The sequence below is a fragment of the Gemmatimonadales bacterium genome (genome assembly GCA_036500345.1).
Lineage (GTDB): Bacteria > Gemmatimonadota > Gemmatimonadetes > Gemmatimonadales > GWC2-71-9 > Palsa-1233.
This window is the reverse complement of sequence record DASYCE010000010.1, coordinates 1-57,671: the sequence shown is the minus strand read 5'-3', so window position 1 is coordinate 57,671 and position 57,671 is coordinate 1. Positions and strand designations below refer to the sequence as shown.

General features: G+C 65.9%; 56 protein-coding genes and 2 tRNA genes. 48 read left to right on the top strand and 10 right to left on the bottom strand.

The features are described 5' to 3' along the window. Window positions 1–89 precede the first annotated feature (89 nt). The 3 genes from VGM20_05345 to VGM20_05335 all read right to left on the bottom strand — a co-directional run bounded on the left by VGM20_05345 (window position 90) and on the right by VGM20_05335 (window position 1,986). On the bottom strand, window positions 90–614 hold the full coding sequence (locus tag VGM20_05345) for a hypothetical protein (GenBank protein ID HEY4100286.1): 525 nt from the start codon (window positions 612–614) through the stop codon (window positions 90–92). Then, window positions 611–1,393 (bottom strand): hypothetical protein, encoded by a 783-nt coding sequence (locus VGM20_05340; GenBank protein ID HEY4100285.1) that lies wholly within the window; start codon window positions 1,391–1,393, stop codon window positions 611–613. The genes VGM20_05345 and VGM20_05340 overlap by 4 nt, the downstream gene beginning before the upstream one ends. A 74-nt stretch (window positions 1,394–1,467) precedes the next feature. Beyond that, window positions 1,468–1,986, bottom strand: coding sequence for a hypothetical protein (locus VGM20_05335; GenBank protein HEY4100284.1), 519 nt, complete (start codon window positions 1,984–1,986; stop codon window positions 1,468–1,470). Between the two features lie 527 nt (window positions 1,987–2,513). On the opposite strand from VGM20_05335, the gene VGM20_05330 reads away from it, so the two are divergent. Next, window positions 2,514–3,062: a hypothetical protein gene (locus tag VGM20_05330; GenBank protein ID HEY4100283.1), complete on the top strand. Its 549-nt coding sequence runs from the start codon at window positions 2,514–2,516 to the stop codon at window positions 3,060–3,062. Between the two features lies 1 nt (window position 3,063). On the opposite strand, the gene VGM20_05325 is transcribed toward VGM20_05330, so the two are convergent. Beyond that, window positions 3,064–3,624 carry an SRPBCC domain-containing protein gene (locus VGM20_05325; GenBank protein ID HEY4100282.1) on the bottom strand — a complete coding sequence of 187 codons (561 nt, stop codon included), beginning with the start codon at window positions 3,622–3,624 and terminating at the stop codon, window positions 3,064–3,066. Between the two features lie 152 nt (window positions 3,625–3,776). Here VGM20_05325 and radC point away from each other — a divergent pair, with 152 nt between their 5' ends. Both radC and VGM20_05315 read left to right on the top strand, forming a co-directional pair. Then, window positions 3,777–4,499: a DNA repair protein RadC gene (radC, locus tag VGM20_05320; protein HEY4100281.1), complete on the top strand. Its 723-nt coding sequence runs from the start codon at window positions 3,777–3,779 to the stop codon at window positions 4,497–4,499. Then, the gene (locus VGM20_05315; GenBank protein ID HEY4100280.1) at window positions 4,496–6,679 is read left to right on the top strand and encodes a bifunctional (p)ppGpp synthetase/guanosine-3',5'-bis(diphosphate) 3'-pyrophosphohydrolase; all 2,184 of its coding nucleotides are present in this window, start codon (window positions 4,496–4,498) and stop codon (window positions 6,677–6,679) included. Before radC ends, VGM20_05315 begins: the two co-directional genes overlap by 4 nt. Before the next feature lie 7 nt (window positions 6,680–6,686). Here VGM20_05315 and VGM20_05310 read toward each other — a convergent pair whose 3' ends face one another. Next, the gene (locus VGM20_05310) at window positions 6,687–7,220 is read right to left on the bottom strand and encodes a dihydrofolate reductase family protein (GenBank protein ID HEY4100279.1); all 534 of its coding nucleotides are present in this window, start codon (window positions 7,218–7,220) and stop codon (window positions 6,687–6,689) included. A 124-nt stretch (window positions 7,221–7,344) separates the two neighbouring features. Further along, the gene (locus VGM20_05305; protein HEY4100278.1) at window positions 7,345–8,223 is read right to left on the bottom strand and encodes a hypothetical protein; all 879 of its coding nucleotides are present in this window, start codon (window positions 8,221–8,223) and stop codon (window positions 7,345–7,347) included. Between the two features lie 273 nt (window positions 8,224–8,496). Here VGM20_05305 and VGM20_05300 point away from each other — a divergent pair, with 273 nt between their 5' ends. Beyond that, complete coding sequence (locus VGM20_05300) at window positions 8,497–8,907, top strand: EVE domain-containing protein (protein HEY4100277.1); 411 nt, start codon at window positions 8,497–8,499, stop codon at window positions 8,905–8,907. Window positions 8,908–8,956: 49 nt separating this feature from the next. Here VGM20_05300 and hypF read toward each other — a convergent pair whose 3' ends face one another. After that, complete coding sequence (gene hypF, locus VGM20_05295; GenBank protein ID HEY4100276.1) at window positions 8,957–11,335, bottom strand: carbamoyltransferase HypF; 2,379 nt, start codon at window positions 11,333–11,335, stop codon at window positions 8,957–8,959. Between the two features lie 220 nt (window positions 11,336–11,555). On the opposite strand from hypF, the gene uvrB reads away from it, so the two are divergent. The 18 genes from uvrB (at window position 11,556) to VGM20_05205 (ending at window position 29,403) form a co-directional block, all read left to right on the top strand. Beyond that, complete coding sequence (gene uvrB, locus VGM20_05290) at window positions 11,556–13,592, top strand: excinuclease ABC subunit UvrB (GenBank protein HEY4100275.1); 2,037 nt, start codon at window positions 11,556–11,558, stop codon at window positions 13,590–13,592. Next, entirely contained in the window at window positions 13,589–13,993 is a 405-nt protein-coding gene (gene tsaE / locus VGM20_05285; protein ID HEY4100274.1) for a tRNA (adenosine(37)-N6)-threonylcarbamoyltransferase complex ATPase subunit type 1 TsaE, read from the top strand. Before uvrB ends, tsaE begins: the two co-directional genes overlap by 4 nt. After that, entirely contained in the window at window positions 13,990–14,709 is a 720-nt protein-coding gene (tsaB, locus tag VGM20_05280) for a tRNA (adenosine(37)-N6)-threonylcarbamoyltransferase complex dimerization subunit type 1 TsaB (protein ID HEY4100273.1), read from the top strand. Before tsaE ends, tsaB begins: the two co-directional genes overlap by 4 nt. Further along, window positions 14,669–15,172: a ribosomal protein S18-alanine N-acetyltransferase gene (gene rimI / locus VGM20_05275; GenBank protein HEY4100272.1), complete on the top strand. Its 504-nt coding sequence runs from the start codon at window positions 14,669–14,671 to the stop codon at window positions 15,170–15,172. The genes tsaB and rimI overlap by 41 nt, the downstream gene beginning before the upstream one ends. A gap of 58 nt (window positions 15,173–15,230) precedes the next feature. Continuing rightward, window positions 15,231–15,725 (top strand): single-stranded DNA-binding protein, encoded by a 495-nt coding sequence (gene ssb, locus VGM20_05270; protein ID HEY4100271.1) that lies wholly within the window; start codon window positions 15,231–15,233, stop codon window positions 15,723–15,725. 96 nt (window positions 15,726–15,821) lie between these two features. Next, entirely contained in the window at window positions 15,822–16,655 is an 834-nt protein-coding gene (locus VGM20_05265) for a hypothetical protein (GenBank protein ID HEY4100270.1), read from the top strand. An 88-nt stretch (window positions 16,656–16,743) separates the two neighbouring features. Further along, window positions 16,744–17,694: an NAD-dependent epimerase/dehydratase family protein gene (locus VGM20_05260; GenBank protein ID HEY4100269.1), complete on the top strand. Its 951-nt coding sequence runs from the start codon at window positions 16,744–16,746 to the stop codon at window positions 17,692–17,694. Continuing rightward, complete coding sequence (locus VGM20_05255) at window positions 17,691–18,398, top strand: MotA/TolQ/ExbB proton channel family protein (protein HEY4100268.1); 708 nt, start codon at window positions 17,691–17,693, stop codon at window positions 18,396–18,398. Before VGM20_05260 ends, VGM20_05255 begins: the two co-directional genes overlap by 4 nt. Continuing rightward, complete coding sequence (locus VGM20_05250) at window positions 18,399–18,833, top strand: biopolymer transporter ExbD (protein HEY4100267.1); 435 nt, start codon at window positions 18,399–18,401, stop codon at window positions 18,831–18,833. It abuts the gene before it with no gap. Then, window positions 18,830–19,528 (top strand): TonB C-terminal domain-containing protein, encoded by a 699-nt coding sequence (locus tag VGM20_05245; protein ID HEY4100266.1) that lies wholly within the window; start codon window positions 18,830–18,832, stop codon window positions 19,526–19,528. Before VGM20_05250 ends, VGM20_05245 begins: the two co-directional genes overlap by 4 nt. Continuing rightward, entirely contained in the window at window positions 19,525–20,841 is a 1,317-nt protein-coding gene (locus tag VGM20_05240) for a hypothetical protein (GenBank protein HEY4100265.1), read from the top strand. The genes VGM20_05245 and VGM20_05240 overlap by 4 nt, the downstream gene beginning before the upstream one ends. Before the next feature lie 153 nt (window positions 20,842–20,994). Continuing rightward, window positions 20,995–21,423: an OmpA family protein gene (locus VGM20_05235; protein ID HEY4100264.1), complete on the top strand. Its 429-nt coding sequence runs from the start codon at window positions 20,995–20,997 to the stop codon at window positions 21,421–21,423. Then, the gene (locus VGM20_05230) at window positions 21,420–22,214 is read left to right on the top strand and encodes a tetratricopeptide repeat protein (GenBank protein HEY4100263.1); all 795 of its coding nucleotides are present in this window, start codon (window positions 21,420–21,422) and stop codon (window positions 22,212–22,214) included. Before VGM20_05235 ends, VGM20_05230 begins: the two co-directional genes overlap by 4 nt. A gap of 14 nt (window positions 22,215–22,228) precedes the next feature. Next, window positions 22,229–25,822, top strand: coding sequence for a twin-arginine translocase subunit TatC (gene tatC, locus VGM20_05225; protein ID HEY4100262.1), 3,594 nt, complete (start codon window positions 22,229–22,231; stop codon window positions 25,820–25,822). Between the two features lie 130 nt (window positions 25,823–25,952). Next, complete coding sequence (locus tag VGM20_05220) at window positions 25,953–27,869, top strand: tetratricopeptide repeat protein (GenBank protein ID HEY4100261.1); 1,917 nt, start codon at window positions 25,953–25,955, stop codon at window positions 27,867–27,869. After that, window positions 27,866–28,858: a polyprenyl synthetase family protein gene (locus tag VGM20_05215; GenBank protein HEY4100260.1), complete on the top strand. Its 993-nt coding sequence runs from the start codon at window positions 27,866–27,868 to the stop codon at window positions 28,856–28,858. Before VGM20_05220 ends, VGM20_05215 begins: the two co-directional genes overlap by 4 nt. Then, complete coding sequence (locus tag VGM20_05210) at window positions 28,858–29,130, top strand: DUF4321 domain-containing protein (GenBank protein ID HEY4100259.1); 273 nt, start codon at window positions 28,858–28,860, stop codon at window positions 29,128–29,130. Before VGM20_05215 ends, VGM20_05210 begins: the two co-directional genes overlap by 1 nt. Window positions 29,131–29,142: 12 nt before the next feature. Continuing rightward, window positions 29,143–29,403, top strand: a complete 261-nt coding sequence (locus tag VGM20_05205) for a twin-arginine translocase TatA/TatE family subunit (GenBank protein HEY4100258.1) — start codon at window positions 29,143–29,145, stop codon at window positions 29,401–29,403. Window positions 29,404–29,407: 4 nt separating this feature from the next. Here VGM20_05205 and VGM20_05200 read toward each other — a convergent pair whose 3' ends face one another. Further along, window positions 29,408–31,264, bottom strand: coding sequence for a peptidyl-prolyl cis-trans isomerase (locus VGM20_05200; GenBank protein ID HEY4100257.1), 1,857 nt, complete (start codon window positions 31,262–31,264; stop codon window positions 29,408–29,410). Between the two features lie 84 nt (window positions 31,265–31,348). Between VGM20_05200 and VGM20_05195 the strand changes: the two genes are divergently transcribed. From VGM20_05195 to VGM20_05095, 21 genes are all read left to right on the top strand, one after another. After that, a complete protein-coding gene (locus VGM20_05195) occupies window positions 31,349–32,104 on the top strand; it encodes a hypothetical protein (GenBank protein HEY4100256.1) in 756 nt (251 codons plus the stop codon). Beyond that, on the top strand, window positions 32,101–32,544 hold the full coding sequence (gene aroQ, locus VGM20_05190) for a type II 3-dehydroquinate dehydratase (protein ID HEY4100255.1): 444 nt from the start codon (window positions 32,101–32,103) through the stop codon (window positions 32,542–32,544). The genes VGM20_05195 and aroQ overlap by 4 nt, the downstream gene beginning before the upstream one ends. A gap of 39 nt (window positions 32,545–32,583) precedes the next feature. Continuing rightward, window positions 32,584–33,672: an aminopeptidase P family protein gene (locus VGM20_05185; protein HEY4100254.1), complete on the top strand. Its 1,089-nt coding sequence runs from the start codon at window positions 32,584–32,586 to the stop codon at window positions 33,670–33,672. 11 nt (window positions 33,673–33,683) lie between these two features. Next, window positions 33,684–34,244 (top strand): elongation factor P, encoded by a 561-nt coding sequence (gene efp / locus VGM20_05180; protein ID HEY4100253.1) that lies wholly within the window; start codon window positions 33,684–33,686, stop codon window positions 34,242–34,244. Beyond that, window positions 34,241–34,783: an acetyl-CoA carboxylase biotin carboxyl carrier protein gene (accB, locus tag VGM20_05175; GenBank protein HEY4100252.1), complete on the top strand. Its 543-nt coding sequence runs from the start codon at window positions 34,241–34,243 to the stop codon at window positions 34,781–34,783. The genes efp and accB overlap by 4 nt, the downstream gene beginning before the upstream one ends. After that, the gene (locus VGM20_05170) at window positions 34,776–35,954 is read left to right on the top strand and encodes a PilT/PilU family type 4a pilus ATPase (GenBank protein HEY4100251.1); all 1,179 of its coding nucleotides are present in this window, start codon (window positions 34,776–34,778) and stop codon (window positions 35,952–35,954) included. Before accB ends, VGM20_05170 begins: the two co-directional genes overlap by 8 nt. Continuing rightward, window positions 35,954–37,360 (top strand): acetyl-CoA carboxylase biotin carboxylase subunit, encoded by a 1,407-nt coding sequence (gene accC / locus VGM20_05165; GenBank protein ID HEY4100250.1) that lies wholly within the window; start codon window positions 35,954–35,956, stop codon window positions 37,358–37,360. Before VGM20_05170 ends, accC begins: the two co-directional genes overlap by 1 nt. Next, window positions 37,357–38,109, top strand: a complete 753-nt coding sequence (locus VGM20_05160; GenBank protein HEY4100249.1) for a 2-phosphosulfolactate phosphatase — start codon at window positions 37,357–37,359, stop codon at window positions 38,107–38,109. The genes accC and VGM20_05160 overlap by 4 nt, the downstream gene beginning before the upstream one ends. Then, window positions 38,106–40,331, top strand: coding sequence for a DNA translocase FtsK (locus tag VGM20_05155; GenBank protein HEY4100248.1), 2,226 nt, complete (start codon window positions 38,106–38,108; stop codon window positions 40,329–40,331). The genes VGM20_05160 and VGM20_05155 overlap by 4 nt, the downstream gene beginning before the upstream one ends. A 107-nt stretch (window positions 40,332–40,438) precedes the next feature. Then, window positions 40,439–40,846 carry a YraN family protein gene (locus tag VGM20_05150; protein ID HEY4100247.1) on the top strand — a complete coding sequence of 136 codons (408 nt, stop codon included), beginning with the start codon at window positions 40,439–40,441 and terminating at the stop codon, window positions 40,844–40,846. Between the two features lie 124 nt (window positions 40,847–40,970). Next, entirely contained in the window at window positions 40,971–42,032 is a 1,062-nt protein-coding gene (recA, locus tag VGM20_05145) for a recombinase RecA (GenBank protein ID HEY4100246.1), read from the top strand. Continuing rightward, on the top strand, window positions 42,029–42,667 hold the full coding sequence (locus tag VGM20_05140; protein HEY4100245.1) for a regulatory protein RecX: 639 nt from the start codon (window positions 42,029–42,031) through the stop codon (window positions 42,665–42,667). Before recA ends, VGM20_05140 begins: the two co-directional genes overlap by 4 nt. Window positions 42,668–42,676: 9 nt before the next feature. Beyond that, window positions 42,677–45,289, top strand: a complete 2,613-nt coding sequence (gene alaS, locus VGM20_05135; protein ID HEY4100244.1) for an alanine--tRNA ligase — start codon at window positions 42,677–42,679, stop codon at window positions 45,287–45,289. After that, window positions 45,286–45,594 (top strand): hypothetical protein, encoded by a 309-nt coding sequence (locus VGM20_05130; GenBank protein ID HEY4100243.1) that lies wholly within the window; start codon window positions 45,286–45,288, stop codon window positions 45,592–45,594. The genes alaS and VGM20_05130 overlap by 4 nt, the downstream gene beginning before the upstream one ends. Further along, the gene (locus VGM20_05125) at window positions 45,591–46,346 is read left to right on the top strand and encodes a CpsB/CapC family capsule biosynthesis tyrosine phosphatase (GenBank protein HEY4100242.1); all 756 of its coding nucleotides are present in this window, start codon (window positions 45,591–45,593) and stop codon (window positions 46,344–46,346) included. Before VGM20_05130 ends, VGM20_05125 begins: the two co-directional genes overlap by 4 nt. Further along, window positions 46,343–46,918 (top strand): SIS domain-containing protein, encoded by a 576-nt coding sequence (locus VGM20_05120; GenBank protein ID HEY4100241.1) that lies wholly within the window; start codon window positions 46,343–46,345, stop codon window positions 46,916–46,918. The genes VGM20_05125 and VGM20_05120 overlap by 4 nt, the downstream gene beginning before the upstream one ends. After that, complete coding sequence (locus tag VGM20_05115) at window positions 46,915–47,667, top strand: SDR family NAD(P)-dependent oxidoreductase (GenBank protein ID HEY4100240.1); 753 nt, start codon at window positions 46,915–46,917, stop codon at window positions 47,665–47,667. Before VGM20_05120 ends, VGM20_05115 begins: the two co-directional genes overlap by 4 nt. Continuing rightward, the gene (locus VGM20_05110; GenBank protein ID HEY4100239.1) at window positions 47,664–48,857 is read left to right on the top strand and encodes a hypothetical protein; all 1,194 of its coding nucleotides are present in this window, start codon (window positions 47,664–47,666) and stop codon (window positions 48,855–48,857) included. Before VGM20_05115 ends, VGM20_05110 begins: the two co-directional genes overlap by 4 nt. Beyond that, complete coding sequence (locus tag VGM20_05105) at window positions 48,854–50,149, top strand: replication-associated recombination protein A (GenBank protein ID HEY4100238.1); 1,296 nt, start codon at window positions 48,854–48,856, stop codon at window positions 50,147–50,149. Before VGM20_05110 ends, VGM20_05105 begins: the two co-directional genes overlap by 4 nt. Beyond that, entirely contained in the window at window positions 50,146–51,459 is a 1,314-nt protein-coding gene (gene hflX / locus VGM20_05100) for a GTPase HflX (protein ID HEY4100237.1), read from the top strand. The genes VGM20_05105 and hflX overlap by 4 nt, the downstream gene beginning before the upstream one ends. Then, window positions 51,456–52,463, top strand: coding sequence for an NAD-dependent epimerase (locus tag VGM20_05095; protein ID HEY4100236.1), 1,008 nt, complete (start codon window positions 51,456–51,458; stop codon window positions 52,461–52,463). The genes hflX and VGM20_05095 overlap by 4 nt, the downstream gene beginning before the upstream one ends. A 12-nt stretch (window positions 52,464–52,475) precedes the next feature. Here VGM20_05095 and VGM20_05090 read toward each other — a convergent pair whose 3' ends face one another. Then, the gene (locus VGM20_05090; protein ID HEY4100235.1) at window positions 52,476–53,549 is read right to left on the bottom strand and encodes a glycosyltransferase family 4 protein; all 1,074 of its coding nucleotides are present in this window, start codon (window positions 53,547–53,549) and stop codon (window positions 52,476–52,478) included. Between the two features lie 38 nt (window positions 53,550–53,587). On the opposite strand from VGM20_05090, the gene VGM20_05085 reads away from it, so the two are divergent. The 3 genes from VGM20_05085 (at window position 53,588) to VGM20_05075 (ending at window position 55,211) form a co-directional block, all read left to right on the top strand. Next, window positions 53,588–54,670: a glycosyltransferase gene (locus VGM20_05085; GenBank protein HEY4100234.1), complete on the top strand. Its 1,083-nt coding sequence runs from the start codon at window positions 53,588–53,590 to the stop codon at window positions 54,668–54,670. Window positions 54,671–55,013: 343 nt separating this feature from the next. Beyond that, window positions 55,014–55,087 (top strand) — tRNA-Ile (locus VGM20_05080). Window positions 55,088–55,137: 50 nt separating this feature from the next. Then, window positions 55,138–55,211: transfer RNA gene (locus VGM20_05075), tRNA-Val, on the top strand. Window positions 55,212–55,413: 202 nt separating this feature from the next. On the opposite strand, the gene VGM20_05070 is transcribed toward VGM20_05075, so the two are convergent. Beyond that, window positions 55,414–56,418 (bottom strand): PfkB family carbohydrate kinase, encoded by a 1,005-nt coding sequence (locus VGM20_05070; protein HEY4100233.1) that lies wholly within the window; start codon window positions 56,416–56,418, stop codon window positions 55,414–55,416. 34 nt (window positions 56,419–56,452) lie between these two features. Here VGM20_05070 and VGM20_05065 point away from each other — a divergent pair, with 34 nt between their 5' ends. Then, window positions 56,453–57,454, top strand: coding sequence for an asparaginase (locus VGM20_05065; GenBank protein ID HEY4100232.1), 1,002 nt, complete (start codon window positions 56,453–56,455; stop codon window positions 57,452–57,454). After that, the coding region (locus VGM20_05060) for a carboxymuconolactone decarboxylase family protein (GenBank protein ID HEY4100231.1) at window positions 57,447–57,671 on the top strand (225 nt) is incomplete at its 3' end. The genes VGM20_05065 and VGM20_05060, both read left to right, overlap by 8 nt.

Genomic DNA, 57,671 nt, shown 5'->3' with positions numbered 1-57,671 from the left:
CCGGGCGCGAGGATTCTTGCGCGCTCGCAAGCCCGGTGCACAAGGTGCACGCTAGCAGAATCCCGAGGACAGTGCGACGCATCACGTCGTTACCGGGTCGTCACTGTGAAGACGACATTTTGTGCAAAGTTGGCGAAAGTGCCTCCGGCTCCCACATCCTGAACCGCGTACGACAGACCCGCAACGCGAAATGCAATGGTCACAGTACAGGGCGAGCTGTTCTTCCCCATTGTCAAAATCGGCAAGCTGCTTATTTCCGCGAATGGCGCTCCAACCGCAGGGCTTCCACAGTTGGTCGCATTACTGACGCTCACAATCTGCCATTGAATATCAAGCAGCTGCCCCTGAAGATTGGTCCCGCGCGCCAAGGTCAAGTCGTAGTGCGGGTTGCTTCCACCGCCGGTCGGAACGCTGATCGTGACGGAGAAATTCGTTGCTGCAGGCGTGGCAGTAGTGGCGCCGGCGTCATATTCCGTTGCCGTTGGCGTGGTGATCGTCTGAGATAGATGCGTCCCCGACGAAAAAGACTGCGCCGAACACGGCACAGCCAGCGCGCTAACTAGCAACGCCACGACAATCGAGTGGCCGTTACACAATCCGCGATTCTCCATCACCTGACCTCGTACTCGATCTGCCCCGCCGCCAGTTCGTCGCCGCCGTAATCGAGCACGGCAAGCACGACGTACCGCCCCGCGGCAAGCTTCGGCATCGCAACGCGCGCCGTGCTCTTCGCCCCGGGAAGCGTGTACAGCATCGGGAGCTTCACGGTCTCGGCGATCGAATTGTCGGGGCGGCGGAACTGGATCTCGCCGCTGGTCACCAGGTGCCTGGCACCGGTGTTGTTGAATTCGAGTTCCACCGCGGAATCGGCCGGCACTGAAGTTCCCGTCGCCGAATCGCTCTTGATCACCTTGAGTGCGGCAACTTCACCATGGGCCGCGATCGTCGGCGGCTCAACGTAGATCTTCGTTGCAGTGCGAAGGACGTACGCCACGTTTCGCCCGTTGACCACATGCGGCTGCACCGTCTCGACGATCGCGCCGGCCCAGCATTCGTGATCGGCCCGCACGGTCGAATCCATCCTGACGCGAATGCTCTGCCGCGCATCCGGCTCCAGCGACACGGTGAGCGGGAAGACGTCGAGTGCCTTGCCACACGATCCCGGCTTGGTCGCGTACGGATACCAGTTGTTCGTCCCATCGCTGGCGCGGTCCCAGTCCTCCAGCCGCACCACCGCCTGGACCCGTTCCTTCCCCTCGTTGTGCAGTCCGATCAGTGCCACGGTCGGCTCACCCGGCTCGGCCCGGAACTGGATCTCGGTCCGGTCGATCGCGATCTGCGCCGCCGCCGGAGTTGCGGCCGCGCCAAACGCCGCGAGCGCAAGTGCGCCCACGACGCCGTGCAAACACCGACGCCGCAGTGCGCGCAACGGCGCGCACCCGGAATCGGTCAGTGATGACAACAGCTTCACGGCTCGCTGAGCGTGTAGTTCACGACGAGCGTGTACGTGCCCGGCGTGTCGAGCGTGAAGCTCCAGTTGGTGCGATAGAACGCCTGCTGCGACGAACCGGCGGTGCCATTGCCATTGAACAGCGTAGCAGCGGTTCCGGCGTTGTTGCCGTACGTCCCGACCGTGGTACCCCAGAGGAGATCGCTTGCCGGCTTGCTCGCGCGGGCGCCAACCCCAGCTGCGCCGAAGCTCGGCGTGTTACCAACGACCGACACATGCCACGCAGTGTTCGACAGCACCGTCGCGGTCGGACCAGCAGCGTCCTTGTGGCCGGCGATGAAGTCGGCTTCGGCCGGTGTGCCGAGGTCGGTGTTGTCCGCGTCGAGCGTGAGGCGGGCAACGGTGTTGACCGTGGCGCTCGCGGTGTTGGTCACCGTGCACGACGGCGTCGTGGTGCAGGTTCCCTGTGCGCTCAGCGACGTAGCGCCGAACGCCAGTGCCGCGCCGAGAAACGGCACGACCTTGGTGAAACGCATACTACCTCCGAAGAAAATGTTGGAACGTTTGTGAGATTCTCCGGAGCAGCGGGCGCACCGGATCGCAGGCCCCAGACGGAGGTTCCATGCCACGAGTCAGGCTCGCGACAGGAACCGTGCATGTCATGACTAGCGAAGTCGGCGTTGTTTTCGCGCGCAATACAGCAGGCGCAAATCGTGGCGGGCGCGAGTCTTAGCTCGCGGGCATCTGGATCGATTCGAGCAGTGGATTTCAGGTCGTTTCGACGACCCGTTTCGACGATTCACTAAGCGATTTCGCCGGAAGAACTACTGTCGCGTCGTCGCGGCGATGCCACAACTTTGCCGTGCCTCCGCGACGAGGGTGACAGGTGCGGCGGCGCAACAGCGGCCCGGGCAGCATGTCATTCATTACTGCAGCGGAACTCGTGCACCCCGCCAAAGCCAGTCGTGATGCGGCTTTCATCGCGCCACTATCTCCTGGGCTGCGGTCCGGAGATCTCCGGGCATCGCGCCGGGCACGAGGACTGCACAGAGCTGTCTTCCACATGTCAGATCGTCGTGAAGTCGCCACAGCAGATGACCTGATCCACCGGCTCATCGTGCTGGCCAACCGCGCCGCCGCGTGGATCGTCGTCCTCGCCATCGCCGTGGCGCTTGTCGCGCTCTTCACCGGGCGCGCGCATGCCCAGACGAGCGTCAAGACGAACCTCGCCAAGGTCACCGTCCTGAGCATCGGTCACGTCGTGTCGCATACCGGCATCGTTGCCGGTGATCGCGACAAGGGCGGCAACATCTTCGCTTCGACCACCGTCGTGACCACCAACAACGGACCGTACGCCCTGCAGGCGAAGCTCACCGTTCCGTTCACCGACAAGAACAAGAGCACCATCGTCAACGACGTGCAGGCGCTTTCGCCACCGGGAACCGCGTACGTCTCGCTGAGCACCACGACCTGGGTGACCGTTGCGATCGGGACCGGTGGGCCGAACAAGACCAACAACGTTCAGTTGTACGTCAACTGGGGAAAGAGCTCGTCGAAGGATCCCAACCAGATTCCCAGCATCCAGCTCACCTACCAGGTCATTCCGCACTAGGCTACTTGGCGAGATACTTCGCCAGCGGCTCCCAGTAGTTGGTCCGCCATCCCTCGATGAGATGTGCACCCTGTCCGTTGGGAAATCCGGTGTGATCGAACTCGATCACGCTGCCGCCGGCGCGGGCCGATAACTCGAAGCGAACGATCGAATAGATCCCCGGCTTCCAGTCGGTCGCGCGCCACGCCTGGATCAGCCGCGTGTTGGGAGCCAGCTCGATCTGGCGCCCGACGATATTGCCCGCGAACGCCGAGAACGCTCCGCCCGGGTGAGGCTCGAAGACAGTCGGCGGCGCGCCCGCCGGGACTCCCGGCTTCATCGCCGCGCTCAGACGCACCACCTTGTCAAACTCCGCGGCGTCGGTGAGCGCTGCGTAAACGCGCGCCGGTGTCGCCTTGAATGGCACCGTCTGATGAATCGCCTCATTGTCGTGGGTCATTTCATCGGCGACCCGGCGAAGGCTCGGCACGGCGACATGGTGCGAGCGGAGCAACGCCGCCCCCGGGAAAACGAGGGCGAGTCCTGCGGCGAAGTCGCGGCGAGTCACTGGCTGGCTGGTCACGATCGAGTCCTTGAGGTGAGGGGGCCGCCCGGACATCTCGGCGGAGTCACGTAGTCTACTCCCCGATCGGTTGGTGCGCCTCTCGCGCAAATCGGTGCCGATGATCGGCGGCGCGGTCCCCACCTCGCCTGCAGCCTTTCGATCGTTCGATCATGCCCAGACCACGTCCACCCGGTCCATCGCCCTCCGCTCCCGATCCCGCTGCCGCATCGCCCGGCGGAGATGACCGCCCGCGCGAGCGCCTCTGGCGGCTTGGTCCCGGCGCACTCACCGCCCCAGAACTTCTCGCCATCCTGATCGGTACAGGAGATGGGCGCCGCGACGCGGCAGGCGTTGCGGCGGCACTTCTCGAACCAGCTGGTGGCGGGCTCCGCCGGCTCGCCGCCCGGCCCGCAGGTGAACTGCTCAGGATCCGCGGAATGGGACGCGTCAAGGCGGGGCGGCTCGTTGCGGCGTTCGAACTCGCCGAACGGATTGCCCGGGAGGAGCGGCCGGTGGTCCCACGAATCACCGAACCCGCCGACGTGGTCCGACTCGTGGGCGGCCGACTTCGAGACCTGCAAGTCGAGGAGTTTCATCTACTTGCACTTGACACTCGTAGTAGAGTCTTACGTGATGTCCTGGTGACTCGCGGCCTCCTCGACTCGTCGCTGGTCCACCCCCGCGAGGTGTTCAGGGCCGCCATCTCGGAGGCGGCCGCGGGTATCATTCTGGTGCATAATCATCCGAGCGGAGATCCGACTCCCTCGGCCGAGGATCGAGCCGTCACCCGGCAACTGGTGGCCGCCGGCCAGCTGCTCGACCTCCCGGTCCACGATCATGTGATCGTCGCCGGCGACCGCTATCTCTCGTTTGCCACCGCCGGACTCTTGTGACGACCGCTTCGCAGCAGCCGCTTCCATCGACCTCGCTGGGTGAGTTGAGTCCGGTGTTCTTCTCGCTCCTGGAGAAGCACGCCGAACGGCTCGACATCCCGCTGATCGATCGCGCGCTGCGATATGCCGCGGCGGCGCATCGCGGGCAGAAGCGGATGAGCGGCGAGGACTTCGTCGAGCATTCGATCGCGGTCGCCTCGATCCTCGCGTCGCTCCTCGTCGACACGACGTCGATCTGTGCTGCGCTCCTTCACGATGTGGTCGAGGATTCCGACGTCACCGTCGACGACATCAACCGCGAGTTCGGCGAGGAAGTCGGCGACCTGGTCGACGGCCTGACCAAGATCTCGCACCTCACCTTCCGGTCGTCGGTCGAGGAGCAGTCGGAGAATTACCGCAAGCTCCTCCTGTCGGTGGCGCGCGACGCCCGCGTGATCATCATCAAGCTCGCCGACCGGCTGCACAACATGCGGACGCTGGAGCATCTCCCGCCCGAGCGCCGGCAGCGGATCGCGACCGAGACCCGCGACCTCTACGCGCCGCTCGCCAATCGCTTCGGCATGGCGAACGTCAAGGCGGAGCTCGAAGATCTCGCCTTCAAGTTCCTCGAGCCGGAAGAGTACCAGACGCTCGCGCAGCAGGTCGCCGCCAAGCGGAAGGCGCGCGAGGAGATGATCGAACGGCTGCGTGTGCCGCTGGAGCAGGAGCTTCGCCGTGCCGGCATTCCTCACTTCGAGGTGAGCGGCCGCCCCAAGCATCTCTGGTCGATCTGGCAGAAGATGCGCCGCCGCAACAAGCCGTTCGACGAGATCTACGACCTGATGGCGATGCGCGTCATCGTCACCACCGTTCCCGAGTGCTATCACGTCCTCGGCCTGATCCACCACCTCTGGACGCCGCTGCAGGAACGGATCAAGGATTACATCGCGACGCCGAAGGCGAACGGCTATCAGTCGCTGCACACCACGATCTTCGGGCCGGGGCAGCAGCTCTTCGAGATCCAGATCCGCACCCGCGAGATGCATCGCACCGCGGAGTACGGCATCGCAGCGCACTGGCTCTACAAGACACAGGGCGTGGAAGACCATCTTGGCGACCAGCTCGGCTGGTTCCGACAGCTCCTCGAACTGCAGCAGGAGAGCCACTCCGCCGAGGAGTTCCTCGAATTCCTCAAGGTCGATCTCTACCACGACGAGATCTTCGTCTTCACGCCGCAAGGTGACGTGAAGCAGCTCCCCAAGGCGGCGACGGCGATCGACTTTGCCTTCCACGTCCACACCGACGTGGGATTGCATACCTCGGGTGCCAAGGTGAACGGCCGGATCGCGCCGCTCCATCGCGAACTCAAGAACGGCGACACCGTCGAGATCCTCACTTCGCCGCAGGCTCGGCCGTCGCGCGACTGGCTCAATCATGTCCGCACCGGTCGCGCCCGCAGCAAGATCAAGCAGTGGGTGCGGCAGGAAGAGGAGACCGTCTCGCTGCAGCTTGGCCGCGAGATCCTTGCCCGTGAACTGAAGCGACGCCGCCTCGACGCGCCGCCCGCCGACGCGATGAACGCCGCGGCCATTGCGCTCAACCTCCTCGATGGCGAAGCGCTCGAAGTGTCACTCGGCCGAGGCGATCTCGCGGTGGGGCAGGTGATGAAGGCGCTCTTCCCGGATCTCCCGGCGGAGGCGCTGCAGGAGAAGCCGGCGACGGTCTTCGGGCGGGTGATGAACCGGATCCGCCTCGGCCGCGGGATCAAGATCCAGGGCGTCGACGGGTTGATGGTGCGGTACGCGCAGTGCTGCCAGCCGGTCCCCGGTGAAGCGGTGGTGGGATACGTGACGCAGGGGCGGGGAATCTCAATCCATCGCGCCGACTGTCCCAACCTGCTGACGCTGGTGCACAGCGGCCGGCGAGTCGAGATCGACTGGCAGGAGCAGACCGGTGAGACGTACGCCGTGCGACTCGAGGTCACCGGCGAGGATCGGCGCGGACTCTACGCCGACCTCATGCAGGCGATCTCGCAGACCGGAACCAACATCCGCGGCGCCGACCTCCAGTCGCGCGACGGCAGCGTGCACGGAACGATTTTCGTCGAGGTCGACAACCTCACCCATCTCGCCAAGGTGCTGCGCACCATCCGGAAGGTGAAGGGCGTGAGCACCGTCGATCGGCGCGAAGCGGCGGCCTGAGGCGAGATCAGGCAGGCACGTACGTCAGGCGAATCAGATCCTCGGCGATGAGATCGGTCCCCACCAGATGAAGCGGCGGCAGCGGGGCGCCGAAGAATGGCGTGCCGCTTCCGAGGACGACGGGGCGGAGGTAGAGGCGATACTCGTCGATGAGACCTGCCGCCGTCAGGCTCTGCGCCAGGACCGGGCCGCCCACGTCAATCTCGCCCTCCAGCTCACTCTTCAGCCTGCGTACCGCACCGTCGACGTCTTCCGCGATCAGCGTGGCGTTGGGTCCGACTGACTTGAGCGAGCGCGACACCACCCACTTCGGCTTGCTCCGCCACGCCACCGCGAACTCGCGATCGTCCGCGTCCCAGTCGGGCAGGTCGTCGTCCCAATAGGTCATGATTTCGTAGAGGCGGCGACCGTACAGGCAGCCGGTCACGCTCCGCACATGGTCGAGGAAGTGACGGAACGCTGCTGGCGCTGGAGGCCCCAGCTTCATGTGGTCGACGTACCCGTCGAGGGACTGACTCATTCCGAAAACAAGTTTCGCCATGCTGCAGAATTCCTCCGTGAATTCCTCAAGAATAGCAGCGCACAGTCGAAGGACCGGCCAGATCAAGCTGATCCAGCCGGTCCTTCGACTCAGCGGCGAACGCCGCTTCGCTCAGGACGAGGGCTCAGTGACCTCCGCCGTCGCCGTCCCCATGTCCGTGCCCGTCATCATCGGTATGCCCGACCAGATCAAAGGTGAATGCCGTTCCATTCACCGTGCCACTCACCGTCGACGTGCCGTTGAAGGTGATCGTCACCGTGCGGGTGAAGGTCATCCCCGAATCGGGTCCCGCGGTCGCCATCGCGGTGAAGGTACGGGTCACAGTTCCGGACTGCGGAAATCCGTTGTGTCCGTCGTGATGATTCACCGGGAGGACCACGTCGGTCACCGTCGCGTTGGCGGTAAACGTGTACGAACGCGTCGTCCCGTCGGAGTGCGAGATCCGCGACCTGGTGATGGTGTCTGCGCTGGTGCCGTTGACGGTGCGGGTGGTCTCCGTCCCCGCCAGGCCGGTGATGGTGAAGTCGCGGTGCCGCGCAGCGGTGGCGGAGAACCCGCCGTGCGTGCGGTCGCCGCTGACATCGGTCACGATATGGATCGATGCGGTCAGGAGCGGATCGAACGCCGTTTCGGTCGATCCGTCGGCCGCCATGAAGGTGACGGTCCGGTCGACCATCAAGCCGTCGTCATCCATCCGCGGGCAGTTGAAGAAGTGCCCGGTGAGAAGGCATCCGAGCAGCCCCGGATGAAATCCGTCAGGATGGTCGTCCATGCCGTCGTCGTTCGACACGGCGTTCATCCCGGACGAGACGTTGCCGATCGAGCCGTCCATCCCGGTCATCACGTCGACATCCTCGGCGACACCGTCGGCGGCAGCGGCGGCGACGTCGCCGCTCACCACTGCGTTGTCGGTAGTCGTACCCTGCGTCGATGCCATATCGTTGCTGCTGCACGCGGCGGCTGCCACCACCAGGGCGGCAACCAGGAATCGTGTGCGAATCATCGTGGTTCCCTCACAGGAAAGTTGGGTGCGTCTGGTCCTGGGATCTGAAGGGTGATCGGGCTCGTTGTTCGTGACGCACCGAAGTATGACCATCGACGGTGCCGTCGGCTGCACAATTGACGACGAAGGCGAGTCGGCGAGGAAGGCGTGATGATTGTCGGCTCGCAGAACGACGGCGATGGTGCGAGATTATCGGATGGGGTCGGTGGCGATCGCCGGGATCGATTCACCATGATTTGCGACGAAGGATCAAGTCTCAAGGTAGGTTCTGGAATGCCCAGCTCATGGATCCTCAAGTCCGAGCCGTCGACCTATTCATGGGATGATCTCGTGCGCGACGGGAAGACGGTATGGGACGGCGTCACCGCGCCCGCTGCGCTGATTCACCTGCGCGCGATGAAGAGCGGCGACGAAGCGCTGATCTATCACTCTGGTGACGACCGCGCCATCGTCGGAATCGCCAGGATCACCCGCGGCGGCTATCCCGACCCCAAGCTCGACGACCCGAAGCGTGCCGTCGTCGACGTTGCGCCGGTGCACCCGCTCAGGACGCCGGTCACGCTGGCGCAGATCAAGGGAGACAAGCGCCTCGCCACGATGGCGCTCGTCCGGATTTCGCGGCTGTCGTGCATGCCGGTGACGCCGGAGCATCGCGAGATTCTCAGGAAGATGGGCGTCAAGTAGCACTGGGCACCGATGAGGTCGATCGAAATCGACCGGGATCGGCCGCGAATCAGTGAAGCAGCGCCAACCGTGCGGCGGCAGCTGCCGCCTGCCCGTACGAAATCCCGCCGTCGTTGACCGGAAGTGTCGATGGCACGACGACGCGCAGGCGATCGGCTGAGAGCAGCTGGAAGAGATCAACCAGCAGCCGGCGATTCTGGAAGACACTCCCGCTCAACACCACGGTATCCAGCCCCGTCGCCTCGGCGACGACGCGCACGCCCTTGAGCGTTGCGATCGCGATGGCCGAGTGGACGCGCGCGCCGATCGATCCGGCGCTCCATCCGCGCGCCGCATCGCGCGCAACTGCGAGCACCATCGGTCTCGGATCGAGGATCACCATGTCGTTGGAGTTGTACTGGACGTCGATGGTATACGACGACCATTCCCACAGATCGGCGGCGGCTTCGAATTCGGCGGCGCCTTGTCCGCGATACGAAGCGTGCGACACGAGCCCCGTGAGCGCGGCCATCGCGTCGAGGAGGTCGGACATCGCGCTGGTCCGCAGAGCTCCCGCGCTCCGGCTCGATTCCGCGGCACGGTGCCAATCGTCCGGATCGACGGCGGCGCGGAGCACGGCCGGCAATGGCGGGACGATCGCGGCAGTGTCGGTCAGCCAGGCGCAACCGAGCTGCCACGGGTGCCGTATCGCCGCGTCGCGCGCCGAAAGTCCGATCGGTCGCAGGTGGCCGGCGCGGCGCGACTCCGCGATCCCTCCGACGAGGAACTCGCCGCCCCATGTCGAGCCGTCGAGCCCTGTGCCGGGGCCGTCGTAGATCACCCCGATTGCCTGGTGGGTGATCTCGTGTTCGGCGAGACACGCCGCGAAGTGTGCGTGGTGATGCTGGACCGTGATCGCGGTGAGGTCGCGACGTTCGCGCGAATACTTCGTGGAGATCGAATCCGGATCGGCGTCGCGCACCACAAAGCGCGGCGTCACCCCGAGCAGTGATTCAGCCCGCGTGACGCTGCTGCGCAGCAGGTCGAGCATGCCATCACTGCTGAGGTCGCCGAGCGGCTGGCTGACGAAGGTGCGACGCCCCGACGCGAGCGAGAAGGTGTGGTCGAACTCCGCACCGCAGGCGATCAGTGGCGCGGTGTCATGCGGCAGCGAGATCGTTCCCGGCACGAGCCCGCACGAGCGCCGGATGACCTGGGTCCGATGCCGATCGGTTCCAGCGACCGGGCGAACCACGGACGCATCGACGGCGCTCCGGATCGGACGACTGTCGAGGAGGATCAGGTCGGCGATCTCGCCGAGGCGCGCGACCGCCGTCTCGTCATCAATCACCATCGGCTCGCCCGACCGATTGCCGCTGGTGATCGCCAGCGGTTCTCCGACGCCGGCAATCAGCAGCAGGTGCAGCGGAGTGAACGGCATCACCACGCCGAGTTCGACGAGTCCCGGTGCGATCGATCCGGCGATCGGCGCATCACGCCGGCGCGGCGCGAGGACGATCGGACCGGCACTTTCGCTGAAGATCCGCGTCGTGCTCGGATCGGCTTCGACGAGTCGGAGTGCCGCCGCGACGTCGCGGACCATGACGGCGAACGGCTTGCGGCCGCTCCCCTTGCGGTCACGGAGCATCCCGACGGCCGCATCGTCGTTGGCGAGGCAGAAAAACTGGTAGCCGCCGACCGACTTGATCGCGACGATCCCGCCCTCGCGCAGCGCTGACGCGGCAATGGCGACGACATCCCGGTCGGGGGTCGCCGGGATCGATTCTCCGCCGGCGGTGATCAGGCGCAACGTCGGTCCGCACTCCGGGCATCCATTGACCTGCGAATGAAAGCGCTGGCTCGCCGTGTCGTCGTATTCGCGCTGGCAGTCGGGGCACATCGTGAACGACGCCATCGCGGAGTGCCGCCGTTCGAAGGGGAGGCGGTCTGCGACCGTGAATCGTGGGCCGCACTCGCAGCAATTGATGAACGCGTAGCGGTAGCGTCGATTCGTCCGGTCGAACAGCTCCTCGCGACAGCGCTTGCACGGCGGCCGGTCGGGAGCGATCAACGGGCCGGGCGATTGCACGGCGCGGCTCTGCGACACGGCAAAGTCCGCGTCGCCGGTCGGCGGGATCTCGTCGGTGCGGATCCGCTCGATCCTCGCGCGCGGGGGCAGGTCGGTCGCCAGGAGTTCGAGGAATCGGTCGATCGCCCTCGGATCCCCTTCGACTTCCGCCTCGACGTGCGATGCCACGTTGCGGACGAATCCCGAGAGGCCGAGCGACGTGGCGAGGTGTCGGGCCCGGGCTCGGAAGCCGACGCCCTGGACCTGCCCCTCGACGCGCAGGCGGACCCGGCGGATCGTCAGCGTCGAGTCTGGATGGTCGTCACCCTCCCGATCGGTGCCATTCGTCGGGAGGGTGGAGTGATCGATTGGAGTCGTCAATGCGGCGGCCTCGGTCGGTCAGGCACATCTGGTCGATCTTCGCGCCGGAACCCGCCGCCTGGAGGCGGAGTATCTCAGTCGAGCAGATGACGAGGATCTCCGCGGGCGCCGCACATCGGCGCAGGACGGGGCGGAATCGCAGCAGCAGCGCCGCGCGAGGCGATAATCAGCGGTGAACAGTGACCGAACAATTCCCGAAGTCTTCGACTATATTCGAGCGATGCCTGAATTCGACGTTCGCGCCCCATTTGCCCCGGCCGGCGACCAGCCTGCTGCGATTGCCAAGCTCGCCGCCGGGCTTGCCGCGGGTGAGCGTTATCAGACGTTGCTGGGGGTGACGGGGAGCGGGAAGACGATGACGCTGGCTCACGCCATCGCGGCGTGGCGCAAGCCGACCCTCGTCCTGAGCCACAACAAGACCCTCGCGGCACAGCTCTACGGCGAATTCCGCCAGTTTCTCCCGGCCAACGCGGTCGAGTATTTCGTCTCGTACTACGACTACTACCAGCCCGAAGCGTACGTCCCATCGACCGACGTCTACATCGAGAAGGACGCGTCGATCAACCAGGATCTCGAATCGCTGCGGTTGCGGGCCACCTCCTCGCTGATGGAGCGGGAGGACGTCGTCATCGTGTCGACGGTGTCGGCGATCTACGGCCTTGGCGATCCGGCGGCGTACCGCGCGCTGATGGTCGGCGTCGCCGTCGGCGAGCGGCGGGGGCGTGACGCGATCCTCTCCGATCTCGTCGGGATCCAGTATCAGCGCAACGACGTGTCGTTCGAGCCCGGCACCTTCCGGGTGCGCGGCGACACCATCGAGATCTATCCGGCGTATGCCGAGCAGGCGGTGCGGATCGAGCTCTGGGGTGACGACGTCGAGCGGATCACGCGATTCCATCCGCTGACCGGCAATCCGATCGCGCAGCTCGACCGCTGCGCCATCTATCCCGCCAAGCACTTCGTGATGCAGCGGCCGACGATCGAGCGCGCAGTCCGGCTGATTCGCGACGAGCTCGCCGAGCGGCTGCGCGAACTCCGCACCGCCGGCAAACTCCTCGAAGCGCAGCGGCTCGAATCCCGGACGACGTTCGACGTCGAGATGCTCCTCGAAGTCGGCACCTGCGCCGGCGTCGAGAATTATTCGCGGCACCTGTCGGGACGCGCGGAGGGAGAACGGCCGGCGTGTCTGCTCGACTACTTCCCGCCGGACTATCTCGTCGTCGTCGACGAATCGCATGTGTCGCTGCCGCAGATCGGCGGGATGTACAACGGCGATCGCGCGCGCAAGGAAGTCCTCGTCGAATACGGCTTCCGTCTCCCGTCCGCGCTCGACAACCGGCCGCTCCGGTTCGAGGAGTTCAAGGCGCTCGTCCCGCGGATGATTTCGGTCTCGGCAACGCCCGGCGAATACGAGCTCGGCCTGAGCGGCGGCCACGCCGTCGAACAGATCATCCGGCCGACCGGGCTCATCGATCCCGAAGTCGATATCCGGCCGGTGCGCGGCCAGGTCGACGATCTGCTCGAACAGATCCGGGTGCGCACCGCCCGGCACGAACGGGTGCTGGTGACGACGCTCACCAAGCGGATGTCCGAGGATCTGACCGACTACCTGCAGCAACACAACGTGCGGGTGCGCTACCTGCACAGCGACATCGACGCGATCGAGCGGGTCGAGATCCTGCGCGGATTGCGGCTGGGCGAATTCGACGTCCTCGTCGGGATCAACCTGCTGCGCGAAGGGCTCGATCTCCCCGAGGTATCGCTGGTGGCGATTCTCGACGCCGATCAGGAAGGATTCTTGCGCAGCGACCGGTCGCTGATCCAGACGTGCGGGCGCGCGGCACGCAACGTCAACGGACGGGCGATTCTCTACGCCGACCGGATCACCGGGTCGATGGAGCGCGCCCTCGCCGAGATGGCGCGCCGGCGCGAGATCCAGCGGGCGTACAACATCGAGCACAACATCACGCCGATGTCGATCGTGAAGTCACTCGACGAGGTGCGGCTGTCGACGCACGTCGCCGATCAGCGGACCGAGCGACAGGAAGGGCGCGGCAAGCCGAAGCCGCCGACGGCCGATCTGCACGATCCGGCGCAGCGGGCGGCCGCGATGGCGGCGCTCGAACAGCAGATGCGCGAAGCCGCGGCGAATCTCGAATTCGAACTCGCGGCGATGCTGCGTGACCAGCTCAACGATCTGCGAGCCGCCACGGCGCCCGACGTGGTGCGCCCGGCGGTCAGGTTGTCGCGGCGATGACCGCGCCACTTCCGCTCGACGCTGTCGAGGCGATGGGCCGCAACTGGGGACGCGAGCTCGCGGCAGGAAGCGTCGTCTGGCTCGAAGGGCCGCTCGGTGCGGGGAAGACCACGCTCGCCCGCGCGATGGTGCAGGCGCGTGGTGTCGTTCACGGCGCCAACTCACCGACGTACGCGCTGGTGCATCACTACGTCGGTGCGCACGGGGACATCTATCACGTCGATTGCTACCGGCTCCGGACCCCGGATGACGCGGCGGATCTCGACTGGCAATCGCTGGTCACGGCCGACCTGCTGATCATCGAGTGGCCCGAGCGTGCCGGGGCGTGGGCGCCGGCGCCGACGCTTCGAGTCCGGCTCGATCACGCCGACGCCGACAGCCGGGTGGTCGACTTCGCATGATCACGCTCGCCTTCGACAGTGCGTCGGACCGGTGTACCGTCGCGGCAACCGATGGGACCCGCGTCGCGACCCGGCATGTCGACGGATCCCGCCGCCACGCGACCGAACTGCTCACGCTCTTCAACGGCGTCCTGGCCGAGCTCGATCTGACGGCCGCGAGTATCGGCCGGATCGTGACCGGAGATGGTCCGGGTTCGTTCACTGGTTTGCGCGTCGCGACTGCCGCGGCGAAGGCGCTCGTCTGGCATCGCGACGTGGAATGGCGGGTCGCGCCGTCGCTGCTGATCCGCGCCGCGGCGCATGCACCGACGGGCGGCGGCGTCGTCCTCGCGGTGAGCGATGCCTTGCGTGGCGACCTCTTCGCCGGATGCTGGCGCATCGAGGCCCAACGGATCGAGCAGATCGGCGATGCCCCGCGGGCGATCGCGCCCGACGGTCTGGCGCGCTTCGGCGCGATCGACGTGGTGGTCGGATCGATTCCGGCGGCGATGGTCGATGCGGTGGAGGCGGTCACGGGATGCGTTCCGGTAACCGGCGTCGATGCGCTCCCCGATGCGCGGTGGCTGCTCGAGATCGATCGACGATCGGGCGGGACGGTCGCGGTCGAAAATCATGGGGACTGGGAACCCGACTACGGCCGTCCGGCCGAAGCACAGGCGGTCTGGGAGCGAGCGCATGGCAGAGCCCTGCCGGCTACGCCCGGGATCGCGCGCTGACGTCGCGACGCTCGCCGATCTCGAGCGAGCGGCGTTCAGCGATCCGTGGACCGAGGAACAGCTTCGCGAAGCGCTGACCTGGCCCGGCGTCGTGCTGATCGTGGCCGAGGATGCGGACGGCCTCGCCGGGTATCTCCTCGGCCGCGTTGTCGTCGACGAGGGAGAGATCCTTTCGGTCGGCACGATGCCGGACCGGCGCCGGCGCGGAATCGGGAGGCAACTCCTGGCCGCGGCACTCGACCAGATCCGCGCCGCCGGGGGTCGATCGGCGTGGCTCGAGGTGCGGGTGTCGAATGAGCCGGCGCGCGCGCTCTATCAGGCGGCCGGATTTGTGATTGCCGGCCTTCGCCCTGACTATTATCGGCGTCCGGCGGAGGACGCCTTGATCCTCCGTCTCGACATCGATCCGGCCGCGTCCGCAAGATCACCGTTGCGTTCGCCGGAAACGGTGGATGCCGACTGACACCACAGATTCACGGGTCCGCACGACTACTTCGCATCGAACCATTCAGGAGCGCACCATGAGCAAGAGCCTCAACAAAGTCACCTTGATCGGCAACCTCGGCGCCGATCCCGAAGTCCGCAGTACGTCCAATGGCGGACGCGTCGCGACGGTGTCGCTCGCCACGTCGCGCCAGTGGAAGGGCGCCGACGGTCAAAAGCAGGAAAAGACGGCGTGGCACCGGGTCATCTTCTGGAATACCAAGGGGAATGGCCAGCAGCTCGCCGACCTGGTCGAACGGTATTGCAAGAAGGGCGACAAGATCTTCGTCGAGGGGGAGATCGACTACCGCACTTGGCAAGACAAGGACGGCCAGACGCGGTACTCCACCGAGATCAACGGCCGCGAGCTGATCCTGCTTTCGGGGAAGGGCGAGGGGGCTGAAGGCGGCAGCTGGAGCGGTTCGCGCGCGCCGGCGAAGAGCGGCGCTTCCGCGGCGGCGCCCAAGAAGGACGATTCGTTCGACGATCTTCCCGAGGCGCTCGACGCCGAGGACGACGATTTGCCGTTCTGATCGGCGCAGCCGATACTCCGGTGGATCGACCATCCCGGCTCTGTCTGGCACGTTTTGTGGTGGATTGTACGGCATCGACCGCTTTCCGGAGGCTCCATGAAGCGCTTCACCCTTGCTGCGCTGACCGTCGTCCTGGCGTCGCCCCTCGCGGCGCAAGGCAATGATCCGCTGGCGTTCCTGCGCCGGAAGCCCGAGATGGTCGACCTGACCTTCTCCGAGTATCGCGATCGCCCGTACACGCCGGTCCGCACCGGTGAGGTGCAGGCTGCCGCGTTCCTCACCGAGGACGCGTCGATGCCGTTTGGTTCCCTGCTGGGGCCGGTCGTTCCGCCCCAGGTCCACGGGACCGAGATCGGCGAGCTCGCGTTCGCGGGGACGGTGGTTGCGGTTCGGCCGCCGGCGGGTGTCACCTATCAGAAGGGCGATACCGTCCTTCTCGCGGCGGTCGTCCCGGGCCCCAAGGGATGGGGCGACATCGTCATCCCCACCGGACTGGCACGAATCGGCGAGACGTCGCCGCGCCAGACGCTCGCCACGGTCCTCACGAACTACGGCTCGATTCATTCGGGCGACGCGACCCTGCCGCTCGCTCCATTCCATAATCCCGGGCGCACCACGCCCACGGCGATCTCCGGTCCGACTGGCGAGATCATTGCCGGAAGCGAGGTGCGTGAGCTGGAGCAGATGGGCGGCAACCTCTTCATCACCCTGGGGAAGGGGAGCGGCGTCCGGATCGGCGATTTCATCGAAGTGCGCCGGCGTCCGGCCGCTCGTCCGGGGATGAGCGACACGATCGATGACCTGATGGCAGTCGGCGAAGTCGTGCACGTTGGCGACAAGTCCTCGACGATTCGCCTCACGCGGGTGCTCGACGGCGACATCCACCCCGGCACTCCCGTGGTGCGCGTCGCGACCCTTCCGGAAGGCTGAGCGCGGCGCGCTCGCCGGTTTATCTTCCCGTCCAAACAACTCCTAACGCACACGGTGGGCGCTCCGGCGCCCGCCGCGGAGAGTGCGCATGAGCGGATCCGTGCTGATCACGGGCGGGGCGGGATTCATCGGTTCACATATCGCCGAGACGTATCTCGAGGCAGGTTGGTCGGTCACCTGCCTCGATGATCTCTCGCGCGGCAAACGGCATCAGGTGCCATCCGCGGCGAAGTTCGTCGAGGCCGATGTGCGCAGCGCGGAGGCGTTCGCCGCGATTGCCGACGGCAAGTTCGATGTCGTGATTCACGAAGCGGCGCAGATCGATGTGCGCATTTCGGTGCACGAGCCGGCGCTCGATGCCTCGATCAATCTCGTCGGCTTTGCCAACGTCCTGGCCGCCGTCGCAGCCGGCCGGGTGCGGCGGGTGATTTTTGCGTCGAGCGGTGGCGTGGTCTACGGCGACCCTGCGGCGGTGCCAACGCCGGAACCGACGGCGAATCTTCCCATTTCTCCCTATGGCGTCAGCAAGCTCGCCGGCGAGCACTACCTGCGCGTGCTCGGCGAATTGCACGGCTTCGAAGGGGTGGCGCTCCGCTATTCCAATGTCTATGGGCCGCGACAGGATCCGAAGTCGGAGGCCGGTGTCGTCTCGATCTTCGTCTCCCGGCTCCTCCGGAACCAGCCGCTCACCGTGTTCGGCGACGGCACCCAGACCCGCGACTATGTCTTCGTCGGCGACGTGGCGCGCGCCAATCTGCTGGCGGCCGACGTCGCTGTGTCGCGCGGCGATCGGCTCGACGTCCCCGCGTTCAACATTGCGACCGGAACCGAGACATCGGTCAATGACCTCGCTCAACATGTTGGCGGCGCGCTGGGACGTACACCGGTGATCGAGTATGCCCCGCCGCGCGCGGGCGAATTGCAGCGATCATGTCTCGATACATCCAAGGCGGCGAAGCAGTTGCGCTGGAAACCTGCCGTCTCATTTGATCAGGGGATGCAGGCACTGGCTCGCTGGTTCGAAGGAGCGACGACGTGATCCAGGATTCGACCGCGGTACCGAACGCCGGCATCGGACACCTGGTGTTCGACGCCAGCCTGGGGACGCAGGTCGTGCTGGTGATCTGCGCGGTCTTTTCGATCACATCGTGGTTCATCATTGTGGCGAAGTGGTGGGAGTTCCGGCGGCTGGCATCGCGACGCCGCGAGTTCAATCATGCCATGGACCGGACCCGCTCGTTCGACGAACGGCAACAGGCTGCGACCCGGCTTCACGATTCGCCGTACGCCGAGGTCGTCCGCGAAACCGGTTCGTTCCTTGGTGACCTGCACACTTCGATGCAGCGTGACGGCGTGTCGCGCACCGGGCTCTCGCTGACGCAGCTCGAAGCGCTGACGTTGACCCTCGAAGCGGGGATCAGCGACGCGGTCGACGGGACACGGCGGATGATTCCGATGCTGGCGGTGGTCGGATCGACCGCACCGCTCCTCGGCCTCTTCGGCACCGTGGTCGGGATCATCAACGCCTTCCTCGGCATCGCGTCGGCTGGAACCGGCGATATTCGCGCAGTCGGTCCCGGCATCGCCGACGCACTGGTCGCGACGGCTGCCGGTCTCGGGGCCGCGATCCCCGCGGTAATCGCCTACAACATCTTCACCGGCCGGTCCGAACGGCTGGAGGGCGAGCTCGAACGGCTCGCCCAGGAAACCGTCGGCACGCTGGGACGCGAGGGCAAGCTCTAGGTGGCGGGACTCGGCGGGTTGTCGCGTCGGCTGCGGCGTCGGCCGCTCAACGCCGAGGTGAACATCATCAACCTCGTCGACGTGATGCTGGTGCTGCTGATCATCTTCATGGTCACCGCGCCGATCCTCCAGGGCGGGATCCAGATTCGCCTGCCGCGAGCCGCCAGCCGTCCGATGCAGATTCCGGGTGCGATCACGATCACGGTTGAGAAGAGCGGCCTGGTCTCGATCGGCGACGACCAGCGGATGTCATGGTCGCAGTTCCAGACCAACTTCCCGATCCTCAACGCCACCAGGCATCCCACCGGTGTCTTTGTTCGCGGCGACGCCGGGACGCCCTACGGCGATGTGATCCGGGTCCTTGGCGTGGTCAAGGCGGCGGGAGTCGACAAGGTCGGTCTCGTCACCGAGCTCCCGGCGGCGAGCCCGCCGTGACGGCGCTGCAGCCGGCATCAGTCCGCGCCGGCGTGACCGGCACCGTCCTGGCGCATGGCGGCCTGATTGCACTGATGCTGTTCACGGCGCACCATGCGGTCGAGCATCATGAACTGGTGTATGAAGTCAATCTCGTCGCCGCACCGCCGCCGGCGACCGTGGTCAAGAACGTTGCGCCGATCGAGACGCCGACGGCGCCCGACGATGTCGCCCCCACCGTGAAGCCGAAGCACGTCGACAAGGCTCCGCCGAAGAAAGTGCCCCCGCCACCTCCGCCGAACGCCAAGCACGTCGAGGTCACGCCCAAGGTCACGTCGCCGGTCGCGCCGGCGCAGGGGGAAAAGCCGAGCACCGGGCACGACGCGGTGACGCTGCAGCAGCCCGGGATTCCCTTTCCGTTTCCCGAGTACCTGACGAAGATCGTGAACGAGATCTATGCACGGTGGGATCACACCCTGTTCAGGCCGGGGTTCGATGCACAGATTGCGTTCGTGATTCTGAAGGATGGCTCCGTGAACAGCAACAGCATCGAAGTCGTGAAGAGCTCGGGCAACTACTCCTTCGACCTCAACGCCAGGCGAGCGATCGAAGCGGCGGGGAATCTCCGCGCGTTCGGTCCGTTGCCGTCGGGGTTCAACAGCGCCTCGTTGCCGATCGTCTTCGACTTCACCCAGGTCGCCAAGGGGCAGCCATGATCCGCCGCCTCGTTCTTCCGCTGATCCTCCTCGCCGGCGTCGCAACGGCCGTGCGGGCGCAGGTGGACACCATTCGTCTTGGCGTCCACGGGGCGAGCGTGTCGCAGCCCGGGCTGGTGGTGCTGGCGGGCGCTCAGCTCGATTCCGTCCGGGCGATCGTGCAGCGCGACCTCGAGAATTCCGACCGGTTCACCGTCGCGCACCTCTCCGATTCGGCGGGCACCCTTCACGGTCCGTTCGATCCGAAGATGCTGCAGGCGACCGGCGGCGGCCTCACGTGGGCGGTCGAGCTGGAGCCGGCGATCGGCGGGGTCGATATCAAGCTGTACGACGTGGCCACCGGCATCGTCCGCCAGGAGGCGACCAGGGCCGCCGACATCGGCGGGGTCGGCGATTCCCGCATCACCGTGCATCGAGTGAGCGACTTGATCGTCAGTTGGACGGGCGGGATCGGGATCGCCGCCACGCGGATCGCGTTCAAGCTTCGCGACGGGAAAGACGATGCCATCTGGCGGATTGACGGTGACGGGGCCAACCTCGTGCGGATCTCGTCGACGGGTCACTATACGATGACACCGGCGTGGAGTCCCGACGGCTCGTCGATTGCCTACAGCGAGTACCGCGATGGACGGTGGGTCCTGAATGTGAAGCGTCTCACGTCGGGATCGGCGGCGCAGGTGCCGACCTCCGGAGCGGGTGATGCATACGGTCCGGCCTTCTCGCCCGACGGAAAAACACTGGTGTTCGTGCACGGGATGGAGAAGGGCGCCGACCTCGAAGCGATCGATCTGGCGAAGATGTGCTGCGTGCGCCGCATCACGCATGACGCGCCGCTGGCGGATAATCTGTCGCCTGCCTATTCTCCTGACGGGCAACGGATCGCGTTCGTCTCCAATCGCACGGGAACGCCCGAGGTGTACGCGGTGGACGAGGATGGCACCAGTCGTTCCCTGCTGGTGGAATCGCGATTCGACCCGAACGGGAAAGCGCTCCCTACGTATTCTCCCGCGTGGTCGCCCGACGCGACTCGCGTGGCCTTTGCACGAGAGACCGATTCCGGTGGCCGGCAGCTCTACACCTCATCAGTCGGCAGTGGCCAGATTGTGCAGTTGACGGCGACGGGACGCAATGAAGATCCGAGCTGGGCACCCGATTCGCGGCACATCGTCTTCAAGTCCACTCGCAGCGGTCGCGAGCAACTGTGGGTGTGGGACATCGTATCAGGCGCGTCCCGGCAATTGGCCACGCCCGGCGGCGCGCAGTATCCCGCGTGGTCACATACAATCGGAAGTGGGACGAGCACCAACCCCTAAGTGGAGGCAGCAATGAACCGGCGTCGGCTTGTCGCCCTGTCAATGGGAGTTACCCTGGTCGTCACGGCTTGTCACAAGAAGCCGCCAGCGACGCAGCCGACCCCAGTCACCGCTCCTCCACCGGCGCCCCCACCGCCGCCGCCACCGTCCTCGGTGACGCCGCCACCGCCGCCGCCGTCGAATCGCGGTTCCGATCTTGACGCGACCGCCGCGAGCCGCGTCGCGACGATGAGTGACCGGATCCACTTCGATTACAACGTCGCCGACATCAAGTCCGACGACCGCGGCCGGCTCGATACCAAGGCGCAGCTGATGAAGCAGTTCGGCGCGCTCCACATCCGGATCACCGGCCATTGCGACGAGCGCGGCTCCGACGAATACAACATCGCGCTCGGGATGCGCCGCGCCAACGCGGCGAAGGATTACCTCGTCCAGGCTGGGATCGACGCTTCCCGCATCGAGGTCGCCTCCCTCGGCCGCGAGCAGCCGATCGATCCCGGCCACGATGAATCGGCGTGGTCCAAGAACCGGCGCGACGAGTTCGACATCATCGCCGGTGCGCCGAGCTTGAGAGCCCCGTGATTTCCCCCAAGGTTTCCGCACTGCTGATCGTTGCCGGCGTGGCGGCCTGTGCCACGCCGGGCCAGGTGCGGCGGGTGGAAACCCAGGTTGCCGTCCTCGATCGCGATCACGTGCGGTCCGACTCGGCGCACGCAGCCGAATTGGCCCGCATCAGGGCGACGCAGCGCGAGACGATGGATTCGATCAACCGGCTGATGGCGCAGCTCAATGACAACGTTCAGCGAGTGAGCCGCGAGGACGCCGGCAACTTCGAGAGCCTGCGCCAGCAGCTGTACCAGGTCGCGAATCTCACCAGTTCGACCCAGTCCCGCGTGGCGTCGCTCGGCACCAGGATCGAGACCGGGCTGCAGTCCGCCCCGCCGCCCGCGGCGGTGACGCCGGGAGACACCACACATCCGGCCGCGAATAGCGTCACCATTCCTCCGCCCGATGTGCTCCTCTCGCAGGGATCGACCGGACTGGAGCAGTCGGCGTTCGGGTCGGCGCGGATGGCGCTCAAGGCGCTGCTCGACAACTATCCCTCGTCGCCGCAAGTCGCAGACGCCCTGTTCATGATGGGGCGGTCGTACGACCCGAATACCCCGGACTCGGCGCGCGTGTACTACATCCGGGTGTGGAAGGAATTCCCGAACTCGCCGCGCGCCCCGACGGCGCTCTACAAACTCGCCGAGCTCGAGCGGAAGGCGAACAACACCGCCGCGGCGCGCGGGTACTACCAGCAGATTGTCGACAAATACAAACAGTCGGATGAATACCGGTTCGCGCAGGATGCACTGCGCGACATGCCGTAGTCACTAGACGGTTCATGGCCAACTCAACAGGCGAAATGCCGTTCCTCGATCATCTCGAGGAACTCAGAAAGCGCATACTCCTCGCCGTGGCAGGGGTCGTCGTTGGTGTCGGTCTCGGGTGGTTCCTCACGCGCCATTTCGATCTCGTCCGCGTCTTTGAAGGGCCGATCGTCCCGTACGTACCCAACGGCAAGTTGATGGTGACGTCGCTGATCGATCCCTTCATGATCGTGCTGCGTTTCTCCGTGGTGCTCGGGCTGGTGCTGTCGTCGCCGTGGGTCCTCTACCAGCTCTGGCTCTTCCTCGCCCCGGCGCTTACTCCGCGAGAACGGCGCGCCATTCTTCCGTCGCTTGGCCTCGGCTTGCTGCTCTTCATCGGCGGCGGCGCGATCGGATGGTTCTACGTCCTCGGGCCGACGGTGAAGTGGTTCAGCGCATTCCAACCAGGCACATTTAACACGATGTTCACCTACGAGTCGTATCTCTCGGTGGTGATCAACCTGCTGGTCGCCATGGGGATCTCGGCGGAACTCCCGCTGGTGATGATTCTGCTGGCATCACTCGGCGTCCTGTCGTACCGTCGATACGTAGCGTTCCGGCGTTACGCCTTCTTCTTGTCGTTCGTGGGGGGCGCGATCCTGTCGCCGGCGCCGGAAGTCGTCTCAATGGTCCTCTTCTCGCTGCCCCTGCTGGTGCTGTACGAGGTCGGAGTCGCGGGGGCGTACCTGATCGAACGGCGCCGGCTTCGCATCGCGGCGAAGGCGGTCGCGGTACTGGTGATTCTTGGCCTCGGCCTTGTGCCGCGACGCGCGAGCGCCCAGAACCCATTTCCGCCGCCGGTGGCGCAGGGGCAACCGCCGGGAGCCCCGGGCGGCATCGGTGGCGTCGGGGTGCACAGCGTCGACAGCAACACGTTCAAGCGACTCGGTCTCCCCGCCGGACCAACCGCGAAGTTCCCCTCTCCGGACTCGATCATGCAGGCCCTCCTCAATCGGGAGGGCTTTGCCAATACCAGGTTTCTGGCGGATTCCGCGAGTTTCATCGTCGACAGCCAGCAGATCATCCTCCGCGGCCACGCGGCGACCGATCGCGACGATGCGATCCTGCAGGCCCACCAGATCATGTATGACGATGCCCGCTGCCTCGCCACCGCGGAGGGGGCGCCGCGGATGTTCCAGCAGGGACAGGCGCCGCTGATCGGCGTGACGATGCGCTTCAACACCTGCAATCCGCGCGGGATGATCGGCGCGGCCTACACGTCGTTCAACGAACTCGGCTCGAACTGGTTTGTCCGCGGCAATCTTGCAGTCGATACCACCGAGGGCCGCAAGCGTCTCTTCGCGGGGAAGAGCGAATTCACCTCGTGCGACCTCCCCGATCCGCACTACCACTTCGTCACGGGGCAGGTGAAGTGGGAGTCGCAGTCGGTGATGGTGGCGCGCCCGGCGGTGCTCTTCATCCGCGACGTCCCGGTGGCGTGGTTGCCGTTCATGTTCCAGGATACCAAGCCGGGGAGACGATCCGGCATCCTGATACCGCGATTCGGATTCAACGACATCGTGCGGCCGACGCGAACGTACAACCGGCAGATCACCAACATCGGGTATTACTGGGCGCCGAACGACTACATGGACCTGACCGGGCATCTGGACTGGTACGCCAACCGGTACACGCAGTACGGCGCGGATTTCAATTACCGCTGGCTCAACCAGTTCGTCACCGGCGGCCTGCACGTCAACGAACAGGTCACCAGCGACGGATCGATCGATCGCACCATCAACTGGGTGCACGCCCAGCAGTTCAGCGCGAGCACGTCGCTCAACGTCTCGTTCAACTACGCGTCGAATTCGCAGGTCCTCCAGGCGAACGCCCTCGACCCGTTGCTGTCGACGCAGCTGATTACCAGCCAGGTGGCGCTGAAGAAATCATTTCGCTGGGGACAGATGACGATCGGCGGGACGCGCAGTGATCCGATCGGCGGCACGGGGGCGGGGAACATGACACTGCCGTCGCTGACCTTGACGATGAATCCGTTGTCGCTCGGCCGCTTCCTCACCTGGTCGCCTTCTCTGACCGCGACCAATCAGACGCAGTTCGGCACGACGCTCACGACGCCGACGATCGGACCCGGCGGCTTCGACTCGATCATTTCACCGCTCAGCCAGCGGCAGACCGTGGTCAGCCTGAACACGCCGTTGACGATCAAGGGGTTCAACCTGCCGCTGTCGGTGCAGTACGACGACCAGCGGATCGTCGGCCGGCAGGTCGTGATCCTGCGCCGTCCCGATTCCACCACGTCCGACCCGAACGACTCCGTCAACGTCGCCGAGGTTCGCAACGGCGACTACAAGAGCGGCCTCGACTGGACGACGTCGATCTCGCTCCCGCCATTGCTGCGAGGAAGCTGGAAGCTCACCCCGTCGATCGGCGTGACGAACATCTCGTCATCGGGTGAATTCATGATCCGCACGCCGGGGAGCAACGGCGAATGGGTCACGCAGGGGAAAAAGGTCGCGCTGGGGCTTACGTCGGCGCCGTTCTTCTTCGGTTTCATCAACCGGGGAATCGGTCCATACGCGCGCTTTCGATATTCGCTGGCGCCGTTGCTGTCGTTGCAGTGGTCGCCATCCGCAACGCTGCCGCCGGCGTACGCGCGCGCACTCAATGCCAACCTCGGCGGCGCGTTGCAGTCGGCGATTCCCTCGAGCGAGGTCGCGTCGATCACGCTGAGCCAGACGTTCGAGGGGAAGCTCCGCTCGTTGAAGGACACCAGCACGACCACCACGGTGCCGTCGCCGAAGAAGTCACTGCTGAGCATCAGCACGTCAACGATCGGCTACGACTTCGAGCAGGCGAAGCTCCCGGGGCGCAGCGGATGGACCACACAGGCGCTGACCAACTCCTTCCAGAGCGACCTGGTTCAGGGGTTCACGCTGTCGACCACGCACGATCTCTGGCGCGGCCAGGTCGGAAGCGACACTGCAAAGTTTTCGCCGTTCCTCACGGCGGTGCAGGCGAACTTCCGGTTGACGGGAGGGACCTTCCGATCGATCGGCGCGCTCTTCGGCCTGGTCCACCACGACTCGGTGACGGCCACTCCATCGATCGCCGCCGCGGCACCGCTGATGGTCGCCGAAGCGATGCAGCCCTACCGCACCGGCTCCTCGCCGATCCAGGCGCTGGCCCGCACCGGTTTCAGCGCCAACATCACCTACTCACTGACGAAGCAGCGTCCGTTCGGCGCGCCGGTGCTTCCGGTGTCGACACAACCAACGCTTCCGAACGATCCGAACAATCCGCTCGGGATCATTCCGCTCCTGCCGCCGATCGCGCCGACGCCACAGAGCTCGATCGGGTTGACGATGTCGTTCTCGCCGACCGCCTTCTGGAATGTGTCGTGGACCACGCAATACGACATCACCAATCACAGCTTCCAGTCGCAGCAGGTGCAGCTCCAGCGGGATCTGCACGACTGGCGGGCCTCGTTCAACTTCGTCAAGAACCCGAACGGCAACTTCGCACTCTATTTCAGCGTCTACCTCCTGTCGCTGCCAGACATCAAGTTCGACTACAATCAGACGACACTCCAACAGACGACGGGTCCGTGATGGACCGGGGACCGGGTGCTCGGCCGGGAGCGTCCGGTTGTGGGCAACTTGTGTCCGCCGCCGCCCGGTCATACACTTCAAACTCCAAGTCACATCGACACTTGCGCCCCTTCCACCGCCCCGGCCGACCATGACGCTGCAGAAGCTGAAAGTCGCCGCTCTCCAGCACGAACAACGCGAGGACTGGCGGGGTGCAATCGACCTCTACCGCCAGGCCATTCGCGAGGCGGAAGCGGCGTCCGAGGGCGGGGATCCATCGCTCTACAACCGGGTCGGCGATCTCGCCCACAAGGCGGGTGACGACGCGGCTGCCTGCGAAGCCTGGGAGCAGGCGGTTAACCGCTACAGCGAGCTCGGCTTCTTCAACTCGGCGATCGCGCTCTGCGGCAAGGTGCTGCGCGTCGCCCCAGATCGCCTCCAGACCTATCTCGAGCTGGCCCGCCTTCAGGCCCGGAAGCGGGTCCTTTTCGACGTCCGCCAGAACCTGAAACTCTATCTCGACCGGATGAACGCGGCGGGTCGAAGTGACGCAGCGCATACCGCGATTACGCAGTTCGGGGGGGAGTTCCCTGGCTGGCGCGAGCTGGACGCCCTGCTCGACGAGATGCTGGGCCGGGAGCGTCCCACGGAACAGGCCGCCGAGTCGGTTGCCGGAAAGACCGCCGGCCCAGGGGCGCTCGTCTTCCTCGATACCGGGCCGCTGCAGCTGGAGCGCGCGTCTGAGCCATTGGTTCCGCTCGATGAATCGACCGGCCTGGAGCGGTCGGTGGTTGGCGACCTCGAGATTGAAACCCGGCCGGAGGTCACGATCAGCGGCCTGGAATCGACCAGTGCGGATGATGGCCGACGGGACGAGGCCTCGCACGTCGAGGGGCTGGTTGGCGTCGAACAGGCCGCCCGCGACATGGCGCCGGTGCAGCGCATCGAAGGGATCGACGGGGGTCCGGGGTCGATCGAGGCGGGACCTGTCACTCAGCTTGACGGATTTGAGCAGACTGCCGTCTCTGGGGCGCACGAGGCCGACGCCGCTGCGGCAGCGCCGCCCGAAGGGGGTGCTGGTCTGGTGTTCATCGAGACGGAGGCATCCCCTCCGCCGCCGCCCCCGCCACCGGCGGCGCTCGATGATCCGCTGGGACAACGCGTCATGGCGCAGGCCCTCCTCGAGCACGGCGACCGCGCCGGCGGGATGGCAGCGCTGGAGCGCTCGCTCGGCATCTACCAGGATCGCAGCGAATGGCTGCACGCCTTCCAGGTGGTCAGTGAACTGATCCAGGCGGAACCGCGTGCCATCGGCCGCTACCAGACGCGGGTGGAGATTGCGGCGCGGATGCGCGATCAGGGTCGGCTCTGCGACGCCTACGTCGAACTGGGCGACGCACTGGTTCGGGAGGGAAGCGGCGAGAAGGCGGTCGCGGTCTACCGGCGGGTCCTGGAGATCGACGACAGCAATGCTCGCGCGCGGGCCGCGCTGCAGGCGATGGGCCCTGCGACTCCGGGGCGCGATGTCGAAGCCGGATTCATCGACCTCGGCGCCGAGCTGATCGATGACCATCCGACGTCGACGCGGATGCGCACCGAGATGCCCGAGGTTGCCCCCGACGAGAACGACACCTTCCGCGATGCGCTCGCCGAATTCAAGCGGGCGCTCGACCAGAATCTTCCGATCGAGGATCACCAGGCGCACTACGACCTCGGAATCGCCTTCAAGGAGATGGGCCTCCTCGACGAAGCGATCGGCGAATTCCAGAAGGCGTTGCGAGCGCCCGAGGTCCGGCTCCGCACCTCCGAAGCGCTCGGCGAAGTCTTCTTCGATCAGGGGCGGCCGGCGGTGGCCGAAGCGGTGCTGCGCGGGGTCGAGTCGCACCCCGGCGGGGACGCGGAAAAGATCGGCGTCCTCTACTGGCTGGCGCGCGCGCTCGACGACCAGGGAAAGCACGCCGAGGCGATCGCGTATTACCAGCGGATCATCGCGGTCGACGTGGGCTTCCGCGACGCCAGCGAACGGCTCACCACTCCTCCTTCGCACGACGGAACCGGCCAGGGATGACGGCGCCTCTCCTCGGGTCGATCACGCTGAGCGATCTGCAGGCGGCGATCGAACCGCGGCTCGCGCAGGTCGAAGTCGAGATGCGGCGGATGATCGAGGCGGACTTTCCGCTGATCAGCGACGTCAACCAGCACCTGATGCGGATGCGCGGCAAGATGTTCCGTCCGACGTTGGTGCTCCTCGCGGACGAAGCGACCGGCGGACCGTCACCGCACGGCGCCACCCTCGCGGCGGTGATCGAGCTGATCCATCTCGCCACGCTGGTCCACGACGACGCCGTCGATCATTCCGTCCTGCGGCGCGGGATGCCGACGATCAACGCCCTCTTCTCCCATCAGGTCTCGGTGATCATGGGAGATTTTCTCTACTCGCGCGCTGTCGTCGAGCTGGTGCGCATCGGTGATCTGAACGCGCTCGCCATCCTCGCGCGCGTGACCAACGAGATGACCGTCGGCGAAATGCGTCAACTGCTCGCTCACGATCCGCTGGCGTTCAGCGAGGACGAGTACGACCTCCTGATCACCTCGAAAACAGCGTCGCTGATCTCGGGTGCCTGCGAAACCGGCGCCTTGGGCGCGCCCCGCGAGCAGCGGGCGACGCTGGCGCGATTTGGCGAGCGGCTCGGACAGGCGTTCCAGATCGTCGACGACCTGCTCGACTACACCGCCGACATGTCGAGCACCGGGAAACCATCCGGGCTCGACCTGCGCGAGCACAAGGTCACACTGCCGCTGATCTACGCGCTCCCGCGGTTCACCAAGGTCGAGCGGCGTCACCTCGAGGCGCTGCTGCAGAACCCGGAACCCGATGATGCGGCGATCGCATCAGTGGTGGCCGCGGTCGCGGCGCATGGCGGCCTCGAACAGGCGCGGGAACGGGCGCAGCGGCTGGCGGCTCAGGCCGACGAGGAGCTCGATTCGCTTCCCGAGACCCCCGCGCGCGCGTCGCTGCGCGCATCTCTCACCTACGTCCTGGAGCGTCGCCGCTGATGCCTGCCGGACCGAAACGCCCCCGCTTCTACCTCGGTGTCCTCGTGATCGGGTTCATCATCGGCGGGTTCGCGCGGGAACTCCTGGCCCGATTTCTTCCCGACAGCGCCGCCCGATCGTTCTTTACGTTCTCGGTGACACCATCGATCGGACCTGTCTCGGTCAACCTCCTGGTGGTATCATTCTCCCTTGGACCACTCGGTCTGAATGTGTCTGTTTTGAGCCTGATCGGCGTGGCAGTAGCGTACTACCTCGCTCGATCGCTCTTCTGAAGAGAGGTTGATATGCCGTTCGGAAAAGAGATCGGATTCGGCGAGATTCTCGTCCTGGCGTTGATCTTCCTCCTGGTGTTCGGTGCCAAGAAGATTCCGGAGATCGGGCAGGGGCTGGGGAAGGGGATTCGTGAGTTCAAGAAATCACTCAGCGATACGCAGGACGCGCTGAACGCCCCGACGCACGATGATCGCGCGCCGGGCCCACAGCGGATGATGGATCAGGAGAATCGTCCGGCGGCCGGCGGAGAGCCGAAGCGCCTGTCGCAGTAACCGCTTACTGCGGTCCCGTCTTTCCCTGCGCGGCGGCGTTGAGCGCCTCGGTCTGCGCATTCGTCTTGAAAATGTCGTTGCGGTTGTCCTGGATCTTCGCGGTCTCGCGAAGATCCGCGAGATAGTCGCGCACGCGCTCCCCGCGTACCGACCGGATGACATCGGCCGCGAACTTGTCCTTGTCCTTGACGAACGCCGCCGAGTCGGCGGGGATGTGCTGCAGCACCTTGATGACGTAGAGCCCGTCGGGCGTGTCGATGACGCCGCTCAGCGCGCCCTCGGGGAGGCCGAACGCCGTCCCGACGACCTGCGGATTGGTCAACGGCGGTGACACGCGGCTGAACGCATCGAAGTCGCGATTCGGCAACCCCAGCGCCTTCGATGCATCGGCGAGCGACGCGCCACCGTTCACGCGCTTGATCAGGTCCTGCGCGATTTCCTTGGCACGTGCCGTCTTCTTCTCCTGCCGGACCTTGAGCATCACGATGTCGTGCATCTGCGCCAGCGTCGGTGTCCCGGCCGGCTGAATCGAATCAAGACGGAAGACGTACGACGCGACTTCACCATCGATCACCGGTGATGTTTCGCCATTCTTCGCCTGGAACGCCCAGGTGGCGGCGTCGGGGATCACGTAGGTCCCGAGCTGGAGGTGCGACCCTTCGCCGACCGGACCGGTGCGGACGATCTGGAGCTTGAGCGCTCGGGCCACGGTGTCGAGCGCGGCGGGATCGAGCCGCTCCGCCGCGAGCCGCTGGAGCGAGTCGGTTTCGGCGTCGACCAGGTTGCGGTGCGCGCCCGCCAGTTCGATCGGAATCAGGATATGCCGGACCGAGATCTTGTCGCCGTTCTTCTTGGTCACCTCGATGAGGTGATAGCCAAACGCGCTCAATACCGGCTGCGACACCGTATTGACCGGCAACGCGAACGCCGCCGCTTCGAATGCCGGATCGAGCCCCTTCTGGCCCTTGGTCAGCTCGCCGAGGTCGCCGCCGTTCTTGGCGCTCACCGAGTCGCTCGATTCGCGCTTGGCGACTTCCTCGAAGGTGGTCCCGCCGGTGATCTCGTCGCGCAGCGCCTTCGCGTGCGCAAGTGCCGCTGCACTGTCGCTCGCATCGAGGCGGTGCGGCACGGCGACGAAACTCATGAACGCTGTCTTGGGCCGCGCCAGATCCTTGACGTGAGCCTTGTAGTAATCCGCGATGTCGCTCTCGGACACGTTGACGGTGCTGTCCGGGACGACGTTCAGTCCGATGATCGGCGTGAGCGAGATCTTCACCTTCTCGTTCTGGTCGCGATACCGCTGCCAGAGCGACGCGTCGGAGAGGTAGACGTCCGACGTCACCGCACCGAACAGCTTGGTGCGAAGGATCTGCTCGCGCGCCTGCGCTTCCATGGACGGGACGTACTGCTGTCCGACCGGCGACGCGAGCCAGCGCTGATACTTGCTCAGATCGAACGTGCCGTTGGTCTGGAAGTCGGGAACCGACTGGATCTCCTGCGGCGGGACGTTCCGGATCCACTCGGTGATTTCGTCGGGCGAGGTGGTGATATGGTACTTCTTCACCTGCTCGTCGACGACGGTGGTTTCGATGAACTGATTCCACACATCGTCGCGAAGCTGCTCGGTCTCGTCGAGCGACATCGTGCCACCGCCGGACTGCTGGCGCTGGGTCGTCGCGTTCTGGACCGCCGCCTGGAAGGCGCGGATATCCACCGGCTCCCCGTTGATGGAGCCGACGGATGTCTTGGTGAAGAACCCACCCTTGCCGGTGATCCCGCTGAGGTCCAGGATCATCCACGACATGAAGGTGATGGTGATGAGATAGACGACCGGCTTTGCCGCATTTCGGAAGGCTTGCATCATAGCCCGGAAAGTTAGGTGATCCCCGGGCCTCCGGGCTAGTAGTGACGTGGTACGCCGGACTGCCCGCCTTATCTTCAGACAATGCCCTCCAGCCCCGAGCTCCACCGTCTCGCACAGCGCCTCTCGGCCGATCCCGGAAGCCGGGTATTCGCGCCACTTGCCGATGGGCTGCGGAAGCTTGGCGACCTCGACGCGGCGCGCGCCGTGGCCCAGGCGGGGATCGGGGCGAATCCCGAGTACCTCCCCGGGCACTTGGTCCTGGCACGGATTCACCGCGACCGCAACGATCCCGAGGGCACTCGCGCGGCCCTCGCCGCGGCACGAGCGATCGACGCCGAACATCCGGTAGTGCTGAGCATGCTCGCCGATCTGCCCGGCGATTCCGGCGAATCGATTGCCGCCGCGGGCGAAGCGGTGCCAGCGCCGGAGGGTCAGGATGCCGTACCCGACGGTTTCGACATGATCGCCGACGAAGTGGTCGAGGCGCCGTTGGCGACCGAGTCGCTGGCGATGCTCTACCGCGGGCAGGGACATCTCGATCAGGCGCTCGAGGTGTTCGAACTCCTGGTGGCTCGCGACCCGGAGAATCGCGCCCTCGCTGCCCGCCGCGACGGCGTGCGGCAGGAGCTCGTGGCCGCGCTCCCTCGCCCGTTCGATGCGACGCGCTCGGGCGGGAAGTCGGTGCGCGACTGGCTCGTCGCGGTTGCCGCGGCAGGACCCTCTCCCGTCTCATCCGCGTCGAGCTACGACGCGTTCTTCCAGGCGCCGCCGGTCGTGCCGCCGAGTGACAACGATCTGGCGGCATTCCAGAGCTGGCTGCGGGAGCTCGAACGATGACAACCGTCGTGGTCGTGAACGGCCCCAACCTCAATCTCCTCGGCACCCGCGAGCCGTCGATTTACGGCACTGCGACCCTCGCCGATATCGAATCTGCGCTGCGGACCCGCGCCGGCGCGCTGGGTGTGACTGTCGAGTGGACCCAGTCGAATCACGAGGGCGAACTGGTTGACCTGGTCCAGGGGCTTCGCGGTCGCGCCGACGGCGCGATCGTCAACCTCGGCGCATACACCCATACGTCGCTCGCTCTGCGGGATGCCTTCCTTGCCGCTCCGGTTCCGTTCGTGGAAGTCCATCTCTCGAACCTCTTCACTCGCGAAGCGGCTCGGCATCGCTCGGTGACCGCCGACCTTGCCATCGGAATGATCTGCGGCTTCGGCGGGTACGGCTACCTGCTTGCACTCGACGGATTGATCGACGTGCTCCGGCGGAAAACCTGACCTTCGGCGAACAGCGCGCGGACGGCGACGGAACTGCTGATGTCTGATCGGCGAGCCGCCCGCCAACGCACCGTCGCCGCGGCACTGCCGGGAATCGGCGCGGACGCATTGATCGTGACACACCTGCCGAACATCCGATGGCTCACCGGTTTCACGGGGTCCGCCGGCGTCCTGGTGATCTCGGAAGACCACGCCACGCTCATCACCGACTTTCGCTACGAGACGCAGGCGGCGGCCGAGGTCGGCGGCGCGGCGACGGTCCTGATCGAGCGCGCCAATTTGTGGGACAGGCTCAAGCGATGGTTCGAATCGACGCCACCATTCAGCGCTGTTGCCTACGAGTCGCATGCGACCACGGTGCGTGATGCCGAGCGGCTGCCGACGGTGGTCAATCGCGCACTGGTCGCCGCCGTCGAACTCGTTGAGGGGTTCCGCCAGGTCAAGGACGACGACGAAGTCGCCGCGATCGTCGCCGCGGCGGCGCTCGCGCAGGAGAGTCTCGCCGAAACGATTGAAACCATCCGACCCGGCGATCGGGAGATCGACATCGCAGCCCGGCTCGAGTCGGCGTTGCGGCACCGCGGAAGTCAGTGGCACCCGTTCCAGACGATCGTCGCCTCTGGGCCGCGGTCCGCGTTGCCCCATGCCAGGAGCAGCGAAAAGGCGATTGCGCGCGGAGAATTCCTGTTGATCGACTTTGGAGCACAAGTCGACGGATATTGTTCCGATATTACCCGTACATTCGCTGTCGGGGCCCCCGACGGGCGGCAACGGGAGATCTACGAGATCGTGCGGCAGGCCCAGGCGAGGGCGATCGCGGGGCTGCACAGCGGCCTCACGGGCCGGGAGGGAGACGCGCTCGCCCGCGACCTGATCGCCGCCCGAGGCCATGGCCCGGAGTTCGGCCATTCCCTCGGCCACGGCCTTGGACTGGAAGTCCATGAAGCGCCGAGACTTGCGGTGACCGCCGAGGCCATCCTTCCGGCCGGGACGGTGGTCACCGTCGAACCGGGGATCTATCTTGCTGGATGGGGCGGCGTCCGGATCGAGGACGACGTCTGGCTCACCCCCGAGGGGGGCACCCTCCTCTCGGACGGCCACACCGAATTGATCATTCTCGATACATAGGCAGGAGCACGGTGGCGACGACCGCGGACATCAAGAACGGGATCGTATTGGATCTCGATGGCCAGTTGATGCAGGTGAGCTACTTTCAGCACGTCAAGCCAGGGAAGGGAAGCGCCTTCGTTCGAACCAAGCTCAAGAACGTCCGGACCGGTGCGGTGCTCGAAAAGACCTTTCCCTCCGGAGAGCGGATCTATCCGGCCGATCTCTCGTACCGGCCGATGACCTACTCGTACCGCGACGGCGACTTCTATCACTTCATGGACCTGCAGTCGTTTGACGATGTCATGCTTACTGCAACATTGATCGGCGCCGACCAGCTGAAGTACCTGAAGGAAGGGATGGAGTGCACCGGCCTGGTGCATGACGAGCAGGTGATTCTCGTTGACCTACCCAATTTCGTGGAGCTCGAGATCGTGGAGACTGATCCGGGAATTCGCGGGGATACGGCCACCGGCGGGACCAAGCCAGCGCGGCTCGAAACCGGCGCGGTCGTCCAGGTCCCGCTGTACATCGAACGGGGCACGACCATCCGGGTCGACCGCCGCGAAGACAAATACCTGACACGCGTATGACGCCAGAAGAAATGCAGGAACTGGCGCGAGCCATCGAGCAGATCCCGGGGCTCAAGGGGATCGATTTCCGCGACGTTCGGCGCCTCGCGCACTTGCTGCGGGAGCGTCCCGAAATCGGGTCGATCGAACTCAAGGGGTTCTTCGGCACCGGCGTCGTGATCACGCGCACCAATCAGGGCGGACCGGCGGTCGCGGCGATGCCGCAGCAATTCGTCGCTGCGCCGTCGGCACCACAGGCGGCACCGGGCGCCGAGGGTGCGCCGGCTGCCGCGGCACCGACGCCGGCGGCGAGCACCTTGAAGGAGGTGCGGTCGCCGATGGTCGGGACGTTCTACGCCCAGCCGGAACCGGGCGCGGAGCCGTACGTTCGCGTCGGCTCGCGGGTCTCCTCCGGGCAGACGGTGTGCATCATCGAAGCGATGAAGATCATGAACGAGATCGAGGCCGAGGTCACAGGCGTGGTGCGTGAAGTCCTGGTGGACGACACTTCGCCGGTCGAATACGGACAGGTGCTCTTCCGGGTGGATCCCAATGGCTGACGAAATCGGGGGACCCGGGAGCGACGTCCTCACCGGCGACGTGAATCCGGGGGGATTCCATTTCCGGCAGGTCATCGTCGAGATGATCCAGCGCGGTGCGTCCGACCTGCTGCTCAAGGGGGGCCGCCCGCCGACGATTCGCGTCAACGGCCAGCTGCACGCGCTCTCCATGCCGCAGATCAAGGCCGATGAGCTCAAGGCGCTCGCCGAATCACTGATGACCCCGCGCCAGTTGCGCGAGTTCGGTGAAGTCAAGGAATCCGATTTCGGCATCGGCGTCCCGGGGATCGGCCGTTTCCGGACCAACGTCTATCTCCAGCGCGGCAGCATCGCGTTCGCCTTTCGCGCGATTCCCTACGAGGTGCGGACGATTCGCGAATTGCTCCTCCCGGCGGTGCTCGAAGAGATTTCGCTCAAGCCCCGCGGCTTGGTGCTGGTCACCGGGATCACCGGCAGCGGCAAGTCGACCGCGCTGGCGGCGATGATCGATCACATCAACCGGAACCGTCGCGCCAACATCATCACCATCGAAGATCCGATCGAGTTCCTTCACCGCGACCAGTTGTCGAGCGTGTCGCAACGCGAAATCGGCAGCGACACGGTGTCGTTCGGGGACGCACTGAAACACGTACTGCGCCAGGACCCGGACGTGATCCTCATCGGCGAAATTCGCGACATGGAGACGATGGACACCGCGATCAAGGCTGCAGATACCGGGCACCTGGTCCTCTCCACCATTCACACCACCGACGCGACCCAGACGATCTCGCGCGTGTTGTCGTTCTATCCGCCGCACCAGCACACTGAAATGCGCATGCTCCTCTCGACCGCGCTCGGCGCCGTCGTCTCGATGCGGCTGGTTCCGCGTGCCGATGCCAAGGGGCGCATTCCCGCCGTCGAAGTGCTGATCAACACGGCGGCGGTCGCCGAGAACATCCGCGACACCCAGAAATCACTCAACATTCCCGACCTGATCAACGAAGGCGGGATGAACTACGGCATGCAATCGTTCGACCAGTCGCTGATGCGCTGGTACCAGGACGGCGTCATCACGTACGACGATGCGGTGTTCAACGCGACGCATCCGAGCGAGTTCGCCCTGCGGGCCTCCGGCGTGAGCGGTACCTCCGATCGCACCTTCTCCGACCTGACGAGCGGAGACCGCCGCTGATGTTCCGCAAGGTGATGATCGCCAACCGCGGCGAAATTGCGCTGCGGGTGATTCGCGCATGCCGCGAACTGGGGATCAAGACTGTCGCGGTCTACAGCGAAGCCGACCGCGAGTCGCTGCACGTCCGTTTTGCCGACGATGACGTCTGCATCGGTCCGCCGCCGGGCCGCATGTCGTACCTGCGGATCCCGTCGCTCATTGCCGCCGCAGAGGTCACCGGCGCGGATGCGATTCACCCCGGCTACGGCTTTCTTGCCGAGAATGCGGAATTCGCCGACACCTGTCGCGCGTCGAACATCGTCTTCATCGGGCCGACCGGCGATCAGATCCGCTCGATGGGCGACAAGGCCTCCGCCCGCCGTCTCGCCGGCGACGCCGGCGTGCCGACGGTGCCGGGATCAGCCGGGGTCCTCAAGGACGCCGACGAGGCGATCGGCATCGCAGAAGGGATCGGCTTCCCGGTCATCATCAAGGCGACCGCCGGTGGTGGCGGCAAGGGAATGCGGATCGCGCATGACGCCGAGCAGTTCGCGCAGCTGTTTTCGCTGGCGCAGAACGAAGCATTGTCGGCGTTCGGCAACGGCGACGTTTACGTCGAGAAGTATCTCGCCAAGCCGCGTCACGTCGAGATCCAGGTGCTCGGCGACCAGCACGGCACGGTGATCCATCTCGGTGAACGCGATTGTTCGGTGCAGCGCCGTCATCAAAAGCTGATCGAAGAGTCACCATCACCCGCGCTGACGCCCGAGCTGCGCGAGCGGATGGGCTCTGCGGCCGTGGGACTTGCCGCCGCGATCGGCTACACGGGCGCCGGGACCATCGAGTTCCTGCTCGACGCCGACGGATCGTTCTATTTCATGGAGATGAACACCCGCATCCAGGTCGAACACCCCGTCACCGAAATGGTGACCGGACACGATCTGGTCAAGGAGCAGATCCGCGTCGCGGCGGGTCAGCCGCTCTCCTTCGGCGTCACGCCGCTGGTGGGGCATGCGATCGAAGTCCGGATCAACGCCGAAGATCCGTATCGCAACTTCCAGCCGTGTCCCGGGCTGATCACGGCGTACCACCCGCCTGGCGGCCCCGGCGTCCGCGTCGATACCCACGTCTACGCTGGTTACACCGTCCCGCCGTACTACGACTCGCTCCTCGCCAAACTGATCGTGCATGGACGTGATCGTGCGGAGGCGCTGGCCCGTCTGGGACAGGCGCTCGACTCGTTCATCCTGGAAGGGGTGAAGACGACGATTCCGTTCCTGGCGCGCGTCATTCGGCATCCCGATTTCGTGGCCGGCAACATCGACACCAAGTTCCTCGAGCGCGAGTCGCACCTGCTTCGGCCCGAGCATCTCGAGACGCACCAGGATCGTTCGCACGGCGCACTGGCCGAGTCGCACGCCTCATGAAGCTCGATGTCGTCTTCTCGCCGCGCGAGCTCGCGGCGGGTGAGGTGTCGGATCGCACGGTCCTGGTGGTCGACGTCCTGCGCGCCACATCAACGATCTGCGCCGCACTGCATCATGGCGCGCGTGCCGTGATCGCGGCGGCCGACACCGCCGAAGCGACTCGCCTCGAGCAGGCGCTCGGTCCGAGCGACGTCGTCCTGGCCGGCGAGCGCAACATGGTACGAATCCCCGGATTTCCGCTGGGCAACTCTCCCGGCGAAATGACGCCGGAAGCCGTGCGAGGCAAGACCGTCGTGATGACAACGACCAACGGGACGAATGCGCTGCTCGCCACGGCGGGGGCGCGGGCGGTCGCGGTTGCCGCTGCGGTGAACCTCACGCGCGCCGGCGAATTTGCGCAGCGCACGCTTGACCGCGACGGAGATCTCCTGATCCTCTGCGCCGGCCGCCCCAACGGCTTCGGCCTCGACGATGCCTACATCGCGGGCTGCCTCGCAACGCGGGCCCTCGGCGGACGGCGCCGCCGCAAGGGACTCAACGACGCCGCGCTCGTGTCGGTGGACCTGGTGAGCCGCTACCGTGACCGCACCGAACGAGTCCTGTCGCTCTCGCGAGCCGGGCGCGAACTGACCGCTGTTGGTTTTCGCGCCGATGTCGAACTCGCCGCGACGATCGACGCGTTTCCGGTCCTGCCGATCTTCCACGACCGGAGGATCACGCTCGCCGCAGACGCCGCGGTGAACGGATGATGCGCGAACACGGGCGGCGGTTCGGCGCGGTGGTCGCGCTGGTGATCGGCGTCTTCCTGGCGCTCACATTGCTGCCGTTCAACATCACCGGTCCGTTCGGCAGGGTGCTGGGCCCGGGGCTCTGGAGCATGTTCGGTCTTGGCGCGATCGGCGCGCCGCTCCTTGGCCTGCTGATCGGGATGGCCGGGTTTGAACGCCTGCCGCGCCTCGACATGAAGCGCGCGGCGATCCTGGTCGTGGGACTGGCGATCCTGGTGCCGTACGTGATCGGCGTCCTCGCCCGCGTCGAACGTTCTTCCTTCGATCCGCCGACGGCGCAATGGCCGTGGCCCGAGCTGCTCACCGGGTGGTTTCCCGGATTCCTGGCGCGTTCCGCCCTCGACCTGATCGGCGTGGCGGGTGGATTGCTCGCGGGATTCGTCGGATTGACGGCAGTCACCCTCGGCACCCTGGCGTGGCACCCGCTGCAGCGACTGGAGGCCGGCGCGGCCGTCACCACTCCTGCCCCGTGGAAAGCGGCGCCATCGTTGCGTCCCACGCCGTCCGAACCAGCGGAAGAGCCGCCCATCCAGGACGCACCGGTCGCGCAGGCCGATCTTTTTTCGGGCCCGTCGAAGCGTGCCAAACGCCGTGCCGTGGAGCAGCTCGACATCGAGGATGCGATCCCGCCGCGTCCCCGCCGGCAGGAGGACGCGTTGCCGCCGATCGATCTGCTGACCGCACCGCGAGGGACCAACGTTGACGCCGACCAGGCGGAGCTGCAGCGTCTTGGCGAGAAACTCCTCAGCACCCTCAAGACGTTCAAGGTCGACGGTACGCTCGCCGGCTTCACGTCGGGACCGACGGTAACGCAGTTCGAAGTCGTCCCCGCCGAAGGGGTGAAGGCAGGGCGAATCATCGCGCTCGCAGACGACCTCGCGATCACGATGCGCGCGGCGTCGCTGCGTGCGGCTCCGATCCCGGGCCGTGGCGCAGTCGGTGTTGAGATTCCCAATCCGTCGCCGCGGATGGTGACGATCCGCGAACTCCTCGAGAGCGATGAGTGGCGGTCGACCACGGCGATGCTGCCGATCGCACTGGGGCGGGACGTCGAGGGGAAGCCGGTCATCGCCGATCTGGCCCGGATGCCGCATCTCCTCGTCGCAGGTGCCACCGGATCGGGGAAATCGGTGGCGATCAACACCATCATCACGTCGCTGATCTACCAGTACACCGCCACCCAGCTCCGGTTGTTGATGATCGACCCGAAGATGGTCGAGTTGTCGATGTACAACGGGCTCCCGCACCTGCGCAACGAAGTCGTGACCGACAATCACAAGGCGGCGAAGGTCCTCAAGTGGGCGGTCGGTGAAATGAATCGCCGCTACGCATTGCTGCACGAGAACGGCGTGCGCCAGCTCTCCGAATTCAATCGCAAACTCGCCGACGGCAAGCCGCTCCGGAATCCGAAGAGCGCCAAGCCGACGTTGACCACGGTCAACGAGGAAGCGCCCGACACGCCGCCGTACGAATGGAAAGAGGAGTACACCGACGGTCCGTTGCCGATGATCGTGCTGATCGTTGACGAACTCGCCGACCTGATGATGACAGTGCAGGGCGAGGTCGAAACGCCGCTCGCCATCCTGGCGCAGAAGTCACGCGCCATCGGAATCCACCTGATCCTCGCGACACAGCGGCCGAGTGTGAACGTGCTGACCGGGCTGATCAAGGCGAACTTCCCGAGTCGCATCGCGTTCCGCGTCGCGAGCAAGGTCGATTCCCGCACCATTCTCGACCAGAACGGTGCGGAGGCGCTCCTCGGCAACGGCGACATGCTCTTCCTGCCGCCGGGTCGCAACGAGCCGAACCGGGTGCAGGGGGCGTACATCTCCACCGAGGAAACGGAAAAGCTGATGGAGTGGCACCGCGGGCGGGCTGGCGTCAACGCGGCGGCGGAGCCCAACATCTTCGACGAACTCGAGGTGGCCGACGGAGCGAACGGGAGTGGCGAAGATGGCGGGTCGGGCGACGCACGTGACGCACTCTTCCGTCAGGCGGCCGAGCTGTGCATCCAGCATCAAGGCGGGTCGACGTCGCTCCTGCAGCGTCGCCTTGGTGTCGGCTATGGACGCGCTGCCCGGATCATCGATCAACTCCACGATGCCGGTATTCTCGGTCCGCCCAACGGATCGAAGCCACGCGATGTAATGGTGGGACTGGGGCAACTCGACGAATACGCCTGACGCGCCCTGAACGCGGCGCGATCGATCCACGATCGCTCGCGCGAAATAGTTCCACCTCTGCGTGAGGATGTTTCGACAGATCGAAAGCAGCAGCCCATTGTTCGCGCGTGCCGACACCGCGCATTCCACCCGAGCAATGGACCGACCAACGACACGTCGATGGTCACGACGCCGAGCAACTCGTCGGTGAGTGGTTCATCGCTCGCGGCTGGCGGGTCGTTGCGCACCGATTCCGGCTGGGCCGGCACGACCTCGACCTGATCGTTCGCCAGGGAAGTCTCGTGGCATTCGTTGAGGTGAAATCCCGGCGCTCATTGCGATGCGGTGCGGGGGAGGAAGCGGTCGTTGCCGCCAAGCGCGCCACCATCGAGCGCGTCGCCTGGGCATGGCTCGTTCGGCATGGCCGCGTCGGAGATCAATACCGATTCGACGTGGTGTCAGTCCGGTTCGCGATGAACGGCCAATCCGCGGTTCGGCACATACCGGATGCATGGCGGCCCGGCTGGAGTAGATAAAAAGTGGAGCAAAACACTACACTAAGTACCACTTGTTTCGGATGATTTTCGGTTGTATCGTTGTTTGTGGAGCGAAATCAGTCAATCTATGATTCACCAAAACCACCAGCCTGAGGTACCATCGATGCCCACCACCGACGAATCGCGTCTCGATGCCGACAAGCGCAAGGCGCTCAACCTGGCCATCTCCCAGATCGAGAAGCAGATCGGCCGAGGGGCCATCATGCGCATGGGAGCCGACCGGCCGCGGGTCAGGATCGCCGCGATATCGACTGGCGCCATCAACCTCGACGCCGCGACCGGCATTGGAGGGATCCCGCGAGGCCGGATCACCGAGATCTACGGTCCCGAATCGAGCGGCAAGACGACCCTCTGCCTTCACCTTGTCGCCAACGTGCAGCGTGCCGGCGGCGTGGCAGCCTTCGTCGACGCAGAGCACGCGCTCGACATCGACTACGCCAAGCGTCTCGGCGTCAACGTTGAAGACCTGCTGGTCTCGCAGCCCGATACCGGCGAGCAGGCGCTCGAAATCGTCGAGATCCTGGTGCGATCGGGTGCGGTTGATCTCGTGGTCGTCGATTCGGTCGCGGCACTGGTCCCCAAGGCCGAGATCGAGGGCGAGATGGGAGACTCGCACATGGGGCTTCAGGCGCGCCTGATGAGCCAGGCGCTGCGCAAGCTCGCCGGCGCGATCAACCGAACCAACTGTGCCGTCGTCTTCATCAACCAACTGCGTGAGAAGATCGGCGTGATGTTCGGCAATCCCGAGACGACGACCGGCGGCAAGGCGCTCAAGTTCTACGCATCACTCCGGCTCGACATCCGCCGGATCGGTCCGGTCAAGGAGCGCGAGGCGGTGATCGGATCGCATGTGCGGGTGAAAGTGGTCAAGAACAAGGTGGCCCCGCCGTTCAAGCAGGCCGAGTTCGATGTGATGTTCGACGAAGGGATCTCGCACACCGGGCTGGTCGTCGATCTCGCCAGTGAAGCGGGGATCATCCAGAAGTCCGGCGCGTGGTACTCCTACGGCGACCAGCGGATCGGTCAGGGGCGCGAGAACGCCAAACTCTTCCTCAAGGACAATGTGTCACTCCTCGCGGAGGTCGAAGCGAAGGTGCGCGACTCGCTCGGCGTTCTCGCCGCGGCGGGCGCAGGTACCCCGCCCGAAGAGGACGACGCTGAGTGATCATCGAAGGGCTGCTCCACGACCCGCGCCGTCCGGGGAGCACGCGGGTCATCGTGGACGGGCGGCCGGTATGGACGGTGCCGGCCGAGGTGGTCGATACGCTCAAGCTGGAGGCGGGGAAACCGATTCCCAGCGGCGCGATCGACCACCTCAACGCCGCGGCGGATGAAGAGGGTGCCTTTCGTGCCGCGCTCCGGGCACTGGAACGACGCTCGCACGGACGCGGCGAACTGGCGGCGAAGCTGGAGCGGAAAGGTCACGCCCCCGGGGCGATCACGCCTGCCCTGGAGCGGCTCGAGGCGCTCGGCCTTCTTGATGACCTGGCGCACGCCCGGGCCTATATCGCAAGCCGGAGTGAACGCGGTCGCGGCCCGGTGCGGCTTCGCTACGACCTCGCCCGGCTCGGGGTGGCAAGGAGTGTCATTGACCAGGCGATCGCCGAACTCGACACCGGGGAGGAGGATCCGCTCGCTCGTCCTCGCGAATTGCTGGCGCGGCGCGTCCGCTCCCTCGGCGACCTCCCGGTCGATGCGCGCCGGCGGCGCCTCCTCGCCTTTCTCGGGCGCCGCGGATACCGCGGTGCCGAGGCGAATTCGCTGGTCGACGAGGCGCTGGGAAAGGGGCGGTCCCGATAGATTAGGCTGATGCAATCATCAGTGATTCGGCACAGGTTCCTCGACTTCTTCGTGGCGCGGGGGCATACCGAGGTTCCCTCGTCATCGCTCGTCCCTGCGGATGACCCGACGCTCCTCTTCACCAACGCGGGGATGGTGCAATTCAAGCGCACCTTCCTCGGCCAGGATCCGCGTCCTTACGTCCGCGCAACCACCTGCCAGAAATGCGTGCGCGCCGGCGGCAAGCACAACGATCTGGAGCAGGTGGGACTGACGCGCCGGCATCACACCTTCTTCGAGATGCTGGGCAATTTCTCGTTCGGCGACTACTTCAAGCGCGACGCGATCGCCTTTGCCTGGGAATTCGTGACCTCATCGGAGTGGCTCGGCATTCCGGCCGACCGGTTGCAGGTGACGGTGCATCATTCCGACGACGAGGCGCGGGCACTCTGGCGCGAGATCGCCGGCCTTGGCAACGAGCGCATCTTCGGCCTCGGCGACGCAGACAACTTCTGGCAGATGGGCGATACCGGACCGTGCGGTCCGTGCTCCGAGATCTTCGTCGATTTGGAGTGGACGCCCGGCACGCCGTCGGCACGCTTGTCCACGGAGGAATTTGAGGCACAGGCCGAGTCAGGTCGCTTCCTCGAGATCTGGAACCTGGTCTTCATGCAGTTCGATCGCTCGGCCGACGGCACCCTGACGCCGCTCCCCAAGCCGAGCGTCGACACCGGCGCAGGACTCGAGCGGATCGCAGCAGTGATGCAGGGGAGGGACGATAACTTCCACACCGACCTTTTCATGCCGCTGATTGAGCGGGTGGCCGAACTGGTCGGCAAACCGTATCCGATGGGACCGCAGGGGAGCGGCATCTCGTTCCGCGTCCTCGCCGACCATGCGCGAGCGGTGACCTTTCTTCTCCTTGACGGTGTCTACCCGAGCAACGAAGGACGCGGATTCGTCCTCCGCCGCATCCTGCGCCGCGCCGTGCGGCACGCATGGTTGCTCGGACGAAAAGAGCCGACGCTCGCCGAACTCGTGCCGACGGTCATCCGGCTGATGGCGGACGCGTACCCCGCGCTCGTGCCGGAGGAGGGCCGGATCGTCGGGATCGTCCAGCGTGAGGAAGAAAATTTCTACGGGACGATCGACGCGGGGCTTTCGCGGCTCGAATCGATTCGCCAGCAGCAGGGCGGAGCGGAAGTCAGCGGTGAAGAGGCGTTCAAGCTGTTCGACACCTACGGCTTTCCGATCGATCTCACCGAGTTGATCCTCGCCGACTGGGGAATGACGGTTGATGTCGCCAGCTTCGACCGTGCGATGGAGGAACAGCGGGAGCGAAGCCGCGCGGCGCGTCATGTCGCGACTCGCTCGAGTGATGCGACGCACGGCGAGACCGGTGCGATGCATTGGCATGGCGGCGCGCAACGATTTGTCGGTTACTCCGATACCGACGTCGAGACCAAGCTGCTCGGACACTCGCACGCCGGCGATCTGCTGGTACTCCGGGACAATCCGTTCTATGCGGCCGGCGGCGGTCAGGTGAGCGATCTCGGCACGGTACATGGTGACGGATGGACCTTCACCGTCACTGATGTGATCAAGGATCCCGATCGCGGCAATCGTCTCGTCGGAACGATGCAGGGACAGTTCGGCCACGGCCCGGTGCGGGCCACCGTCGACGAAGCCCGACGTCGCGACATCGAACGGAACCATTCGGCGACACACCTCGTCCACATGGCGTTGCGGCGTGCTCTCGGCGCGCACGTACGGCAGCAGGGCTCGCTGGTGGAACCGGGCCGGCTGCGCTTCGACTTTTCGCATCACGCGCCGATCGACGCGGCGCAGCTCGCCGAGATCGAAGGGGCAGTAAACGAGTTGATTCTGGCGAACGCCGAAACGTCGACCCGCGAATTGCCGATCGACCAGGCGCTCAGGCTTGGCGCCATGGCATTCTTTGCGGATAAGTACGGCGACGTGGTGCGCGTGGTGCAGATCGGTGATTCGATCGAGTTGTGCGGCGGTACCCACGTCCGGAGCGCGGGGCAGATCGGTCTCTTCCGATTCACCGGGCAGGGCGGAGTTGCCGCGGGGGTGCGACGGATCGAGGCGACCAGCGGGCGGGGCGCGTACGGCGGCGTGAAGGAACTCGATCGCCGCATCGCGACGATCGCAGGCTCGCTGCGATCGCACCCCGATCAGCTGGAGCGCCGCCTGGAGGCATTGGTCGCCGAACGCGACGCCCTCGAGGCACGGCTCGCGGAAGCGATTCGCGAAGGCGGCAACGCCGAGGGACGGCAGTTCGACGCCGGCGGCGTCACGCTCGTTGTCGCCCCGACCGTGGCGGAAGAGCGCGCGCAACTCGGCGCCATCGCGGATGATTTTCGCGGCGAGCGCAAGACGTCGTCGATCCTCGTGCTCTTCAACCCGATGGTGCCGACGGCGATTGCCGTCGCCGTGACCGACGACCTGGCGAGCTCCGGCCGAGATGCCAATGCCTTCGTCAAGCTCGTCACCAGCCGGTTCGGTGGTCGCGGGGGCGGCCGACCCACCTTTGCCAGCGGATCACTCGGTGTGCCGAGCGTCGAAGCGGTTGCCACAGCCGAATTCCCGGCGATCGTCCGCGAGTGGATGCAGCGGTGACGCGACGGGAGGCGGCGACATGGTTCACGGCGCGCACCAACGGTGCGCCGTCAAAGCTTCGCGACCGCGCCGCATCCTATTTTGCCGCGGCGGCAGGCGGCAGCGATCTGGTACGACAGCTGTCGACCGCGGGAACCGATGCGTTGCGCGCCGCGACGAGCGGCGGCGCAGACCGAGCTGCCGCGCTTGATCTCCTCGCCGCCGACGCATTGATCACGCTGGCGCTCCTTGCGGCAGCCGAAGCGAGTCCCGCGACGCTCGGCGCGACCGCCGCGGCCCTTCGCCAGGCGAGCATCGCCGCGTGATCGATCTCCACTCACACGTGCTTCCCGGCGTGGACGATGGCTCGCGCACCGTCGAGCAATCGATCGGCGTGCTGCGCAGCTTTGTGGCAAAGGGAATTACCGACGTGGCCTGCACCCCGCACATTCTGGCGTCGAATGTGGCGCTGGGATGGCCGGAGAACTACGAGGCGGCGTGGACGACGCTCACGGCGCAGCTTCCCGAGGGAATCGCGGTGCATCGCGGGGCGGAGGTCATGCTTGATCGGCCACTCCCCGGTGCTGCGGCCGAGCGGAAACTCACCGTGGCCGGTTCGCGGTATCTGCTGGTGGAATTTGCGCGGATGGTTCCGGCCGAGATCGTCGGGCGGGCACTGATGGAAGTGATCAAGGTCGGGCTGGTCCCGATCCTCGCCCATCCGGAGCGGTATTCGTCGTGTTCAGTGGAGACCGTCCGCGCGTGGCGAAATCTCGGCACGGTGATCCAGGTCGATGCGACCACGGTCACGCTGCCGCGATCACGCGGCGATCGGGCGCGCGACCTGGTCCAGGCGGGGCTCGCCGATATTCTGGCCGCCGACAATCATGGCGACACGCGCAACGTTGCCACCGCCCTCGACTGGCTCGCCGACCAGGATGGCGCCGATCAGGCAGCACTCCTGCTCGACACCAACCCGCGGGCGATTCTCGACGATCTTGCCATCTACGAGGTGGATCCCTTGCCGATGAAGCGTTCGATGTGGCGGTCCGTCCGCCGACTGTTCGGTTCGGAATGACCGACAGCGCGCGGATTGCGTCGGGACTGCAGGCCCTCGCCTCGCTGGCGCACGACGTGGCGGCGAATCTGGCGTCACTCGACCCGATCGTCGACGCGATCCGTCGCACGCTCGCCTCCGGCGGAACACTTTTCTTTGCCGGAAACGGCGGCTCGGCGGCCGATGCCCAACACCTCGCGGCGGAATACGTGGTGCGCTATCGCCGCGGTGCACAGCAGCCGCTTCGTGCGATCGCGCTGACGACCGACACGTCGATTCTGACCGCTGCCGCCAACGACTTCGGTTACGAGCAGGTCTTCGCCCGGCAGATCGCCGCGCTGGCGCGGCGCGGCGACCTGCTGGTCGTGCATTCCACCTCGGGCGACAGCGCCAACTGCGTCGCGGCAGTCGAAACGGCTCGCCAGCTTGGCGTCGTGACGGTCGGATTTCTTGGCGGATCAGGCGGCGCGCTGGCGTCCCGGGTCGAGCTGCCATTTGTCATCCGCGACGATCGCGTCAATCATGTCCAGGAATTGCACCTGGCAATCCAGCATCAGATCATCGGCATTCTTACTTCGGAGTATGGTGGATGATTTCGTTGAACGGCAAGCGAGTGATGATCACAGGTGCGTCGCGCGGCATCGGCCGGGCGACGGCACTTCTCTGTGCCAAGGCCGGGGCGGACGTTGGCATCACCTACAACACCCGGCGCGCCGATGCGGAGGCCGTCGCACGCTCGGTGCGCGCTCTTGGTCGGCGCGCCTATGTCGGTGGCGGCGATCTGGGAGATTCGGGACGCGTGTCACAGATATTCGCGGAGGTGCAAGCCGCGTTCGGCGGACTCGATGCCTTCGTCGCGAATCACGGCGTCTGGCCTGTGGCGGACACGCCGCTGTCGGCGATGGCGCCCGAACGCTGGCACGATACGCTCCGCATCAATCTCGACGCGGTGTTCCTCACCACGCGCGCCGCCCTCGGCATCATGGCGCCGGGCGGCCGTGTCGTGCTGGTGAGCAGCACGGCGGGGCAGCGCGGGGAAGCATTTCACGCGGATTATGCTGCGAGCAAGGGCGCCATGATCTCACTGGTCAAGTCGCTCGCGATCGAATGCGCACCCGATGTCACCGTCAATTGCGTCGCTCCCGGCTGGGTCGACACCGAGATGTCGGCGGGGCCGTACGCGGGAGAAGGGAAGGCGAAGATTGCGGCAGCGATTCCGCTCAAGCGGATCGCCTCGGCGGAAGACGTCGCCGGTCCGATCCTCTTCCTCCTGTCAGACCTCGCGCGCCATCTCACGGGCGAGGTCCTGAACGTCAATGGCGGCAGCGTGCTTTGCGGGTGATTGCTGACCCGAAGGAGATTCCGGTCCCCGGTCCGGTGCTGGAGATTCTCCGCACGCTCGAAGACGCCGGATTCGAGTCCTGGTGTGTTGGCGGTGCCATCCGCGATGCGCTGCTCGGCAATCTGCAGCAGGACGTCGACATCGCGACCGCCGCCTCGCCGACCGACGTGCGCGCGCTCTTTCGCCGGACGGTCCCGATCGGGATCGAGCACGGCACGGTCGGTGTCCTCGACGACGACGGCGTGCTGCACGAGGTCACGACCTTCCGCCGCGACGTGCGGACCGATGGCCGGCACGCGGTGGTCGAATTCGGCGTCTCGCTCGACGATGACCTCGCCCGCCGCGACTTCACCGTCAACGCGATCGCCTATCACCCGATGCGGCATGAATGGCGTGATCCGTTCGACGGACGCGCCGATCTTGCCCTCGGTGTCATCCGCTGTGTCGGCGATCCGGCATCGCGCTTCCGCGAGGATCGGTTGCGCATCCTTCGCGGGCTGCGTTTCGCCGCTCGATTCGATTTCACCATCGACCCCGGCACCTGGGCGGCAGCGCGCGAGCAGGCTCCCGACATCGCGCATCTCTCGGCGGAGCGGGTCCGGGAGGAATGGGTCAAGGGAATTGCCACGGCGCGGACGATGAACCGGTTGGTCGAACTCTGGGAGGCGAGCGGCGTGGCGGCGGTGTGGCTCCCCGAATGCGCACCGTCTCCCCGGCACGATGACTCGAGTCCAGATCTCGTCGATGCCGTTCGCGATCCGGTCCTGGTGACGGCGTTCTATTGCGTGCCCAGCGCACCAGTGTGGCGACGGCTCAAAGGTTCGCTCGCCGAAATCCGGCGGGCGGAGGCGATCGATCGCGGGCCGAAGCGCCCGGCAAGTGACACCGTTCGCGATGTGCGGCGATGGATGGCGCAGACCGGTGCGGCAGTAGACGATCTCCGGACTCTCGCGATCTGGCGCGGCGAGCCGGCAGACCGCTGGCCCGCGGAGGTCGACGCGATCCGGGCTCGCGGCGAACCGACTGCGCGCGGCGACCTCGCCGTGACCGGCGACGATCTCGCGGCGGCCGGCATTCCGGTCGGACCTGCGATCGGCAACGCACTGTCTGCGCTCCTCGACGCCGTCCTCGACGATCCGGCGCGAAATACCCGGGAACGGTTGATCGCCCTCGCACGCGAGTCGCGGTGAGCGACGCCCTGGGGCTCTTCACGCCCCCGGAACCGTTGGCGGCGCGGATGCGCCCGCGCACCCTTGACGAGTTCGTCGGCCAGCACGAGCTGCTCGATGTCGGGCATCCGCTCGGCGACGCCATTCGGCGCGGTGATGTCGGCAGCATGGTCCTCTGGGGACCTCCGGGGACAGGCAAGACGACCCTCGCGCAACTGGTGGCGCACTACACCGATCGAGAATTCGTCGGATTCAGCGCTGTCACCGAGGGCGTCGTGCGGGTGCGCGAGATCCTCAAGGAAGCCGAAGACCGGCGGCGCCTTGGTCGTGGGACGATCCTGTTCTGCGACGAGATCCACCGCTTCAACCGCGCGCAGCAGGATGCCTTCCTCGGCGCAGTGGAGCGCGGCGTCGTCACGCTGATCGGCGCGACCACCGAAAATCCGTCGTTCGAGTTGAACGGTGCGCTGCTGTCGCGCTGCCGGGTCTGGGTGCTGACGGCGCTGGCCCCCGCCGAATTGCGGCAGCTGATCGATCGCGCGGTCGAAGACCGCGAGCGCGGTCTTGGCGCGCTGGTGCTCGACATGCCCGCCGACGCGCGGGACCTCCTCGCGGAGATCTCCGATGGCGACGCGCGGCGCGCCCTCTCCGTGCTCGAGGTAGCGGCGCAGCACGTCGGTCTTCGCGGCACCATCGATGTCGGCGTCGTGCGCGAAACGCTGGCCCGTCGCGTGCCGATCTTCGACAAGGATCGCGAACAGCACTACGACCTGATCTCCGCGCTGCACAAGGCCGTGCGTGGCAGCGATCCCCAGGCCACGCTCTATTGGCTGGCGCGGATCCTCGCCGGCGGCGAGGATCCGATGTTCGTGGCCCGGCGAATGGTGCGGATGGCCAGCGAGGACATCGGCCTCGCCGATCCGCAGGCGCTCCCCATCGCCATCGCAGCACGCGATGCCTGGCACTTTCTCGGATCACCCGAAGGAGAGCTCGCATTGGCGCAAGCTGCGGTGTATCTCGCAACCGCGCCGAAATCGAACCGCGTCTACACGGCGTGGTCGGCGGCGCGCGAGCGCGCCGATGCCACGCCTTCGGCTCCGGTCCCACTGCATATCCGCAATGCACCGACGGCGCTGATGAAGGATCTCGGTTATGGCGAAGGGTATCAGTATGCCCACAATTCACCGACCGGATACATCCCGCAGACCTACCTTCCCGACGCGGTGGCTGAGGCGTCATTTTACGAACCCGGCCCGTTCGGCTATGAGAAACGGATCGCCGAACGCCTGCGCTGGTGGAAAGAGCATGGATGATTGAATTGACACCGCCGCGCGAGCGTGTGGTCATCGTGGCCGCACCGCGGAAGGGCTCGCCCGATGCCCAGAAGGTCACCGAGCATATCGAAGAACTCGCCCGCCTCGTCGACACCGCCGGCGCCGACATCGTCGGACAGCTGACGCAGCAAATTGCCTCGGGGAACCCGGCGACACTGATCGGTGAGGGGAAGGTCGAGGAGCTCCGCGACCTGCTCGCCCAGGTGAAGGGGACGCTCGTCGTCTTCGACGAGGAGCTGACGCCGGCGCAGGGACAGTCGCTGGAGGAGATTCTCGGCACGCGTGTGATGGATCGAGCCGAGATCATTCTCGACATCTTCTCGACCCGCGCCCGCAGTTCCGAGGCGAAGCTCCAGGTGGAACTCGCGCAGCTCAAGTACCTCCTGCCGCGCCTGACCAGGATGTGGACCCACCTCTCGCGCACCCGCGGCGGCATCGGCTTGCGCGGTCCCGGCGAGACGCAGCTCGAAACCGATCGCCGAATGATTCGCAACAAGATCGCGTTGCTCGGCGAGAAGCTGCAGGCGGTGGCGCGGCATCGGGAGACGATCCGCTCCGGGCGGACGCCGCTCCTCTCCGCCGCGCTGGTTGGTTATACCAATGCTGGCAAGTCGAGCATACTCCGCGCGCTCTCGGGCGAACACGACATCTTCGTCGAAGACCGGCTGTTCGCCACGCTCGATACGCTGACCCGCGAGGTCGATCTGGGCGACAACCTCCGCGTCCGCGTCAGCGACACGGTCGGTTTCATCCGCAAGCTCCCCCATCACCTGGTCGCCTCGTTCCGCGCCACGCTCGAGGAAGCCGGAACGGCCGATATTCTCCTCCATGTCGCGGACGCGTCACATCCTGAATGGGAAGATCACATGCGCACGGTCGACGAGGTACTCGGTGAATTGGGACTCGCCGAACGGCCGACATTGCTGGTCTTCAACAAGCTCGACGCACTCCCCGATCCTGTCGCCTTTGCCGAACTGGCACGCTCGCGCCATCCCGGGGCGATTTTCACGACCACGATGCGAACCGACGGGTTGCAGCCCCTCAAGGCGGAGCTTCGAGGCCGCGCCGAGGCGATCCGTCCTGTGGTACGGGTCCTGCTGGATCCCAGCGATGGAAAGCGGCTCGGCTTCCTGCACCGGGTCGGTGATGTGCTCGGCCAATCGGTCGATGGCCAGCAGCTCACCGTCGACGTCCGGCTCGAGCCGTGGCGGGCCGAACAGTTGCGACGCGAAGGGCTCGACGTCCGGACGCGTGAGACCGATTCATTCGAGGCGGATACACCATCATGAAGCATCTGGTCACCGGCGCTGCCGGATTCATCGGGTACCATGTCAGCGAGCGGCTCCTCGCACGCGGCGATGAGGTCGTTGGACTCGACAATCTGTCGCCCTACTACGACCCCGCCCTGAAGCAGACACGGCTCGACCGGCTCGCACAGCACGCAGCCTTCCGCTTCGTGAAAGCCGATATCGCCGACAGGGAGGCCGTCGAATCGCTCTTCACGGCAGAGCGATTTCCGCGGGTGATCCATCTGGCTGCGCAGGCAGGGGTGCGGTACTCGGTGACGCACCCGCACTCCTACATCGCAAGCAATGTGGTGGGATTTCTGCACGTGATCGAAGGGTGTAGGCATCACGGCGCCGAACATCTCACTTACGCATCGACCTCGTCGGTGTACGGCATGAACACCAACATGCCGTTCTCCGTGCACCAGAACGTCGATCACCCGGTGTCGCTCTACGCCGCGACCAAGAAGGCGAACGAATTGATGGCGCACTCGTACGCGCATCTCTATCGTCTTCCGGTCACCGGCCTGCGCTTCTTCACCGTGTACGGACCATGGGGGCGCCCCGACATGGCGCTCTTTCTCTTCACACGGGCAATACTGGAGGGGCGGCCGATCGACGTCTTCAATCACGGGAAGATGCGCCGCGACTTCACCTACATCGACGATATCGTCGAAGGGGTCATCCGGGCGTCCGATCGTGTGGCGCGTCCTGATCCCGACTGGTCAGGTGATGATCCCGATCCGGCGACGAGCTCCGCGCCGTATCAGCTGTACAACATCGGCAACAACGAACCGGCTGAACTGATGGATTTCATCGGCGCGCTGGAACGCTCGCTGGGCAAGACTGCGGAGAAACGTTTCCTGCCGATGCAGCCCGGCGACGTGCCGGCCACCTGCGCCGACGTCTCCGATCTCGTCCGCGATTGCGGCTTCCACCCGGGGACGCCGATCGAAGTCGGCGTGGCGCGATTTGTCGAGTGGTATCGCGAATATCACAAGGTCTGAGCGGCCGGTCGTTTACCCCTTGGGCATGAGCGCCCGCCGCCACAGCTGAAGCATCCGATCGGCCACGGCGCTGTCGGTGTATTGCTCGAGCACACGCTGCCGTGCCGCGGTACCGACCGCCCTGCAGCGCCACGGCTCCGCCACGAATGCCTGGATCGCCCGGGTCAGCGCCTGGAGATCATTCTCCTCGACAATCATCCCTCCATCGGCCACCACGTCGGGAAGGGCGCCACAGCGACTCACCACCGGGGCCACGCCGTGAGCCATCGCGTTCATCACGGTTTGGCCGCTCGGTTCAACCCAGTCCGGCGTCGAGCGTGACGGCGCCAGGACCACATCGGTCGACGCCCAGATCGCCGCGAGGTCGTCGCGCGGCACGGCGCCAAGCCATTCGATCCGCGATGAGAGCCCGAGCCGCTGCGCTTGCTGCTCCAGTGACTCGTGGATCGGTCCCGTCCCCGCAACGCGCAGGCGCCATTCGCCGACATTGCCGTTGAGGGCATCAAGGACGAGGTCGACGCCGCGTTCCGGCACCAGCCGCCCGACCACCGAGAACACCACCGGGTGCGGATCCGGCCGCGGCTCCCAGGGAGCGGGAATCTGGAGGCCGCCGGGCGGTATCACCGCGGTGGGAACGCTGGCGATCCCACCCTCCATCAGATGGTCCAACGCAGGGCGGACGGTGCCGGCCAGCGCCGCCGCCCCGTCCCGGACGCGGTCGGCCTGCCAGCGCGATGCGAGCGCCCGGGGCTTGCCGATCGACGAGACTCCCACGACGACGTATGGGATCTTCAGTTGTCGCGCCGCCGCGGCGCCTGCCTCGGCCGTCGGCGACCATGGATCACCCACCACATGCAGCAGCTCGGGACCGATATCGCGCACCGCAGTGCGGAGCGCACGGCGGGACCACCGCAGGTCGAGAGGGTTGTCGAGATCGCCGCGCGTCGCGATGCGGACCAGTTGGGACTGATCGAGCTCTGACGGCCGCGACGACGGCTCGGCGACGATCACTTCGACGCCCGAAGTTCCCAGCGAGCGAAGAATGGCTGGCGGCGTTGAATACGGCGAAAGAATGAGGACGCGCACGGGACAAAGATGGACAGGTCGGCGCTAACTTCCACCCCATGCGTATCCTGCATCTCGCGAAGTACTACTGGCCCCGGTCGGGCGGGATGGAGCGCGTGGTGCAAGGCCTCGCGGAAGGGGCCGCCGAGCGGGGCCACGAAGCGGAAGTCGTGGCGGTAACAGCGTTCGGAGACCCGCGCCCGGGGCAGCGGCGGCGGGCGTCGGTGACTCGCGCATGGTCGTTCGCGCCGGTCGGGTCACAGGAGCTCGCGCCGGGCTACATCCGCGCGGCATGGAAGCGCGCAGATGTCATCCACCTGCATCACCCCAACTCGCTTGCCGACATGGCGTACGCCTTTCGGCCCTCGCTTGCGCCGCTGGTTGTCACGCAGCATGCGGATTACCCGGGCTTCAAGTACCGCATCCCGTCGAAGTACGCCCTCTGGCGGGCCGAGGCGATCGTCGTGCCGAGCAAGGCGCATCTGGCACTCTCAACGGAGCTTCGGGGATTCGAGGACAAGGTAGCCGTGATCCCGTTCGGCATTGACGAAAGGCGATGGGAGCTGGTCCCGCCTCCGCCGCCTGGCAACCCGCCGCGGGCGCTTTTCATCGGCCGGCTCGTCCCGTACAAAGGGGTCGACTTTCTCCTCAGGGCCCTGGAGCTCGTCCCTGAGCTTCGGCTCGACGTGGTTGGGTCGGGACCCGAACTGAATCGACTCCGGACCCTCTCCAGCGCGCTGGCGATCGAAGACCGGGTCAAGTGGTGGGGGGAATACCCGGACGAGGACCTCCCTAGGCGAATGGCTGATGCCGACTTCCTCGTGCTCCCATCGGTGAGCGTCCAGGAGATGTTCGGGATGGTCCTCCTCGAGGCGATGGCGGCCGGTCGCCCGGTGATCACGACGGCGGTCCCGTCAGGGGTGCGCGAGGTCAACCTGGCAGACCGAACCGGGCTCGAAGTACCGATCCGGGATGTCGGGGCCTTGGCCGATGCAATGCGAACCCTCGCCCGGGACGCGCGACTGCGGGAGCGCCTCGGCGGGGCAGGGAGGGAGCGGGTAAAGGCGCGGTTCACCGTGGAGGCAATGGTTGATGCGCATCTCGATTTGTACCGACGCGTACGTGGCCCGTCGAGCCGCTGATTTGTTGAAAAGACGCGCTTTTCCAGGGGGATGGGGGTATACGTTGCGAAGATCGCGAAAAACAATCCAATGGAACGTCTCATCGTATTATTATGAACGACAATGAGTTACTGACTTTATCTAATCTTGTTTCTTCTAAGGCGTTCATCAGGAATGGCTGGGCCAATATTCTCGTCCCACGCCGGGCTGATGCCCAGGTTTGACGATCGCCAGATGGCTGGCACCCGAGCTTGATCCTGCGGATGTGGAAAAATGAGCAAAGGCTCAAGGGGCGATCGCGTTCGTCCATCTGGCGAGATCGCGGTACGATTTTCGGCGTTCCGTGGTGATATTCCGGTCCAACGGCCTCGTAGCTCAGGTGGTTAGAGCAGCGGACTCATAATCTGCCGGTCGAGGGTTCGAATCCCTCCGGGGCCATTCGGTTGCTAGGTACGATGGAGCATGGTATCATCCCGGTCCGCGAGCGCGGGCGATTAGCTCAGCTGGTTAGAGCGCGCGCCTCACATGCGCGAGGCCGGGGGTTCAAGTCCCTCATCGCCCATCGGTCCGAACCACCCCGCTGGGTGGCGTAGGGTCGCCGAGTCAGTCAGTGAGTGGAGCCTCCCGGGCTGGCTCGGAACGGGAACGAAAGCGACCGCGACCCTCACAGGGCCGCGGTCGCTTTCACTTTCACGGGATCCGCTATCCCACCCGTGATCGCGATGTTGAAAACTCCGATGTTGAAAACTCTCGTCGGACTCGCCTTAGCCTTCTCCGGCGGCGATCATCCACGTCGCCTCGATCTCCATCGGCGACACCGTCGCCGTCCCTTTCTTCCCGACGGTAATGCTGGCGGCAAGGTTGGCGAGCCACGCGGAATCACCGACACCGGCTCCCGCGGCGAGCGCGGTGGCGAGCCACGCAGCCACCGTATCTCCCGCACCCGAGACGTCAAAGACCGCCCGCGGAACGGCGGGCGTCTCCCGGACGACCCCACCCGCGGATACCAGCGACAGGCCGTCGGCTCCTCTCGTGACCACCAGGTGCTCGGCGCCCAGCCGCACGCGGGCCGATTCGAGGTCGTTGTCATCGCCCATGAAGGCCGTGCCGAATGCAGCGTCGAGTTCGCGGATATTGGGCTTGAAAACCGTCGCTCCGGGGTAGGCGAAGAAGTTCCGCGCCTTGGGATCCACCACCACCGGAATTCCCTTTTCCGTCGCCGCTGCGATCATGACAGCGGCGATCTCGGCGTCGAGGACGCCCTTGTCGTAGTCCTCGATCAGGAGCGCCTGGGCCCCTGCGAGGGCTGCGGTACCAGCGACCAGGAGCGCATCGCGGAAACGATCGGCGAGCGAGTTGGTGACTTCGCGATCCAGGCGGACCACCTGCTGGCCGCGCGCCACGATGCGGGTCTTGGTAGTGGTCGGTCGCCCGGGCACGGTGATCAGGCCGGTGGTGGCGATGCCGAGCGCTGCGATGGCCTCCACGAGGCTCTGGGCCGCGGCGTCGTCGCCGACGACTCCGACCAGCATGGGAGTGGCGCCCGTCGCGGCAACATTCGCGGCGGCATTGGCGGCTCCGCCGGGTACCGAGATGTCGTCCTCGAGCGCGATCACCGGTACCGGCGCCTCGGGCGAGATCCGATCGGTCTCGCCGAGAAGGTAGCGGTCGAGCATGACATCGCCGAGCACCGCGACGCGCACCTGCCGCATGCGTGAAAGCAGGTCGACCAGGCGCGCGTGGCTGAGCGGGTGGAGGACGTCCGGCATTGGCGGAAGGTAGCCGGTTATCTTCGGCCTCTGCATGGCTGAACTCTCCATCGCGGTGGTCCGCGATCCGTTGGTCGAATCGATCCACCACGTCTCGGCTGCGGTCGTGACGGCCGATGGCCATCTCCTTGCTCGCGCTGGCAATCCCGATCTGGTGACGTACTGGCGCTCCGCGTCCAAGCCATTCCAGCTCTATCCGCTGGTGGCCGATGGCGGCGTCGAGCGCTTTGGTATCGACCGCGAGATGCTGGCCCTCGCCTGCAGCTCTCACAACGCCGAGCCGATGCATCGCACCATCGCGGCACGCTGGCTTACCGCAGTCGGGCTCAGCGAGACGGACCTGGCCTGCGGTGGTCATCCCTCGCTCTGGCCGGCGTTGGCGGACACGATGATCCGTGACGAGGTCCAGGCCACGCCACTCTGGAGCAACTGTTCCGGCAACCATGCCGCGCTGCTGGGTCTGGCTCGTTTGCATCAATGGCCGACCGCCGGATACGAGGCCTTTCCCCATCCGGTGCAGCAGCGCGTCGCGACGACCGTAGCGGAATGGTCGGCCTTGCCCACCGATGAACTTGTCTGGGGAGTCGACGGCTGCACCGCCGCTGCGGTGGCGCTCAGTCTGCGCGGCATGGCTCGCGCCTATGCGCAGCTTGCCATCGCCGGCGACGCGGCAGCGGTCCTCATTCGCGATGCGATGATGCACGAGCCGTATGTGGTCGCTGGCGCGGAACGCCTCGATACCACGCTGATGGAAGCCTGGCCGCTCCGGGTGATGGCCAAGACTGGCGCCGAAGGTGTCTACAGCGCAGCGCTTCCCGAGTTGGGCCTGGGCATTGCCGTCAAGGTGGAAGACGGCGACAGTCGATCGGCCCCGCTCGCGCTGGTCGCGGTCCTCGAACAGGTCGTGGGGGTTTTTGGCGGCGGGCGCTCGTGGGATTTTGCGCCGTTGGAGCGTTGGCGAGCGCCCGAGATTCGCAACACGCGCGGCGCGGTCACCGGTCGCTATGAAGTGCGCGGAGCGCTGCAGCGTGTCTGATACGCCGGCGCTCGACGCGGCGACCGCGGCACTGATCGGCCTCGCGGCCGCCATCGCCCATGGTGACGAGCAATCCCTCGCAGGGCAGGTGGAGAGCGTTCGGGAGGCGGAAACACCTGCGGAGTGGGTGGACGAATTGTTGCTGCAATCGGTCCTGATGGTGGGCTGGCCGCGCGCGCTGGGAGGCGCCGCAATCTGGCGCGCACTGAGTGGTGCA

Excerpts from the sequence above, each read along its gene's own strand:
- hflX (HEY4100237.1), top strand. The coding sequence starts at position 50,146 with ATGATTGAATTGACACCGCCGCGCGAGCGTGTGGTCATCGTGGCCGCA.
- alaS (HEY4100244.1), top strand. The coding sequence starts at position 42,677 with ATGCAATCATCAGTGATTCGGCACAGGTTCCTCGACTTCTTCGTGGCG.
- radC (HEY4100281.1), top strand. The coding sequence starts at position 3,777 with ATGCCCAGACCACGTCCACCCGGTCCATCGCCCTCCGCTCCCGATCCC.
- VGM20_05240 (HEY4100265.1), top strand. The coding sequence starts at position 19,525 with ATGATCCGCCGCCTCGTTCTTCCGCTGATCCTCCTCGCCGGCGTCGCA.
- VGM20_05260 (HEY4100269.1), top strand. The coding sequence starts at position 16,744 with ATGAGCGGATCCGTGCTGATCACGGGCGGGGCGGGATTCATCGGTTCA.
- VGM20_05065 (HEY4100232.1), top strand. The coding sequence starts at position 56,453 with ATGGCTGAACTCTCCATCGCGGTGGTCCGCGATCCGTTGGTCGAATCG.
- uvrB (HEY4100275.1), top strand. The coding sequence starts at position 11,556 with ATGCCTGAATTCGACGTTCGCGCCCCATTTGCCCCGGCCGGCGACCAG.
- VGM20_05120 (HEY4100241.1), top strand. The coding sequence starts at position 46,343 with ATGACCGACAGCGCGCGGATTGCGTCGGGACTGCAGGCCCTCGCCTCG.
- VGM20_05195 (HEY4100256.1), top strand. The coding sequence starts at position 31,349 with ATGCCCTCCAGCCCCGAGCTCCACCGTCTCGCACAGCGCCTCTCGGCC.
- aroQ (HEY4100255.1), top strand. The coding sequence starts at position 32,101 with ATGACAACCGTCGTGGTCGTGAACGGCCCCAACCTCAATCTCCTCGGC.
- VGM20_05215 (HEY4100260.1), top strand. The coding sequence starts at position 27,866 with ATGACGGCGCCTCTCCTCGGGTCGATCACGCTGAGCGATCTGCAGGCG.
- VGM20_05330 (HEY4100283.1), top strand. The coding sequence starts at position 2,514 with ATGTCAGATCGTCGTGAAGTCGCCACAGCAGATGACCTGATCCACCGG.
- VGM20_05310 (HEY4100279.1), bottom strand. The coding sequence starts at position 7,220 with ATGGCGAAACTTGTTTTCGGAATGAGTCAGTCCCTCGACGGGTACGTC.
- recA (HEY4100246.1), top strand. The coding sequence starts at position 40,971 with ATGCCCACCACCGACGAATCGCGTCTCGATGCCGACAAGCGCAAGGCG.
- ssb (HEY4100271.1), top strand. The coding sequence starts at position 15,231 with ATGAGCAAGAGCCTCAACAAAGTCACCTTGATCGGCAACCTCGGCGCC.
- VGM20_05335 (HEY4100284.1), bottom strand. The coding sequence starts at position 1,986 with ATGCGTTTCACCAAGGTCGTGCCGTTTCTCGGCGCGGCACTGGCGTTC.
- VGM20_05155 (HEY4100248.1), top strand. The coding sequence starts at position 38,106 with ATGATGCGCGAACACGGGCGGCGGTTCGGCGCGGTGGTCGCGCTGGTG.
- rimI (HEY4100272.1), top strand. The coding sequence starts at position 14,669 with ATGGCAGAGCCCTGCCGGCTACGCCCGGGATCGCGCGCTGACGTCGCG.
- VGM20_05265 (HEY4100270.1), top strand. The coding sequence starts at position 15,822 with ATGAAGCGCTTCACCCTTGCTGCGCTGACCGTCGTCCTGGCGTCGCCC.
- VGM20_05160 (HEY4100249.1), top strand. The coding sequence starts at position 37,357 with ATGAAGCTCGATGTCGTCTTCTCGCCGCGCGAGCTCGCGGCGGGTGAG.
- VGM20_05095 (HEY4100236.1), top strand. The coding sequence starts at position 51,456 with ATGAAGCATCTGGTCACCGGCGCTGCCGGATTCATCGGGTACCATGTC.
- accB (HEY4100252.1), top strand. The coding sequence starts at position 34,241 with ATGACGCCAGAAGAAATGCAGGAACTGGCGCGAGCCATCGAGCAGATC.
- VGM20_05220 (HEY4100261.1), top strand. The coding sequence starts at position 25,953 with ATGACGCTGCAGAAGCTGAAAGTCGCCGCTCTCCAGCACGAACAACGC.
- VGM20_05115 (HEY4100240.1), top strand. The coding sequence starts at position 46,915 with ATGATTTCGTTGAACGGCAAGCGAGTGATGATCACAGGTGCGTCGCGC.
- VGM20_05300 (HEY4100277.1), top strand. The coding sequence starts at position 8,497 with ATGCCCAGCTCATGGATCCTCAAGTCCGAGCCGTCGACCTATTCATGG.
- VGM20_05170 (HEY4100251.1), top strand. The coding sequence starts at position 34,776 with ATGGCTGACGAAATCGGGGGACCCGGGAGCGACGTCCTCACCGGCGAC.
- VGM20_05200 (HEY4100257.1), bottom strand. The coding sequence starts at position 31,264 with ATGCAAGCCTTCCGAAATGCGGCAAAGCCGGTCGTCTATCTCATCACC.
- VGM20_05070 (HEY4100233.1), bottom strand. The coding sequence starts at position 56,418 with ATGCCGGACGTCCTCCACCCGCTCAGCCACGCGCGCCTGGTCGACCTG.
- tatC (HEY4100262.1), top strand. The coding sequence starts at position 22,229 with ATGGCCAACTCAACAGGCGAAATGCCGTTCCTCGATCATCTCGAGGAA.
- tsaE (HEY4100274.1), top strand. The coding sequence starts at position 13,589 with ATGACCGCGCCACTTCCGCTCGACGCTGTCGAGGCGATGGGCCGCAAC.
- VGM20_05205 (HEY4100258.1), top strand. The coding sequence starts at position 29,143 with ATGCCGTTCGGAAAAGAGATCGGATTCGGCGAGATTCTCGTCCTGGCG.
- VGM20_05305 (HEY4100278.1), bottom strand. The coding sequence starts at position 8,223 with ATGATTCGCACACGATTCCTGGTTGCCGCCCTGGTGGTGGCAGCCGCC.
- accC (HEY4100250.1), top strand. The coding sequence starts at position 35,954 with ATGTTCCGCAAGGTGATGATCGCCAACCGCGGCGAAATTGCGCTGCGG.
- VGM20_05210 (HEY4100259.1), top strand. The coding sequence starts at position 28,858 with ATGCCTGCCGGACCGAAACGCCCCCGCTTCTACCTCGGTGTCCTCGTG.
- tsaB (HEY4100273.1), top strand. The coding sequence starts at position 13,990 with ATGATCACGCTCGCCTTCGACAGTGCGTCGGACCGGTGTACCGTCGCG.
- VGM20_05185 (HEY4100254.1), top strand. The coding sequence starts at position 32,584 with ATGTCTGATCGGCGAGCCGCCCGCCAACGCACCGTCGCCGCGGCACTG.
- VGM20_05085 (HEY4100234.1), top strand. The coding sequence starts at position 53,588 with ATGCGTATCCTGCATCTCGCGAAGTACTACTGGCCCCGGTCGGGCGGG.